This is a genomic window from Kitasatospora sp. NPDC049285 (assembly GCF_040678815.1).
Taxonomy (GTDB): domain Bacteria; phylum Actinomycetota; class Actinomycetes; order Streptomycetales; family Streptomycetaceae; genus Kitasatospora.
The window spans coordinates 53363-109915 of the sequence record NZ_JBFAQR010000019.1; the positions used below are offsets into that span (position 1 = coordinate 53363).

Consider the following 56553-nt stretch of genomic DNA (forward strand, 5'->3'; position numbering starts at 1 on the left):
GTGAAGGGCTGGTACTGGGCGATCGGCTGGAACCAGCCCGGCATCGAGTGCAGCGGCACGAAGGCCGAGGACAGCAGCGGCAGGACCATCAGCGGCAGCGCGTTGTTGCTCGCCGCCTCCGCGTTCGGGCTGACCAGGCCCATGCCGACGGCGATCCAGGTGAGCGCCAGGGAGACCAGGGTCAGCAGTCCGAACGCCGCCAGCCACTCCAGCGCGGTCGCGTCCTTGGACCGGAACCCGATCGCCACCCCGACCGCGCCGACCAGCAGCACGCTCGCCATGCACTGGATGACGCTGCCGACGACGTGTCCGATCAGCACCGAGCCGCGGTGGATGGCCATGGTGCGGAAGCGGGCGATGATGCCCTCGGTCATGTCCATCGCGACCGAGACCGCGCTGCCGATCGTGGTGCCGCCGATGGTCAGCAGCAGGATGCCCGGCAGCAGGTAGTCGAGGTACGCGGACCGGTCCGCCCCGCCGCCGATCCCGGCGCTCATGGTGTCGCCGAAGATGTAGACGAAGAGCAGTAGCAGCATCACCGGGGTGAGCAGCAGGTTCAGCGTCATCGACGGGTAGCGGCGGGCGTGCAGCAGGTTGCGGCGCAGCATCGTCGACGAGTCGCGCACGGCGAGCGACAGGGAGCTCATCGGGCATTCTCCTTGGGCAGGTCCGACGTGGCGGCGCCGCCGGTGAGGGCGAAGAAGACGTCGTCGAGGTCGGGGGTGTGGACGGTGAGTTCGTCGGCTTCGATGTGGGCGGTGTGGAGGCGGTCGAGGAGGGTGCGCAGGTCGTGTTGGCTGCCGTCGCTGGGGAGTTGGAGGGCGAGGGCGTCGTGGTCGGGGGCTGCGTCGGGGAGGGCGGTGGCGGCGTGGCGGTAGGCGGTGGGGTCGGTGAAGCGGAGGCGGACGTGGCCGCCGGGGATGAGGCGCTTGAGTTCGTCGGCGGTGCCTTCGGCGACGATGTGGCCGTGGTTGAGGACGGCGATGCGGTCGGCGAGTTGGTCGGCTTCCTCGAGGTACTGGGTGGTGAGCAGGACGGTGACGCCGTCGCGGACGAGGTCGCGGATGATCTGCCACATGGCGTGGCGGGCGCGGGGGTCGAGTCCGGTGGTGGGTTCGTCGAGGAAGATGATGCGGGGGCTGCCGACCAGGGTCATGGCGATGTCGAGGCGGCGTTTCATGCCGCCGGAGTAGGACGCGGCGGGCTTCTGGGCGGCGTCTAGGAGGTCGAGGCGGGTGAGGAGTTCGGTGGTGACGCGGCGGCCCTCGGTCTTGGGGAGGTGGTGCAGGTCGGCCATCAGGAGCATGTTCTCCTCGCCGGTGATCAGGCCGTCGACGGCGGAGAACTGGCCGGTGACGCCGATCGCGGCGCGGACCCGCTGCGGTGCCTTCGCCACGTCGTGGCCGGCCACCTGGGCCTGGCCCTCGTCGGCGGAGATCAGGGTGGAGAGGATCTTGACGGCGGTGGTCTTGCCGGCACCGTTCGGGCCCAGCAGGGCGAAGATCGTCCCGGCGGGGACGGCCAGGTCGATGCCGTCCAGGACGGTCTTGTCGCCGTAGGACTTGCGCAGCCCGACGGCGGAGATGGCGGCGGGCGGCTGCGGATCGACACTCGTCCTGGGTGTGGGCATGACATAAGAAGGCATGGAACCCTCCCGTTGAAGGCTGAAGTGGCTGGTGGGGGTGGGGCGGTGCGGTTGCTGACCGGTCGTCAGCCGCGGGCCCGGAGGACGTCGATGTTGCCGTAGCGGGTGCGCGCGTGGATCCGTACGGTCTCCTCGGGCTGCTCCGGCGCCTCGGTGGAGCTGAGCATGTTGCGGACCTGCCCGTTGGCCGAGTGGACGTCCAGCCAGGCGGCGGTGCCGCGCCGGATGCCGACCTCGATGGCGCCGTAGGAGGTCTCCAACTGGACCTCGCCGCGCGCCACTTCGCCGACCCGCAGGGTGCCGTGCGCGGTGGCCGCGAAGACCGAGTCCTCGGCCAGCCGGATGTCGATGTCGCCGTTGGCGCCGCTCACCCGCAGCTCGCCGCCCGCGGCGCCGACGACGGTGGTGCCGTGCGAGTTCTTCAGGACGGCCGAGCCGCCGACCTCGCCGACCCGCAGGCTGCCGGAGCTGGTGGTGATCTCCGCCGAGCCCTCGACCCGCTCCACGGTGATCGAGCCGTGCGAGGCGATCAGGCTCAGCGGCCCGGTGGTGTCCAGCCGGACGTCGCCGGAGCTGGTCTTCACCCGGACCTCGCCGAGCCGCCCCTCGCCGAGCACCTGCGTCCACGCGCCGGTCAGCTCGACGCCGGAGCCCGTGGGCAGTCCGACCGTCACGTCGACCACGCCCGGACGGCGCAGCGAGGTGCGCGACTTGGGGGTCCTGATGATCAGTACGTTGCCCGCGAGGCCGACCTCGGTCTGCTGGGCGGCCCGCACGTCCTGGTCCTTCTTCGGGTCGCGGGGCTGGACGTCGACGGTGGCGTCGAAGCGGTCGGCGGCGGTGAAGCGGATGGAGCCGGCCTCCACGTGGGAGACGACGGAGATCGGTCCGGAGGTGTCGAAAGAAGGCATGGCTGTCCCGTCCTCTTGGGTCTTCGGGGCGTCCCCGCAGGTGGGGAGCGGTGGAGTGAAGGTGAGGTGCTGCGGGGTGCGGCTAGCGCACCCAGCCGGTGATGCTCTGTCCGACGGTCTGGGTCGTCCCCGCCGCCTGCGGCCGTCCGCCGGAGTCGACCGCGGCCGACACCGCCCGGACCAGCCACGCGTTGACCGACAGCCCCTCGCGGTTCGCGGACTCCTCGGCCCGCGCCTTGAGCTGGGCCGGAAGCCGCAGGTTGACCCGGGCGGTGCCACCCTCGTCGCCCTCGACGGCTGCCTGGGCCTTGGCCGTCTCGACCTGCGTGGCCGGCACCGCGGGGGCGCTGTCGGTGTGCGGCAGCGTCACCACGAAGTCGGGGTTCAGTCCGCGCAGCCGTACGTCGACCGAGCCGGGCGCGAGTTCCCGGGTGATCTCGTCCATCGCCGCGGAGAGCACGTTGAGCATGGTCAGCCGGGTGGCCGACTCCAGCGGAGCGGTCAGCCGTTCGGCCAGCTCGCGTGCTTCGTCCCCGCCGGCTTCGGCGGCCACCGCGAGTTCACGGCGGAGGGTGTCGACATACGGGGTGAGGTCCATGACGCCATCATGGCACCACGGTGATGCCATGCGCAAGCGTGAATGGTGTCATTGTGGTGCCAGGCGTGACGCTAGGGCTTCGACCTGCGGAAACGTGCTGTCGAAGGGTTGCTGTAGGGGAGTGTCTGGCGCGGCGGGGTGGCTTCGAGGGGGCAGAGTGGTGCCATGTGGTGCCACGTGGCACCAGGGTCAGCCGATCCCGCGCTCCGGCCGTCGGCCGAGCAGCGTCGTCGGCGGTACCCCGGCCAGTCGGCGGACCTCCCTGGTGAAGTGCGCCTGGTCGGCGTACCCGGCGGCCGCCGCCGCCTCGGCGAGCGGGCGGCCGTCCCGGCGCGCGGCGGCCAGGGCCCGCTGGAAGCGCAGGACGCCGTGCAGGGTGCTCGGCCCGTAGCCCACCGCGTCGGTCAGGCGCCGGCGCAGCTGTCGCTCGGAGAGCCCGAGGTGTTCGGCGAGCCGGGGGAGCGGGGCCGGTCGGGGCCGGCCCAGTGCGGCGACCGCCTGCTCCACCAGGGGATCGGGTGGGCGGCCGGGCCGCAGCTCGGCGGCGAAGGCGTCCAGCAGCTCCGCGGCGGCCGTCGCGGTGCCCGCCGTGCCGAGTCGCTCGGTCAGCAACTCGGCCGTCCCCGGGGCGAGTTCGGCCAGCGGCACCTGCAGGTCGCACAGCTCCCGGGCGGGCGTGCGGCCGAGCAGCAGGGCGGCCGCGCCGGGTCGCAGCCGCAGCCCGGCCATCCGCGTCCCGCCGGGCACCGGCACCGTCCGCGGGACCCGGTCCGGGCCGACCACCTGCACCTGCGCGCCGTCCCACAGCAGGTCGAGGCACCCGTCCGGCACGATCAACTGCCGGTGCGCCGCCCCCGCGTCGCTCTCCCGCACCCAGACGCACGCCACCTGCCGCCGCGGCGCGACGGCCGGCGCCCACTGCCGGTACCGGGAACCCACCCCACCAGTCTGCCCGAGCCCGCCGTCCGGAAGAGCCCGCGCTAACCGGCGCCGTCCAGCCACCCGTCGGCGACGCCGGTGCGGGCGTACAGCACGGAGCGGCCGGCCCGGTGCGAGCTGACCAGTCCGGCGGTGCGCAGCGCGGTCAGGTGCTGGGAGACGGCGGCGGGGGACAGGCCGCAGCGGCGGGCCAGGTCGGTGGTGGAGGCGGGGGAGTCCAGCTCGGTGAGCAGCTGCGCGCGGGAGCGGCCGACCACCTGGGCGAGCCCGTCGCCGCGCGGGTGCGGACGGCGCTCCCAGACGGTGGCCGCGGCCAGCGCGGGGTAGCAGAGCTGGGTGGGAGCACCTCCCGCGGGAGCCGGGTCCGGCCCGACCGACCTGGTCAGCACCCTGGGCCAGGCGAAGACCGACGGGATCAGCAGCAGCCCCGCGCCGGTGGCGATCCGGGTGACCGCGCAGTGCCGCTCCGACAGGTGCAGCGTCTCGCCGTCCCAGCGGACGGTGCCGTGCAGCTCGCCGAGCATCCCGGCGCTGCCCTGCTCGGCGACCTGCCGCGCCCGCTGGAAGACGTCCGCCTCCAGCACCGTGCGGATCCGCGCCCAGTACGGGGCCAGCGCCAGCTCCCAGTACGCCTCGATCTCGGCGGCCACCCGGCGCAGCGCCTCGTCCGGCTCGCGTTCCAGCGCCCGCAGCCGGGCCGGCAGGGCGCCCTCGCGGTCCGCCCGCAGGCAGTCCAGGTCGTGCCGGACCAGCGCCGGGTCGGTGGCCCGAATCGCCGTCAGCTCCTCGTCCAGGAGCGCGAGATGCCCGGTCGGCGCGGGGTTGAGGAAGTCCGGCAGGTGACCGCTGGGCGGGATCATCGCGGCCAGCCAGCCGCGGTCCAGCCCGGCCGCGGCGAGCCGGGGCCGGACCTGCGCCGCCCACGACCGGTGCGGGGTCGGCACCGGGGAGGCCGCCAGCGCCCGGAAGCTGGTCACCACCTCCCACATCGGCGAGACCGCGAACCTGGTCCGGGCCAGGTCGCCCACCGACAGCGCCAGCCGTGTCCGCATCCGCCGCACCCCCTTCAGGATTCGGCCCGAGCTTAATCAATCGGAACACCCGCTCGGACTCCGGCAGCATTCAGGACGACCGGAGAACCACTGAGGGAAGAGCGGTGTCCTGATGTCCCTGCCCACCACCCCCCGCACCGACCACGCCCGCCTGCTGCGCAAGCTGAGCGCCAACGCGGTCCTGGTGCTGCCCAACGCCTGGGACGCCGGCAGCGCCGCGGTGATCGCCGCCGCCGGGGCCGCCGCGATCGCCACCACCAGCGGCGGCGTCTCCTGGTCGGCCGGCCGGGGCGACGGCCAGCGGCTCACCCGCGCCGAGTCGGTCGAGGCGGTGCGCCGGATCGCCGCCGCGGTCGACGTCCCGGTCACCGCCGACATCGAGGGCGGCTACGGCCCGGCGCCCGAGGACGTGGCCGCCACCGTCCGCGCCGTGGTCGAGGCGGGCGCGGTCGGCGTCAACCTGGAGGACTCCACCGCGCCCGGCGGCCCGCTGTTCGACCCCGCCGCGCAGGCCGAGCGGCTGCGCGCCGCCCGCGCCGCGGCCGCCGCGGCGGGCCTGCCCGAGCTGGTGCTGAACGCCCGCACCGACGTCTTCCTGTTCGGCATCGGCGACGCCGCCGACCGGCCGGCCGAGGTGCTGCGCCGCGCCGAGGCGTACGCGGCGGCCGGCGCCGACTCGCTGTTCGTCCCCGGCCTGCTCGACCTGCCGCAGCTCGCCGACCTCACCGCCCGCTCGCCGCTGCCGGTGAACGCGATGGCCGTCCCGGGCGGCCCGACCGTCGCCGAGCTCGCCGCCGCCGGGGTGCGCCGGATCAGCCTGGGCACCGCGCTCGCGCAGGCCGCGTACACCGCCGCGCACCGCGCCGCCGCGGAACTGCTCGGCCCCGGCAGCCTGCACACCCTGGACGGCGCGCTGGACTTCGGCACGCTGAACGCCCTGTTCCGGGACTGAGGAACAGGGCGTCCGGAGGGCGGCGACCGACGCGCGGCCGTCAGCGGCCGGTCAGCTGACGGCCCGCTTGACCAGCTCGCTGATCCGCTCCGCCTCGGCCTCGCGGAGGTCGGCGATGGCGAAGTACACCGGCCACATCTCGCCGTCGTCCAGCCGGGCGCTGTCACTGAACCCGATCATCGCGTAGCGGGCCTTGAACTTGGCCGCGCTCTGGAAGAAGCAGACCGGCTTGCCGTCCGCGTTGTTGTACGCGGGCATGCCGTACCAGGTCTTCGGGGCCAGCTCCGGCGCGACGCTGGTGACGATCTGGTGGAAGCGCTCGGCCAGCACCCGGTCCTCGTGCGGCATCTCGGCGATCTTCTCCAGCAGGTCCTTCTCCGCCTCGGCGGCCTTCGCCGCCGCCGACACCCGCTTGGACTCCGCCTTCAGCTCCCGGGCCCGCTCCTTCATGGCCGCGCGCTCGTCCGCCGTGAAACCCTCGTGCTTCTGACTCTCCGTCATCGCCGGTCCTCCCGTTTCCGTTCGCTGGTGACGTGTCTCATCGTAGGAAGGATCAACTCCGGCGGCTTCTCGGAAACTGATCGGTCGATTCGTCACCCGCCTCAAGGTGGCCCGGGGGCCGTCCCGGGCGGCGTAGCCTTCGTCCATGGCAGAGAGCAAGGTCACGAAGCCCCGGCCGGCGGCCAAGCCCAGCAAGCCCGAGTCCGCGCTGGCGACGGTGCGGCGGGCCCGGCGGATCAACCGGGCACTGGCGGAGCTGTACCCGTACGCGCACCCGGAGTTGGACTTCCGGAACCCGTTCGAGCTGGTGGTGGCCACGGTGCTGTCGGCGCAGACCACCGACCTGCGGGTGAACCAGACCACCCCGGCGCTGTTCGCCGCGTACCCGACCCCGGAGGACCTCGCCGCCGCCGTCCCGGAGGAGCTCGAGGAGATCATTCGCCCGACCGGCTTCTTCCGCGCCAAGGCCAGGTCGCTGATCGGCCTGGCCATCGCGCTGCGCGACCGCTACGACGGCGAGGTCCCGGGCCGCCTGGAGGACCTGGTCACGCTGCCCGGGGTGGGCCGCAAGACCGCCAACGTGGTGCTCGGCAACGCCTTCGGGGTGCCCGGCATCACCGTCGACACCCACTTCGGTCGCCTCGCCCGCCGCTTCGGCTGGACCACCGAGGAGGACCCGGAGAAGGTCGAGGCCGCGGTCGGCGCGATCTTCCCGAAGTCCGAGTGGACGATGCTCTCGCACCGGATGATCTTCCACGGCCGCCGGGTCTGCCACGCCCGCAAACCCGCGTGCGGCGCCTGCGCGATCGCCCCGCTCTGCCCGTCCTACGGCACCGGTGAGACCGACCCGGAGAAGGCGCAGAAGCTGCTCAAGTACGAGCTGGCCGGCCAGCCCGGCCAGCGGCTGCGCCCCCCGGCGGACTTCCCGGGCGAGGCCGCCGCCCGGGCCGAACTCACCGCCGGGCACCCGCTCCCCGACACCACCCCGGCCCCGTCGCCCGAGCCGGCCGCCGGGAAGTCCGACTCCGGGACGTCCGTCGCCGGGAAGTCCGTCGCAGGGAAGTCCGACTCCGGGACGTCCGTCGCCGGGAACTCCGCCGCCGCGGAAGCCGTCAGCAAGAAGGCAAGCCCGAAGAAGCGCACCGCCGGAGGCCCCGCATGACGTCCCCCGCCCTCGTTCGCGACGGCCTGCCCGACTGGCTGCTGCCGGTCCGCGCCGCCGCCGAGCAGGCCCACCCGGAGCAGCTCAGCCGCTTCCTGCCGCCGGCCTCCGGGGGTCGCCCGTCCGCGGTGCTGATGCTGTTCGGCGAGGGCCCGACCGGCCCGGACCTGCTGCTGACCGAGCGGGCCAGGTCGCTGCGCTCGCACGCCGGCCAGCCGTCCTTCCCGGGCGGCGCGCTCGACCCGGAGGACGGCGACCCGGCCGGCACCGGCCCGCTCGCCGCGGCGCTGCGCGAGGCCGCCGAGGAGACCGGCCTGGACCCGACCGGGGTGCAGCTGTTCGCGCAGTTGCCCGCGCTGTACATCCCGGTGAGCGGTTTCGTGGTGACCCCGGTGCTCGGCTGGTGGCGCCGCGAGTCGCCGGTCGCGGTGGTGGACCCGGCGGAGACCGGCGCGGTGTTCCGAGTGCCACTGGCCGAGCTCACGGACCCGGCCAACCGCTCCCGGCTGCGCCACCCGTCCGGCCACATCGGCCCGGCCTTCCAGGTCGGCGGCCACCTGGTGTGGGGCTTCACCGCCGGGGTGATCGACCGGGTGCTGCACTACAGCGGCCTGGAGCTGCCCTGGGACCGCTCCCGGATCACCACCCTGGACGACGAGGCCGCCGCACTGGCCCGCCCGCGCCGGGACTGACGCGTAGTCAGGGCCCGACCCGCAGCGGACCGCTCGTGGTGACCGTGTCGGTGTCGTTGTCGGAGTCGCTGCTCCAGCTCCCGCTGAACGAGCTGGTCGCCCAGGAGGCCAGCCCGAGCACCAGGAAGATCACCAGCAGCGCTTTCGCGCCCCCGCCCAGCACCAGCGGCCGGGTCGCGGAGCGCTTCGGCTCCGCGTCCAGCGGGTCGCCGAAGACCTGCTTGGGGTAGGCCGAGGTGAGCATCAGCAGGTACGCCTGGAAGCGCATCCGGAACCGCAGCACCGCCGCGCTGGCCTCGAACAGCGCCTGCGGCTGCCGGCCGAGGATCAGCACCACCAGCCAGCAGATGAACGACACCATCCACCACCCGGCAAGCAGCAGGCCCTGGACGATCGCGGCGGGGATGGCCAGCAGCAGCCGGAAGAAGACCGCCAGCCGGTTCAGCGGCCCCCCGGGGCGCAGCTCGATCCGTACCGGGTAGTCGGCCGCCTCGAAGCGGAACGGCGGGTAGCGGTCGACCATCAGCAGCACCGAGGCGAGGACCCGGGTCTCGTACCCGAGGTACCCGCCGAGGTAGTCGGCGGCGAAGGCGGGCAGCCGGCCGGTGAACAGCGCGCCGAACCAGCCGATCACCACCACCACGAAGGCCACCAGCGACAGCAGCCAGACCACGATGAACTGCGGGATCAGCAGCAGCAGGCGCAGCAGCACGGTGATCCGGTTCTGCGGCTCGGGCGGCGGAGCGTCGAGGGCGGGAAGCCATTCGGTGCGGTCCTCGACCGGCACTTCCCACCTGGGCTGTTCCATCGCACGCTCCTGATCTGTCGGATGGTCAGACAGTCGCAACGATTCGTGGCCCGCTGCCCGCCGAGCTGACCCGATCGGGCGACGGGCAGGAGCCGGTGTCCCCCGCCCGGTGGGACGTGGGAGGGTATCCGGGTGAACGTCCTGGATCTGCTGCTGATCGCCGCCGCACTGGGCTTCGCCGTCTCCGGCTATCGGCAGGGGTTCGTGGTCGGCGTGCTCTCGGTGCTCGGCTTCCTCGGCGGCGGCCTGATCGCGGTGCAACTGCTGCCGCTGCTGCTGCGCCACCTGTCGCCGGGCACCACCGCCTCGGTGGTGGCGGTGGTCGTGGTGATCGTGCTGGCCGCGATCGGGCAGGCGATCACCACGCACTTCGGCTGGAAGCTGCGCGGCCGGATCGGGCAGGGCCGGGTGAAGACCCTGGACGCGATCGGCGGCTCGCTGGTCAACGTGGTCTCCATGCTGCTGGTGGCCTGGCTGATCGGCTCCGCGCTGGCCGGCACCTCGCTGCCGACCGTCTCCAAGCAGGTCCGCACCTCCAAGGTGCTCGGCTCGGTGCAGTCCGCGCTGCCCTCCGACGCACCGAACTGGTTCTCCGACTTCAGCAAGGAACTCGCCCGCAACGGCTTCCCGCAGGTCTTCAACCCCTTCGAGCACGAGCCGATCACCGAGGTGGAGGCCCCCGATCCGGCGCTGGCCAACAGCCCGGCGGTGGTGAGGGCCAAGCAGTCGCTGGTGAAGGTGGTCGGCACCGCCACCGCCTGCGGCAAGACCCTGGAGGGCTCCGGCTTCGTCTTCGCCCCGCACCGGGTGATGACCAACGCCCACGTGGTCGGCGGCGTCGACGAGCCCACCGTGCAGATCGGCGGCACCGGCCAGCTCTACGACGCCACCGTGGTCCGCTACGACTGGCAGCGCGACATCGCGGTGCTGGACGTCCCCAAGCTGAACGCCCCGGCGCTCGCCTTCGCCGGCGAGGCCAAGACCAACGACTCCGCGATCGTCGCGGGCTTCCCGGAGAACGGCTCGTTCAACGTCCAGCCCGCCCGCATCCGCGGCCGCATACAGGCCAACGGCCCGGACATCTACCACCGCGGCCAGGTGGTCCGCGACGTCTACTCGGTGCGCTCGCTGGTCCGCCAGGGCAACAGCGGCGGCCCGCTGCTCAGCCCCGACGGCCAGGTCTACGGCGTCGTCTTCGCCAAGTCGCTGGACAGCTCCGACACCGGGTACGTGCTCACCGCCGCCGAGGTCAAGGAGGACGTCGCCCAGGGCGCCGCCGCCGGTGCCAAGGTCGGCACCGAGGGCTGCGCACTGTGACCGACCGGCTGCCGAACAGCCCCTGACGGACCGTCGGTCGCTCCTGATAGCGTCGGCCGCGCTCACCCGAACGGTCGAACCCGGCCGCTGGCGGCGGAGCCCCGACGGGAGGTCAGACAGACGTCATGATGGGTCACTCGCACGCGGTCAGCGGAGCGCTGCTGTTCGCGGCCACCGCGCCGTTCGTCCCACCGCTGCTGGGCATGCACCTGCACCCGGCGGACGTCCTGATGGGCACCGTGCTGTGCGCCGGGGCGGCGCTGCTGCCGGACCTGGACCACCACGACGGCACCATCGCCAACTTCCTCGGCCCGATCTCCAAGATCCTGTGCCGCTTCGTCGCCTGGGTCTCCGGCGGCCACCGACACGCCACCCACTCGCTGCTGTTCGTCGCGCTGATGGGCGGCGGCAGCTGGCTGGGCATCACCCTCATCGGCCGCTGGTTCACCATCGGCCTGACGTTCTTCCTGCTGGCCATGGCGCTGCGCGCGCTGCGCCTGCACCCGCCGGGCGACGGTCCGACCGCGGTGACGGTGATGGGCCTGGCCGCGCTCGGCACCTTCGGCATGCTGCGCTACCTGCCCAGCGCCCCGGGCTGGCTGCCCTACGCGGTGGCTCTGGGCACCCTGGCGCACCTGCTCGGCGACTGCCTCACCAAGCAGGGCTCGCCGCTGCTGTGGCCGCACAAGGAGCGCTACGAGCTGGTCCTGATCAAGCGCACCGGCAACGACGTGGAGACCAAGATCCTGGTCCCGGTGATGACGCTGGCGACCTTCGCGCTGCTGCTCTGGTCGACCGCGATCTCGCCCGCCGTGCTCACCTGAGCCGGCCGACCGCCGCGGCCGCGCCGGGCGGGCCCTCGGGCCCCCGGCGCGGCCGTCGCGCGTTCAGCCCTCCCGGCGCAGCCGCGCACCCACCCAGCGGGCGCGCCGCCCGATGATCTTCGGGATGCCGAGCCGGTAGCCCCCGCCGCGCGGTGTCCGCTCGTCCGGCTCCGACGGCCACTGGGGCTGCGGGAGGTGCGGTTGCGAGCTGCTGCTGCCGCGGCTGCGTCGGCGCGGCTGGGCTTCCCGATCGGGCATCCAGGTCATACCGGATGGATTCCCTTCGGCCAGCCGGAGTAACCGCCCGAACGCCATGCGACTGGCTTATGCGTTTGTCATATGAATGCGGTCAACTCTGTCGCCCCACCCGGCACTTCCGACCTGACGCGGACTCAGTCCTTGTGCTCCCGGACCCACCCGATCAGCTCCGCCGTGAACTCCTCCGGCACCTCCTCGTGCGGGAAGTGCCCCACCCCGGGCAGCAGCCGCCACCGGTACGGCGCGGAGACGTACTCGCCCGCCCCCAGCGCGGTGTGCGAGAGCAGCACCGGATCGGCGGCGCCCTGCACGTGCAGGGTGGGCGCGGTGATCGGCTTCTTCATCCGCCGGGCGAACTGGATGCCGTCCGGCCGGGCCATCGAGCGCAGCAGCCAGCGGTACGGCTCGATCGAGCAGTGCGCGGTGCTGGGCACCTGGATCGCCTTGCGGTAGGCGGCGATCGCCTCCTCGGGCAGCACCGTCGGCCCGGTCCAGGCCCGCAGGTACTCGCCGACCAGCGCGCCGTCCTCGGCGACCAGCCGGCGCTCCGGGATCCACGGCCGCTGGAAGCCCAGCACGTGGTCGAAGGCGGCGATCTGCCGACGGTCGGTCAGCAGCGCCCGGCGCAGGTGCCGCGGGTGGGCGGCGGAGACCACGGTCAGGCTCTGGATCACCGACGGGCGCATCACTGCGGCCACCCAGGCCAGCGTGCCGCCGGTGGCGTGCCCGACCAGGTGGGCGCGGCGCTCGCCGAGCGAGCGGATCACACCGGTGATGTCGAGCGCCAGGTTGCCCGGGTCGTAGCCGCGCGGGGTGCGGTCGCTGCCGCCCATCCCGCGCAGGTCCAGGGCGACCGCCCGGAACCCCGCCTCGGCCAGCGCGGTCAACTGGTGGCGCCAGGCCCACCAGTACTCCGGCCAGCCGTGCACCAGCAGCACCAGCGGCCCCTCGCCGAGTTCGGCGATGTGGAACCGGGCCCCGTTGGCCGCCAGGTCGCGGTGCGTCCACGGACCGGCCGAACGGACGCTCCACGCCGCCTCGGAGGCGGGCCGGACGGGCACGGACGGGGCGGCGTCACCGACGGGTTTCTGGTCCAACGACATACCCGCAGCCTGTCATACCCCTGCCGTTCACACGCGCCCGGCACTCGCGTAATACAGCAACCGTTACCCGGCGGTCGTCACCGGATGCGGCCCAGCGCCCGGTCGATCTCCTCCTTGGTGGCCGGCCGCGGCTTGGCGTTCTTCAGCACCTCGGCGGTGGCCTGGGCGCCGGCGATGGTGCGCTCCGGCTTCCTGATCTTCTTGAAGTACCGGATCATCAGGAACGCCAGCAGCGCCGCGATCAGCACGTACGCGCCGCCGACGATGGCGAACGACCAGCCGGTGGTGATGCCGAGCGCCTGCAGGCCCCAGGCGAAGGCGAAGGAGAACATCGGGATGGAGGCCAGCGCCACCACCCCGGCCACCACGCCGGCCGCGGTGCCGACGCCGCCGCGCACCACGTCCGCCTTGATCTCCGCCTTGGCGAGCGCGATCTCGTCGTGCACCAGGGCGGACAGGTCGGCGGAGGCGGCGGCGAACAGCTCGCCGACGGTCCGCTCGCCCTCGTGCGGCATCCGGCCGTCACCGTTCGGGTGTGCGGCTCCTGCGGCCATCGGCGGTCTCCATTTCGCGGGCTGGTGAGGGTCTGTCAGCTCAGCATCATGCCCCTACCGGTCAGTCGGACACCACTCCGGGTCCCGGGCCGACGGCGTGTCACCTGAGCTGTTGGTACACATCGGGGATGCCGTCGCCGTCCGAGTCGCGGTCCTCGTCCTCGCAGAGCTGCCGGTAGTGGCGGTTGCGCCGCTTCAGCAGCACCGTGCCGGCCACCGCGCAGAACAGCGAGCCGACCAGCACCGCCTCCTTGCACAGCGCGGCCAGGTGCTCGTCGTGCGGGAAGGCCAGGTCGCTGATCAGCAGCGAGACGGTGAAGCCGATGCCCGCCAGGGTGGCCAGCGCGAACAGGTCGGACCAGGTCAGCTGCGGGTTCAGGGTGGCCCGGGTGTAGCGGGCGGCCAGCCAGGTGCCGCCGAAGATGCCCACCGACTTGCCGACCAGCAGGCCGATCACGATGCCCAGCGGCGCCGGCTCGGTGAACACCTGGCCCAGCACCTGCGCCGACACCGGCACCCCCGCCGCGAACAGCGCGAACACCGGCACCGCGAAGCCCGCCGAGAGCGGGCGCACCAGGTGCTCGATGTGCTCGCCGGGGGACACGCTCTCACCCTCCTCGCGGTGGCAGCGCAGGATCAGCCCCATCGCCACGCCGGCCACCGTGGCGTGCACCCCGCTCTCGTGCATCAGTGCCCAGATCACCAGCGCCAGCGGCACGAACAGGTACCAGCCGTGCACCCCGCGGCGGTGCAGGAACCAGAACAGCACCAGCCCGGCCAGCGCCAGCCCGAGCGCCCAGAACTCGATCCCGGACGAGTAGAACACCGCGATGATCAGGATCGCGATCAGGTCGTCCACCACCGCCAGGGTCAGCAGGAACGCCCGCAGCGCGGACGGCAGGTGACTGCCCACCACGGCCAGCACGCCCAGCGCGAAGGCGATGTCGGTGGCGGTCGGAATGGCCCAGCCCGCCGGATGCCCGGACGAGCCCGCGTTGATCACCGTGAACAGCAGCGCCGGCAGCGCCACCCCGCAGACCGCCGCCACCACCGGAAGCGCCGCGGCACTCGGCGTGCGCAGCTCCCCGGCCACGAACTCGCGCTTCAGCTCGATCCCGGCCACGAAGAAGAAGATCGTCAGCAGTCCGTCCTGCGCCCACGCCTCCAGCGACAGGTCCAGGTGCAGAGGCCCGCTCGGTCCGACGGTGAAGTCGCGGACCGCCTCGTAGGCGTGCGGCCAGACGTTCGCCCACACCAGGGCGACCAGCGCGGCGGTCAGCAGCAGCACGCCGCCGACGGTCTCGGTCCGCAGGGCGTCGGTGATGAAACGGCGCTCCGGCAGCGAGAGCAGTCCGAGGAACTGGCGGCGCTCGTCGGTGGGCGGCGTGGCCACGGTGGGAACCTCCTGAGGCGGCGTACGGACACACGGGTGGTGCAGTGCCGACCAGACTTCCCGGCGCGCCTCGGACCTTGATGGTTCCTTGACATCCTACGAGGTGCGACAAGAGGTGATCCAGTTTGTCGCATTTTATGGCGACTCATCCGTCGGCTCGGTGAACGCTGACCCGGATGGGTTCGGCCGGATGCGGACGATCCCCGGCATTCCTATCGTCGGGCCCAGAAGCGGGCCGCCTGCCGGGCGGTCCGCCCGCTCTTGGAGGAGCTCATGCCCAGTCAGGAAGCCGAACCCATACCGGTGCAAGCCGTGGGTCCGCAGACGAGAGGAGCCGTGGGCGGCGACATCGCCCAGCCCCCGTTAGCCGAACCCGGGGACCTCGCCCCCGACCTCGACCGGCTGCTGCGCCCGCTGTTCGTCGGTGCCGTCCCCGACGGCGGCGTGGCCGTCGCGGTGATCCGCGGCACCGAGCGCTCGGTGGCCTGCCGCGGCTACGCCGACCGGGCCGGCGACCGTCCGATCCGCGCCGACACCCGCTTCGAACTCGGCTCGGTCACCAAGACCTTCACCGCGCTGCTGCTCGCCGACATGGTCGCCCGCGGCGAGGTCGGCTACGACGACCCGATCGACCGCTACCTGCCCGCCGACACGCTGCCCGGCTACCCCCACGACCGGCCGATCACCCTGCTGCACCTCGCCACCCACACCTCCGGACTGCCCCGCCTCCCGGTCGGCCTCGCCCCCGCCGCGGTGCCCCGCTGGTTCACCAGCCCGTACGCCACCTTCAGCGCCGCCCACCTGCTGCGCGCCCTGCCCCGCACCCCGGTCCGCGGCACCCCCGGCGCGCAGGTCCGGTACTCCAGCCTCGGCGCCGGACTCCTCGGCCTGGTGCTGGAACGGGCCGCCGGACAGCGCTACCACGAGCTGCTGGCGGGCCGGGTGTGCGAGCCGCTCGGCCTGATCGACACCTCGTGCGGCGGCGGGCGCGACCGGTCCACCGGTTACCGGCGCGGCCGCCGGGTGCCGTCGTTCAAGGTCCCGGCGCTGCCCGGCGCCGCCGCGCTGCGTTCCACCGCCGACGACATGCTGCGCTACCTGCAGGCCCACCTGGCGGTCGACGCGGTGCCGATCCCCGCGCGCAGCGGCGCCGCCGCCAGCCTGCGCACCGCGCTCCGCGAGGTCTGCCTGCCCCGGGTCGCCCGGCGCGGCTTCGGCCAGCGGATCTGCCTGACCTGGCAGCAGCGCCGGGCCGACCAGGACGACCTGGTCTTCCACACCGGCTCCACCGGCGGCGGCGCGGCCTTCGTCGGCTTCGACCGGGCCGCGCAGACCGGCTTGGTGGTGCTGGCCAGTGCCCCGGCCGCGGGCCGCCGCCGGTTCGCGGCCACCGCGTACGAGACGCTGCGCGCGCTGGCCGGCTGATCCGCCGGCGGGCGCCGAAACGGGCCGGGCCCGCTCCGCGACGTGCGGAGCGGGCCCGGCCGGTGGTCTGACGGCGGATCAGTCCTCGGAGCCGGCGGCCGGGAGCTGGGCCTGGATCAGGTTCATCACCGAGGAGTCGGCGAGGGTGGTGGTGTCACCGACCTCGCGGCCCTCCGCGATGTCGCGCAGCAGGCGGCGCATGATCTTGCCGGAGCGGGTCTTCGGCAGCTCGGAGACCACCTTGATCTGCTTGGGCTTGGCGATCGGGCCGAGGGTCTTGCCGACGTGGTTGCGCAGGTCTGCGATCAGCTCCGGGCTGTCGGTCGCGGTGCCGCGCAGGATGACGAAGGCGACGATGGCCTGGCCGGTGGTGGCGTCGGTGGCGCCGACGACCGCGGACTCGGCGACCGCCGGGTGGCCGACCAGGGCCGACTCGACCTCGGTGGTGGAGATGTTGTGGCCCGAGACGAGCATGACGTCGTCGACCCGGCCGAGCAGCCAGATGTCGCCGTCCTCGTCCTTCTTCGCACCGTCACCGGCGAAGTAGCGGCCCTCGAATCGCGACCAGTAGGTGTCGATGTAGCGCTGGTCGTCGCCCCAGATGGTGCGGAGCATGGACGGCCACGGCTCGGTCAGCACGAGGTAGCCGCCGGAGCCGTTCGGGACCTCGCGGGCCTCGTCGTCGACGACGGTGGCCGAGATGCCCGGCAGCGCGCGCTGGGCGGAGCCCGGCTTGGTCTCGGTGACGCCCGGCAGCGGGCTGATCATCATGGCGCCGGTCTCGGTCTGCCACCAGGTGTCGACGATCGGGGTCTTGCCCGCGCCGATGTGCTCGCGGTACCAGACCCACGCCTCGGGGTTGATCGGCTCGCCGACCGAGCCGAGGATGCGCAGGCTCGACAGGTCGAACTGCGCGGGGATGTCGTCGCCCCACTTCATGAAGGTGCGGATCGCGGTGGGCGCGGTGTACAGGATGGTGACGCCGTACTTCTGGATGATCTCCCAGAAGCGGCCCTGGTGCGGGGTGTCCGGGGTGCCCTCGTAGATGACCTGGGTGGCGCCGTTGGAGAGCGGGCCGTAGGTGATGTACGAGTGGCCGGTGACCCAGCCGATGTCGGCGGTGCACCAGTAGACGTCGGTCTCCGGCTTCAGGTCGAACACCGCGTGGTGGGTGTAGGAGGCCTGGGTGAGGTAGCCGCCGGAGGTGTGCAGGATGCCCTTGGGCTTCCCGGTGGTGCCGGAGGTGTAGAGGATGAACAGCGGCTGCTCGGCGTCGTGGGCCTCGGGGGTGTGCTCGACCGACTGGGCGTCGACGATGTCGTGCCACCACACGTCGCGGCCCTCGGTCCACTCGACGTCCTCGCCGGTGCGGCGCACGACGAGGACCTTCTCGACGCCGTCGACCTTGGTGAGCGCCTCGTCGATGGCGGGCTTGAGCGCGGAGGGCTTGCCGCGGCGGTAGCCGCCGTCGGCGGTGATGACCAGCTTGGCGTCGGCGTCCTCGATGCGGGAGGCCACCGCGTCGGCGGAGAAGCCGCCGAAGACCACGGAGTGGGCGGCGCCGATGCGGGCGCAGGCCAGCATCGAGATGACCGCTTCGGGGATCATCGGCAGGTAGACGGCGACCCGGTCGCCCTTGGCCACGCCGAGCTCGGTCAGGGCGTTGGCGGCCTTGGAGACCTCGTCCTTGAGCTGCGCGTACGTGATGGCGCGGCTGTCGCCGGGCTCGCCCTCGAAGTGGATGGCGACGCGGTCGCCGTTGCCGGCCTCGACGTGCCGGTCGACGCAGTTGTACGCCACGTTGAGCTTGCCGTCGGCGAACCACTTCGCGAACGGCGGGTTCGACCAGTCCAGGGTCTCGGTCGGCTCGACCGCCCAGGTCAGCCGGCGGGCCTGCTCGGCCCAGAAGGCCAGCCGGTCCTCGGAGGCCTGGTCATAGGCGGCGGCGGTGACGTTGGCGGAGGCGGCGAGCTCCGCGGGCGGGGCGAAACGCCGCTCCTCCTTGAGCAGATTGGCCAGGCTCTCGTTGCTCAACGCGCGCTCCTCATCGAGTCTCATGTGCCGGGGAACCCCGTGCGGAGGGATTGTCCCGTGTGTCCCAGCGAACACCTCACCAGGCCAGAGGTCCGGTTGACAAGAGGCACCCCGAAATTGGTGTAGACCTTTGACCGACGCGGGACGACGTCCCAGGTAGACGCCTCCGGCGCCCGCGCGGACGCGCGCCGGAGCATCCGGCCTCCCCCGCTCCGGTCAATCAGGCACGGTGGCTTGACGGCCCCTCGCCCGGGTACTCCACTGACAGTGCACGCGCCCTCACCGAACGCGACAGTGACGGGGGTACCGCCATGACCGCCTCCCCTCCCTCCCCGCCCGGACCCGGTGACTTCGCCGTGGTCCGGATGGCCGGCCGCACCGGCCGCCTGATTCGGATCGCCCAGTGGCTCAACGGCGACGGCTTCGCCGACTACGAACACGCCTTCGTCCACGTCGGCGACGGACAGCTCGTCGAGGCCCAGCCCGGCGGCGCCGAACTGCGCCCGCTCAGCGTCTACGACGGCTACCCGACGCTCTGGTCCACCGGACGGATCGCGCTCACCGACGAGCAGCGCACCGCGATCGTCGCCGCCGCCCGCCACTACATCGGCACCCCCTACAGCGCCGCCGACTACTTCGCCCTCGCCGCCGCCCGCCTCGGCCGACCGATAGCCCCCCTGCTGCGCCGCTACGTCGCCGACAGCCGCCACATGATCTGCTCCCAACTCGTCGACCAGTGCTACCAGGACGCCGGCGTCCACCTCTTCACCGACCACCGCTGGCCGGGCTACGTCACCCCGGCCGACCTGGCGAACCTGCTCAAGGGCCAGGGCGCCGGACCACGGCCCGACGCCCCGTTCTGATGCGGTGCGGTTGCGGGCCTAGGCGGCCAGCTCCTGCTCCGGGCCGTGCTCCAGGTCCACGCCCACCGGCGCGAAGCGCCCGGTGTCGCGGTCCAGTACGTACGCCTGGGCCGTCGCGAAGTCGAAGTACATGCCGACCAGGCGCAGCGAGCCCTCGGCGACCCGGCGCTCCACCGCCGGGTTGGCGAGCAGCTGGTCCAACTGCTGCACCACGTTGGTGATGCACAGCTGCTCCACCTCGTCGACGGCCGCCCGGCCGGCGAACTCGGCCGGCGCGCGCCGCAGCCGGGCCAGCGAGCCGCGGCCGTTGCGCAGCCAGCGGGCCAGCGCGGTGGGCGGCCCGGGCTGGTCGGTGACGCCGTCCAGCAGGGCCTTCATCGCGCCGCAGCCGGAGTGCCCGCAGATCGTGATCGACGCGACCTCCAGCACCTCCACCGCGTACTGCACCGCGGCGGCCACCGAGTCGTCGGCGGCGCCGGGCTCGTACGGCGCGGGCACCAGGTTGCCGACGTTGCGGACGGTGAACAGATCGCCCGGGCCGGAGCTGGTGATCATGCTGGTGACCATCCGGGAGTCCGCGCAGGTGAGGAAGAGCTGCGAGGGCGTCTGGCCGTCCCGGGCGAGGCGGGCGAGTTCGTGGCGCACCAGCGGGGCGGTGTGCTGCTGGAAGCCGCGGACGCCGTCCAGCAGGCGCAGGTGCGGATCGTCCTCGGACTGCTCGATGCAGTGGTGGCCGACCCAGGGCGTCCAGGCGCGGCAGCGGTGCGGGCCGGGGGAGCTGCCCGCGCGGACGGTGCCGTCCGGGTCCAGCACCTCCTGGGACCGGCGGTCCGTCAGCATCGCGACCTGCGCGCCGGTGGCCTGCTGGCCGGAGCGCCAGGCGTGCAGCGCCTCGAAGGCCGCGTGGTCCAGGAACGAGCCGTCGTGACGGACCGTCACCCGCGCCCCGCCGGGGATCCGGGCCAGCGCCCGGGTCAGCTTGGGCACCGCGGCGAAGGTCAGCGGCCCGTGGGTGCGGACGGTGAACGAGCCGTCGGCCTCGCCCAGCACGTCGACGTGGGCCCGGGTCAGCCGGTACAGCGCCAGCAGGACGGCGACCGAGCCGCCCAGCAGCACCCCGAGCGGGACGCCCAGCAGCACCACGCCGAGCACCGTCGCCAGGTAGACCGGGAACTCGCGGTGCCGGTGCACCCGCCGGATGTGCGCGAAGCTCACCATCTGCACGCCGACCACCAGCACCAGCGCGGCCAGCGCGGCCAGCGGGATCCGGCGCAGCCCGGCGGTCAGCGCGAGCGCCGCGACCAGTACCCAGCAGCCGTGCAGCACCGCCGACATCCGGGTGGCCGCACCGGCCTGCACGTTGGCGGTGCTGCGGACCGCGCCGCCGGCCACCGGCAGCCCGCCGAGCAGGCCGGAGAGCAGGTTGGAGGCGCCCTGGGCGCGCAGCTCGCGGTCCAGGTCGCCGCTCCGGCGGGTCATCCGGTCGACCGCGACCGAGGAGAGCAGCGACTCCACCCCGGCGACCGCGGTGACCGTGAGCACCAGGCCGAGCAGCACCGCCCAGTGGCCGGAGAGCACCCCGGTGGAGGGCATCGAGAAGAACTGGTGCTGCTCCCAGACCGGGAGCTCGACCCGGGCCAGCCGCAGCTCGCCGAGGAGCGACAGCGTGGTGGCGGCGGCCACCGCGACCAGCGCGGCGGGCAGCCGGGCAAGCCGGGCGCCGACCCGGCCCGCCGTGCCGGGCAGCCGGCCGAGCCGGGGCCAGCCGTAGAGCACCGCGAGGGCGAGCAGGCCGACCGCCAGGGCGGGCGGGTGCGGCCCGGCCAGCTCGCCGGGCAGCGAGCGCAGGTCGGCCAGCGCCGAACTGTGCGGCGTGCCGCCGAGGATGACGTGCAGTTGGGCGATGGCGATGGTCAGGCCGACGCCGGCCAGCATGCCGTGCACCACCGCCGGTGAGACGGCGAGCGCGGAGCGGGCCACCCGCAGCGAGCCGAGCAGCAGCTGGAGCAGGCCGGCGGCGACCGTCACCAGGCAGGCGACCTGCCAGCCGTACTGGGCGATCACCCCGGCGGTGACCACGGTCAGCGCCGCGGACGGCCCGCTGACCTGCAGCGGCGTGCCGCCGAGGAGGCCGGCCACCAGGCCGCCGACGGCCGCGGCGACCAGCCCGGCGGTCAGCGGGGCGCCGGTGGCCAGCGCGATGCCCAGCGAGAACGGCACCGCGATCAGGAAGACCGCGAGCGAGGCGGGCAGGTCGTGCGCCAGTACGGTGCGGGCCCGGCCCTGCGGGGCGGGCGGCGGAGCGTGGTCGGTGGTGTCCGAGGCGATGGGGGCGCTGGAGATGTCGAGGGTCATGGTCTTCCCGTCTCTTCCGGGGGAGCGAACGCAGTCAGGTCCGGCGGTGTGACGCGGGGTCGGATCGGCTGTCGTGGGTCTCAGCGGGTGTGGCGGGATGGTGGTGGCACGCGGCGGCGATGGCCTGCGGCGGCCCTTGACCATCAAGAGTTGGTAAACCGAGAGTAATGAAACCTTTGCACGGCGTGCATCTTCACGGGAAGCGCAAAAGGGACGGTTCACCACATCGGGTGGCACTCGAACCGTCGGGGAATTCCTGCCCGGACGGCGAAGGGCCGGCCCGCCCCGAGGGATGGACCGGCCCCTGACGCCCGCTCAGACCGCGGCGGCCTCCGCGACCTCGCCGCCCAGCACGTAGTCCGCGTCCACCTGGGTGGCCAGGTCGATGCCGACCTTGGCGTTGCCCCAGCTCTCCGCGTTGCGCAAGTGGAAGCGGACCGCCTGTCGGCTGTACCGGCGCGGGTCGCGCAGCTCGTGGGAGGCGTCGGCGGCGGCCTTCAGCTGGGCCAGCACGTCCCGGTTCGCGGGCTCCAGCGCGCGCAGCGGCGGCTCGTCCCCGCGCTCCAGCCGGCGCACCCAGTCCGAGTGCCCGAAGGCGGTGAACAGGTCCTCGCCGACCTCGCGGCGCAGGAAGTCCAGGTCGTCCTGGGTCTGCACCTTGTTGCCGATCACCCGCAGGTGGACGTCGAAGTCCTGCGCGTACTCCTTGTACTGGCGGTACACCGAGACGCCCTTGCGGGTCGGTTCGGCGACCAGGAAGGTCAGGTCGAAGCGGGTGAACAGGCCGGAGGCGAACGAGTCGGAGCCGGCCGTCATGTCGGTCACCAGGTACTCGTCGCGGCCGTCCAGCAGGTGGTTGAGCAGCAGCTCCACCGCGCCGACCTTGGAGTGGTAGCAGGCCACCCCGAGGTCCTCCTCGGTGAACGCGCCGGTCGCCAGCAGCCGGACCGAGCCCTCGTCCAGCGCCACCGGCCGGGCGCAGGCCGCGTACACCGGGTTCTCCTCGACGATCCGCAGCAGGCGGGAGCCGGGGCCGGGCGGGGTGGTCTTGATCATCTCCTCGCCGGAGCGGATCAGCGGGTTGCCGCCGCGCAGGTACTCCTTGATCTCCGGCAGGTGCGCGCCGAGCGAGGGGAGCGCGGCGGCCTGGTCGTCCGTCAGTCCGAGTGCCGGGCCCAGGTGTTGGTTGATGTCGGCGTCGACGGCGACCACCGGGCATCCGGCGGCGGCCAGATGGCGGATGAACAGTGCGGACAGGGTGGTCTTGCCGCTGCCGCCCTTGCCGACGAAGGCGATCTTCATCTCTGAGTCTCCGGCTCTGTGGCTCTGTCGCTGCGGTGGACGCTTGTTGGAAACCGTTATCGTCACCGATTAGTGCACATGCTAGCGGCGGTTTGGGGTGCCGCACATGGGGGACTGGCGGATTGCCACGAAAGGGTGACCCGTGGGTTGCCTCCCAGCCGCCCCGGGGATTCATTACTCTCGGGTAGGTGACCACAGGAACTGATCCGCTCGCCCCGCTCGCCCAGCTCGCCGGGGTCCCCGAAGCCGTCGCCGAGGTGCGCAAGGCCGTGGACCGCCTCTACGGGCACCGGGTGATGCGCCGCCGGGCCGGCGAGGTGACCTCGGAGTCCGCGCTGCGCGGCGCCCGGGCCTCCGCCGCCCTGGAGGGCGCCGACTGGCCGCTCGAAGAGGTCCGCCGCCGCACCGACTTCGGCGCCGACCCCGAGGCCCGCGCCGTCGGCGCCGCCCTGCGGATCTCCGCCGAGGCCGGCCAGCTGCTCAACGTCTGGCGCACCTCCCCGCTCCAGGTGCTGGCCCGCCTCCACCTGCTCGCGGTCGGCGACGCCGACCCCTCGGCCGGCCGCCCCCGCCGCGACGGCGAGGCCGCCGCGCCGCTGTTCCCCGTCGAGATCGCCGCCACCGAGGGCAAGGCGCCCGACGGACCGGTCGGCGAACTGCCCCCGCCGCCCCCGGCCGACGAGGCCGCCGCCCGACTCGACCAACTGGCCGCACTGCTGGCCGGCCGCACCGAGAACGCCACCGGCGGCGCGCCCGCCCTGGTGGTCGCCGCCGTGGTGCACGGCGAACTGCTCGCGCTGCGCCCGTTCGGCGCCCACAACGGCCTGGTCGCCCGGGCCGCCCAGCGGATCGTGCTGATCGCCGAGGGCCTCGACCCGAAGGCGATCTGCCCCGCCGAGGTCGGATTCGCCGAACTCGGCACCGCCGCCTACCGCGAGGCCCTGCTCGGCTACCTGAGCGGCACCCCCGAGGGCATGGCCCGCTGGATCGTCCACTGCGGCGCCGCACTCGGCCTCGGCGTCCGGGAGAGCACCGCGGTGTGCGAGGCGATGCAGCGCGGCATGGTCTGATCTCCGCCCCGCGCGGCGCGGTCCGAACCCGCCTGCCCCGGAACGCAGTTGCGGCGACGCCTGATCCTGCCGGGCGTCGCCGCTGGTACGGATACCTGGTTACCAAAGCATGCACCGTTAGTGCCCATCAGGCGGGGTCCTGTGCCCGTTCGCCTGGTGCGGCGGCCCGACAGCGGGTCGGCTGCATGTGGGTGCCCGATTGTCCGTACTTCGGTCCGTGGGCCTGAACTGCGTTATCGGAGCGACCCCGTAGGGTCCTGACCGGGTCTCGCGGGCCGTAACCCATTTCTACCGCAGATCGGGGCAAAGAGGAACCCGAAAGGGGTGACTTTCGGGTTCTCTGCTGCGGTTTGTCCGATTTGGCGAACCGTCCGGCGCCCCTGCCTATGCCACCGGGCGCCGACGGCGCGCGCTGTACCAGAGCACCCCGGCGGTCAGCACCGCCGCGCCGACCGCCACCGCCAGCAGCGCCGAGCGGCTCGGCGCGTGGAACTCCGGGAGCCGGCGCTGGAGTTCGACCGGGCGGCTGAACACCAGCACCGGCCAGTCGCGCGCCGTCGCCTCCTTGCGCAGCGCCCGGTCCGGGTTCACCGCGGCCGGGTGGCCGACCGCCTCCAGCATCGGCAGGTCGGTCGAGGAGTCGCTGTACGCATAGCAGTTGGCGAGGTCGTAGCCCTCGCGCCCGGCCAACTCCCGGATCGCCGCCGCCTTGTTCTCGGCGTAGGCGTAGTACTCGATCTCGCCGGTGTAGCGGCCGTCCTCGACGTGCAGCCGGGTGGCGATCACGTGGTCCGCGCCGAGCAGCTGGCCGATCGGCTCGACCACCTCGGAGCCCGAGCTGCTGACGATCACCACGTCCCGCCCGGCCGCGTGGTGCTGCTCGATCAGCGAGGCGGCCTCGTCGTAGATGATCGGGTCGATCATGCCGTGCAGGGTCTCCGCGACGATCTCCCGCACCTGCTGGACGTTCCAGCCGCGGGTGAGGGCCGAGAGGTAGGCCCGCATCTTCTCCATCTGGTCGTGGTCGGCCCCGCCCACCAGGAAGACGAACTGGGCGTAGGCGCTCTTCAGCACCGCACGACGGTTGATCAGGCCGCCCTGGTAGAACGGCCGGCTGAAGGCCAGTGCGCTCGACTTGGCGATGATGGTCTTGTCGAGGTCGAAGAAGGCGGCGGTCCGGGGCACCCCGAACCCGGGGTGCGGGGCCTCGGCGGGGTCCGTCACGGGCCCGGAGGAGTTCGCCCCGGCGGCGTTCGCACCGTGGTCGGCGGTGTCGGCGTTCTCGGTGGTGTCCACGGGAACCGAGGATAGAGGGCCGGGCAAAACAGGCCGCCATTCGGCGTACTCGCGGGCGTGCGGGTTTGTGTTTCTGGCCGGTCGGGTACACCATGGAAGTCACGGATCGTTCGCGCGACCGTGCTAACCCGGTCCGGCTCCTCCCCCCCGAGTCGGGCCGTGGATAGACGACCCCCGCTCTCCCCCCCGGCGGGGGTCGTCGCATGTCCGGGGCCGTTTTCTAAGGCACTTGGGGTGCTCCGAGGGCGTTCCGCGGGGGCTTGACGGGGGTGTTCGGACGGTGTCCCGGCGATGTTCGCCGGGCTTTTGCGCGCCCTGGTTCGGTAACGCTGGGTAGTTGTCCGAGTGTCATATCGGCATACCCCTCGCGTCAATTCAGAAGCGCTTTGCCCCCCGTCCGAGTGATCACGGTTATCCACAAGGCCGGGTTATCCACAGCCATTGCGAACTCGGCAGACGCATTCCGCGCCGTCCCGCACCGTGGTGTCCGCGCCGCCGAACCGGCTCCTTCCGGACCGGTCCGGACCGACGCGTCGTCAACACCCGTCCGCACCACGGGGAGGCCGCCATGTCCGCGCCCGTCACCGATCCGCACGCCGCCCAGCCGCAGCCCGCAGGGCCGCTCGTGCTCACCGCCGACCCGCAGCTCGCCGAGCAGCTCAGCCGGCTGTGCGCCGCCGCCGGAGCCGAACCGCGGCTGCTCGGCGGCGCGCCGCCGCCCGCCCGGCTGTGGGAGGACGCCACGCTGGTGCTGGTCGGCGACGACCTCGCCGAGCAGTGCGCCGGACTGGCCCGCCGACCCGGCGTGCTGCTGCTCGGCCTCGACCTCGACGACGGGGAGATCTGGGTCCGCGCCGTCCAACTCGGCGCGGAGCACGTGCTCTTCCTGCCGGACGCGCAGTCCTGGCTGCTCGACCGGATCGCCGACGCCACCGAAGGGGTCGGCCCGCCCGCGCTCACCGTCGCCGTGCTCGGCGGCCGCGGCGGGGCCGGCGCCTCCACCCTCGCCTGCGCCCTCGCGGTCTGCGCCGCGCGGGCCGGACACCAGACCATGCTGATCGACGGCGACCCGCTCGGCGGCGGACTCGACGTGCTGCTCGGCGCCGAACAGGCCGCCGGCCTGCGCTGGCCCGACCTGGCCGCCTCGCGCGGCCGGATCAGCGGCACCGAGCTGGCCAAGGCGCTGCCCGATCCGCACCGGCTCAGCGCGCTCTCCTGGGACCGCTCCGACACCCTGGCGATCCCCGCCGAGGCCATGCGCAGCGTGCTGGCGGCCGCCCGCAGACGCGGCGGGCTGGTCGTCCTCGACCTGCCCAGACAGCTCGACCCGGCCGCCGCACAGGCCCTCGAACAGGCCGACACCGGACTGCTCGTGGTGCCCGCCGAACTGCGCGCGATGGCCGCCGCCGACCGGGTCGCCGCGGCGGTCCGGATGCGGCTGACCGACCTGAGAGCCGTGGTCCGGGTGCCCGGACCCTCCGGACTCACCGCCGCCGACGTCGCCCGCGGCCTGGAGCTGCGGCTGGCCGGCGAGCTGACCCCCGAACCCGGCCTCGCCCTCGACGCCGAACGCGGCAGCCCGCCCGGGCTGCGCGAGCGCGGCCCGCTGGCCCGCTTCTGCGGCCGATTCCTGACCGAAGCCATGCCGCCCGTCGTGGCGGCCTGAGAGGAGCCTCCCGATGACCGACCGTCTGCGCTCCACCGATCCCCGTGCGGTCCACCCGCGCACCGCCGATCCCCGGGCCGCTGATCTGCGCGCCACCGAGGTGCGGCCCGCCGAGACGCGACCTGCTGGGCGGGCTGCTGGGCGGGCTGCCGTGGGGCCGCACCGTCGGCTGCCCGTCCCGCGGGCCCGGGCGCTGCTCGGGGCTCCGCCCGACCTGCCGGAGGCCTCCGCGGCCGGGGAAGGGGTGACCGAACCGTTCGCGGCGCCGGCGACCGTCCCGCTGGTCCGCCGCTCGGCGGCCCGCCAACTGGCCGACGCGCCGATCGCGGACGGGACGGCCGACCTGGTCGACGCCGTCCGGATCCGGCTCGCCGAGGCCGGTGCCCAGCCCACCGCAGGGTCGGTCGCCGCCGCGCTGCGCGCCGCCCGGCCACCGCTCGGCGGGGACGACGTACTGGACGCCGTCCGCAGCCTGCGCGCCGAGATCGTCGGCGCCGGACCGCTCGACCCGCTGCTCGCCGAGCCGGGCGTCACCGACGTCCTGGTCAACGGTCCGGGCGAGGTCTGGGTGGACCGCGGGAACGGCCTGGAGCGTGCCCCGCAGGTGCGCTTCCCGACCGCCGACGCCGTCCGTCGGCTCGCCCACCGGCTGGCCACCGCCGCCGGGCGGCGGTTGGACGACGCCCGCCCCTGGGTGGACGCCCGCCTCCCCGACGGCACCCGGCTGCACGCCGTCCTCCCGCCGATCGCCGCCGACTGCACCCACATCTCGCTGCGCACCAGCCGCAGCCGACCGTTCACCCTGGCCGAACTCGTCGCCGCCGAGGCCCTGCCCTGGGCGGGGGCCGAACTGCTGGCAGCGGTGCTGCGGGCCAGGCTGTCGCTGCTGGTCTCCGGCGGCACCGGCACCGGCAAGACCACCCTGCTGGCCGCGCTGCTCGGACTCGTCCCGCCGAGCGAGCGCATCGTGCTCGCCGAGGACTCCGCCGAACTGCGCCCGGACCACCCGCACGTGGTCCGCCTGCAGTCCCGCCCGCCCAACCAGGAGTCGCTGGGCGAGCTGACGCTCCGGGACCTGGTCCGCCAGGCCCTGCGAATGCGGCCCGACCGCCTGGTGGTCGGCGAAGTCCGCGGCCCCGAGGTGGTCGACCTGCTGGCGGCCCTCAACACCGGCCACGAGGGCGGCTGCGGCACGGTGCACGCCAACACCGCCGCCGACGTCCCCGCGCGCCTGGAGGCCCTCGGCTCGCTCGCCGGGCTCGACCGCCACTCCCTGCACAGCCAGCTGCGGGCCGGGCTGGACGCGGTCGTCCACCTCACCCGCGACTCCACCGACGGCCGCCGCCGGGTCGCCGCCCTGCACCTGCTGGTCGGCGCGCGCGACGGACTGACCGCCACCCTCGCCGCCGTCACCTTCGACCGGGCCGGCCGCTGCCGACCCGGACCTGGCTGGGCCCGACTGCGCGAACTATGCGCAGAGCGGGGCGTGGTGCTCCCCGCGGACCCGGAGTCGCTCGACCCCCGGGTGGAGGCCCTCGGCGAGGGGTCGGTCGAGGCCGTCGGCGAGGGGTTCGTGGAGGCGTCCGGGGAGGCGGACGTCGGGGCGGGTTCTGGTGACGAGGCGAGCGGAGGTCCGACATGAGCCTGCGTCAGATCGAAGCGGTGTGGGTGTTCGGGCTGTGCGTGATCGGACTGCTGGCGTGGCGGTTGCTGCGGTCCGGGGCCAGGAGGATGTGATGACCGAGGTGTGGGGGCGGCCGTATGCGGTCGCCTGCGCGGTGACGCTGCTCGGCGTCGCCACCGGGCTGGGTGCGGGCCTGTTCGGCACGGCCTGGCTGGCCGTGGTGCGGCGTCGGGCACGTGGGAGCAGACGGCTGCGCCGGGTCCTGGACGGCACGGGCGGCCGCGGCACCGGCGGGATGCTGGCCCGGGTCCGGAGGCGCTGGCAGCGGCGCCGACCGAGCTGGCTGGTGCCCGAACTCCTGCTGCTCCCAGCCGGCTTCGCGGCCGGGCGGTGGACCGGGTCGGCGGTCCCGGTGCTGGGCGCCGCCTGCGCGGTGGTGCCGCTGCGCCGCTGGCGGCTGCGCCGGAGTGGTGCGCGGGACGCGAGACGGCGGGCCGCGGCGGTGATCGACCTCTGCGCCGGTCTGGCCGCAGAACTGCGCAGTGGCGCGACCCCCGAACAGGCCCTGCACGCCGTCCTGTCACGCGGCGCGCCGGACTGGCACCGGCGCCTGGGCGCGGAGCCCGCCGCCAGGCTGGCCGCCGGCCGCTACGGAGCGGACATCCCGGGAGCCTTCCGGCTGGTCGCCGAACTGCCGGGCGGGGGCGGGGCGGCAGCGATGGCGGCCTGCTGGCAGGTCAGTACGGAGAGCGGGACGGGCCTGGCCCTCGGGCTGGAACAGGTCGCCGACGCGCTTCGGGCCGAGCGGGCCCTCGGCGAGGAGATCGCCGGCGAGCTCGCCGGTCCGCGCACCACGGTGGTGGTGCTGGCCGCGCTGCCCGCCGTGGGTATGGCCCTCGGCTCGGCCCTCGGCGCCCACCCGCTCCACGTCCTCCTGCACACCCCTGCCGGCCTGCTCAGCCTGCTCGCCGGCGCCCTGCTGGAGGCCGCCGGTATCGCCTGGACGGCCAGGATCGTCCGCGGGGCGGAGGACGCGCCGACGCGACCGTCCGCCACCGGTCGAGGGGTCGGCGGCTGCGGGGTGTCCCGGGTGCGCGGTGACCCGTGGCTGGCGGCCGTGCCGGCGCTGACGCCGCAGCAGGCGGCGGTGCGGGCGGCGGCCGGGAGCCGGGTGGATTGGTGGCGATGAGCGTTCGGGCGACGGTTCGGCGGTGCCGCACGAGTCGCTGGACGCCGCGCAGGTAATCGACATTGACGATCCGTCAGATCTGGAAGGAGGCGAGATGCGAGTGATGGCGGTGGTGGTCCCGGTGGCCGCGGTCGGGCTGGTCGGCGAGGTGGTGGCTGCCGCGCGGTGGCGGGCGGTGCGGCGCAGGACCGGGCGGTGCGTGCCGGGTGTGCGACGGGTGCGCCGGAAGGGCGCGGTCGAGGCGGTGATGCGGCGCTCGCTGGGGCGGGTGACGGGCGATCGGCCGATCGCGGTGCTGCTCGGGCTCGGTGCGGGAGCGCTGGTCGGCGGCTCGGCGGGCGTGGCGGCGGGGGTGCTCGTCGGGTGGGTGGCCTGGCGGGTGCTGCCGAGGGTGCGCTCGCCGACGGAGCGGCGGCAGGCGGAGGAACGGGACTGGCTGGTCCGCCAGTTGCCGCTGACGGCGGACCTGCTGGCGGCCTGCCTCGGGTCGAGCGGTTCACCGGCCCGGGCGGCCCTGGCCGTCGCGGACAGCGTGCCGGCGCCGATGCGGGACCGGCTGTCAGGCGTGGCCGCCCGGCTCGCCCTCGGCGCGCCACCCGAGCACTGCTGGGAGCAACTGGCCGTCGAATGCCCGCCGATGGCGCCGCTCGCCCGCTGCCTGGTGCGCACCACCCTCAGCGGCGCCCCACCGGCCACTGCGCTGGCCGGCCTCGCCCACTCCCAGCGGGCGGCGGCCGCCCGGGCCGCCCACGCCAGGGTGCGCCGGGCCGGAGTCCTGGCCACCGCGCCGCTCGGACTCTGCTTCCTGCCCGCGTTCGTGCTGATCGGAGTCGTCCCGGTGGTGATGGGGCTGACCTCCACGTTCTCCCAACGCCTGTGACCAGCCCGCGCGTTGGAACCGACCCAGTTGTCCGAACCGCTTTCGAGAAAGGGATTTCCGACCATGACGATCTCCGTGCTGACCCGCCCGTTCCACCCCGCGCTCGCCGTCCGACGCCTGGGTAGCCGGTTGCGCCGCAGGTACCGGGAGGTGACGGCCGGTCAGCGGGATGCCGGGATGAGCACCGCCGAGTACGCGATCGGCACCGTGGCGGCCTGCGCCTTCGCGGCGGTGCTCTACAAGGTGGTGACCAGCGGGACGGTCTCCGGTGCGCTGTCCGAACTGCTCGATCGGGCGCTGCATGTGGTGTGACCGGTGGATCCGCCGTCGTCCGGTGGCCCGGGCCGGGCGGGTGGACGGCGGGATGGTGACGGCCGAGACGGCGGTCGGACTCCCCGCGCTGGTGCTGCTCGCGGCGATGCTGGTGTGGGGCGTGGTGGCGGCCGGTGCGCAGATCCGCTGCGTGGACGCGGCCCGGGTGGGCGCCCGGGCCGCTGCCAGGGGTGACGCCGGTGCGGCGGCGCTGGCAGCAGCCGCGGCGCCGCGCGGGGCCACCGTCTCGGTCTCGCTGGAGGCCGAGGTGGCCCGGGTGACGGTGCAGGCACCGTGCCCCGGCCCCGGGCGTCTCGGCGCCCTGCTGTCGGTGCGGCTCTCCGCGACGGCGGTGGGTGCCCGGGAGGACGTGCTCAGCGCGACCGGGGGAGTGGAGGTGTGAGGTGCGCGGACCGGTCGGGGCCCGGCGGCGCGGACCGGACGGTGGCTCGGCGACGGTCTGGCTGGTGGCGCTGATGATGTTGGGTGTCGCGGTCTTCACCGCCTGTCTGCTGCTCGGCTCGGTGGTCGCGGCCCGGCACCGGGCGGAGTCGGCGGCGGACCTCGCCGCCCTCGCTGCGGCCGACCGGCTGCTGCTGGACGCCGACGGCGGCTGCGGACGTGCGGCACGGCTGACGCAGGCTCAGGGCTCCGCCACGCTGGTGTCCTGCACGGTGTTGCCCGGTCAGGACGCCGTCGAGGTGGTCGTCCAGGTCCCGGTCCACGGCCTGCCCGTCCCCGTCGGCCCGGCCCGGGCACGCGCCCGGGCGGGTCCGATCTGGGCTTGGGGTGAAGGCGAGGTGACGGATGGTCAATTCGCCTGAGGTGATGCGCCGTCGGGTGTCTCGCCTTCGACGGTCGGCTCGCCGTCTGCGTCCGCGTTCCCGGCTGCGGTCGGCGCGGCGGCGAGCAGCACCGTCAGGAGGCGGATGGCGGCGGCCTTGTCGAGGGGGTCGTTGCCGTTGCCGCACTTCGGGGACTGGACGCAGGACGGGCAGCCGCGGTCGCACTCGCAGGCGGCGATCGCGTCGCGGGTGGCGGTCAGCCATTCGGCGGCTCGGCGGAAGCCGCGCTCGGCGAAGCCGGCGCCGCCGGAGTGGCCGTCGTAGACGAAGACGGTGGGCAGGCCGGTGTCGGGATGGAGCGGGACGGAGACACCGCCGATGTCCCAGCGGTCACAGGTGGCGAAGAGTGGGAGGAGTCCGATGGAGGCGTGCTCGGCGGCGTGGGCCGCGCCGGGGAGCTGGTCGAACGGGATGTCGGCGTCGAGGAGTTGGTCCTCGGTGACGGACCACCAGACGGCCCGGGTGCGCAGCGTGCGGGGCGGCAGGTCGAGCTTGCTCTCGCCGAGGATCTCGCCGGTGGCGATCCGCTTGCGCAGGTACCCGACGACCTGGTTGACCACCTCCACCGAACCGAAGCTGAGCCGGGCCTCGCCCCACTCCTCGGTGGTGTCGGTGGCGAGGATCGAGATGGAGGTGACGTCCCGGGCGGAGGTGGTGTACGGCGGGTTGGCGGCGGAGACCAGGGCGACCGAGGAGTCCAGGTCGAAGTCGCGGACCAGGTAGGTGCGGCCCTGGTGGAGGTGGACCGCGCCGGTGTGCACGGTGGTGTGGGCGGCCTCGGCGTCCACGGTGCCGAGCAGTCGCCCGGTGTCCGCCTCGACGATCTGCACGGGGCTGCCGCCGCTGCCGCGCAGGTCGACGCCGTCCACGGCGCGTTCCCGGCGGGTCCAGTACCAGGAGCCGTCCGGTCGGCGGCGCAGCAGTCCGCGCCGCTCCAGCACCGGGAGCAGCGGCGCGGCGGACGGGCCGAACAGCTCCAGGTCGGAGTCGGTGAGCGGGAGTTCGGCCGCGGCGGCGCACAGGTGCGGGGCGAGCACGTGCGGGTTGTCGGGGTCCAGGACGGTGGCCTCGACCGGGGTGGCGAACAGCGCGTCGGGATGGTGGACGAGGTACGTGTCCAGCGGGTCGTCGCGGGCGATCAGGACGGCGAGCGCGCCCTGGCCCTCGCGTCCGGCGCGTCCGGCCTGCTGCCAGAGCGAGGCCCGGGTGCCGGGGTAGCCGGCCAGCAGGACGGCGTCCAGGCCGGAGACGTCGACGCCGAGTTCCAGGGCGGAGGTGGAGGCGACACCGAGCAGCCGGCCGGTCTGCAGGTCGCGTTCGAGGGCGCGGCGCTCCTCGGCCAGGTAGCCGCCGCGGTAGGCGGCGACCCGGGCGGCCAGCGGCTGGCCGAGTTGCTCCTGGGCCTGCAGGGCGACCAGTTCGGCGGCCCGCCGCGAGCGGACGAAGACCACGGTGCGGGTGCCGCCGTGCACCAGGTCGGTGAGCAGGTAGCCGGCCTCGGCGGTGGCGGTGCGGCGGACCGGCGCGCCGTGTTCGCCGACGTTCTCGGTCAACGGTGGCTCCCACAGCGCGAAGACCAGCGGGCCGCGCGGCGAGGAGTCCTCGGTGACCGCGTCCGCGGGCAGGCCGGTGAGCCGGTGCGCGGTGACGGCCGGTTCCGCGGTGGTGGCCGAGGCCAGCACGAAGGTCGGCGACGCGCCGTAGCGGGCGCACAGCCGCCGCAGCCGGCGCAGCACCTGGGCGACGTGCGAGCCGAACACCCCGCGGTAGGTGTGGCACTCGTCGATCACCACGTACGTCAGCGCCTTGAGGAAGGAGGCCCAGCGCGGATGGGCGGGGAGTATGCCGCGGTGCAGCATGTCCGGGTTGGTCAGCACGTACGAGGCGTACTGGCGGACCCACTCGCGTTCCTCGGGCGGGGTGTCGCCGTCGTAGAGCGCCACCCGGACCCGGTCGGGGACGAGTTCGGCGGCGCGCCGGCGCTGGTCGGCGGCGAGCGCCTTGGTCGGGGCGAGGTACAGCGCGGTCGCGCCACGCCCGTTGCGGGCCTCGGTTCCGGTCAGGAGTTCGCTCAGCACCGGGGCCAGATAGCCGAGCGACTTGCCCGAGGCGGTGCCGGTGGCGATCACCGTGGTCCGCCCCGCGGCGGCCAGGTCCATCGCCTCGGCCTGGTGCGCCCAGGGCAGCACCACGCCGAGCTTGGACGCCGCCGCCACCACCTCCTGGCGGATTCCTTCAGGCCAGGGGGCATAGCGGGCCTCACGCGCGGGCAAGTGCTCCGTATGGGTGAGGCGGTCCAACCGGCCGCGCTCGGTGGAAAGGGTCGCGAGCAGGGCCTCGGGCTGGTGTTGACGGGGCGGCATGAAGACCCAGTGTGTCACCGGCGTGACGGAGAATCGCTGTTAACCATCGTGCGGCCATGGTCGCAGGTGGTTGAATGAGCGCGTGACGGCCGCACGGCCGAGGGCCCCGACGCTGAGGCTCCGACCTGCCGGTTTGCCGCGCCCTGGCCCTGCGACCATGCGGTGGCAGCCGCCGGGCTGATGATCGCAATGACGTAGCAAGGCAAGGTGCTGGAGGTTCCGTGGACCTGTCCCTGTCGACCCGTACTGTCGGCGATCGCACGGTCGTCGAGGTTGGCGGCGAGATCGATGTGTACACCGCCCCCAAGCTGCGCGAGCAGCTGGTCGAGCTCGTCAACGACGGCAACTACCACCTGGTCGTTGACATGGAGGGCGTCGACTTCCTCGACTCCACCGGGCTGGGCGTGCTGGTCGGCGGCTTGAAGCGGGTGCGTGCCCACGAGGGTTCGCTGCGCCTGGTCTGCAACCAGGAGCGCATCCTCAAGATCTTCCGCATCACCGGCCTCACCAAGGTGTTCCCGATCCACAACTCGGTGGACGAGGCCGTCGCGGCGACCGACTGACGTCGTCCGATCCGACGTCGGTCCGACCGGTTCGGCCGGACTGACGTCGTCGTACCGAACCGCCTTTCTCGATCGACCGGCTGCCGGTCGGCTCGGCCCCGTGCCCGCCGTCCGGTGGATCGGTGTTCCCGCCTCCGCCGTCCGGAGCGTGTCTCCGGTGGTGGGGAGCAACCCCGGAGGGGAGACATGGCAACCGTCGAACTTCGATTCAGCGCGCTTCCCGAGCACGTGCGCACCGCCCGGCTGGTGGCCGCCGCGGTGGCCAGAAGGGCCGGGGTGGACGAGTCGGTGCTCGACGAGGTCCGGCTCGCGGTGGGCGAGGCGTGCTCCCGCGCGGTGGCGCTGCACCAGCGCAACGCCGTGGACGGAGCGGTCCGGGTCGCGCTGATCGAGCAGGAGAAGCGTTTTCTCATCGAGGTCGAGGACGAGGCCGGCCCGGCGCACCCCGGCGGAGCGGCCGCGGGCGGCGACCCGGAGGACGAGGACGCGCTCGGCCTGGCGGTGATCACCGGCCTGGTGGAGGACGTCGAGGTGGGCAACGGCAACGAGGGTGGCGTGATCCGCATGAGCTGGCCCGTCACTCCCGCCTCGGTCGCGGTCTGACACCACCGTCCGTCGCCCATTGACAGATTGTTGAAGTTCCGGGTTCCCTGCTCTCCGGCGCGACCGGTTGGAATCGAGTAGGGACGGAACTTCCCATGCGGATACGCATCCTGTGGCCCGCCGGCCAGGCCACCGCCGAACTGCGCGCGACCCCGACCGCCGAGGCGCTCTGGGCCGCGCTGCCGATCTCCTCGCAGGCCAGTACCTGGGGCGAGGAGGTGTACTTCGGCACGCCGGTGAGCGTGCCGCGCGAGGCCGACGCCCGGCAGGTGGTGGAGCCCGGGACGGTCGCCTTCTGGACCGACGGGGACAGCCTGGCGCTGCCGTACGGCGAGACGCCGATCTCCCGGGCCGGGGAGTGCCGGCTGGCGAGCCCGTGCAACCTGCTGGGCCGCCTCGACCAGGACCCGCAGGTGCTGCGGACGGTGCGTCCGGGCGACGCGATCCGGGTCGAGCGGGTGGTCGAGCGGGCCGTCGACCGGGTCTGAGGGAGCCCGCGCCGAGTCGTTGCTGAGCTGCGCGGATGGTGCCGGGTCCGGGCTTCGGGTTCGGCGCGTCCGGGCGGGCGTGTAGGTTCGCTGGTCGGCGCCCGGTACCGGGTGTCAGCGACCGAAAGGGCCCCGATGAAGAAGCGACTCGTGACCGTCTCCGCGCTCGGCGCGCTGCTCGCGCTCGCCGCAGTCGGCTGCTCCGCCGACGACTCGGCGAAGCTCGACGGCTGGGCGAAGAACGTCTGCGACGCCGTCCGGGACCCGATCGCGCAGTCCCGGGCGGCGCTCGCGGACACCGGCAACGTCAAGGACGGCGAGGCCCCGGCGGAGCTGCAGAAGCGGCTGTCGGCGGACCTCGCCGCGCTCGCCACCACCAACCAGCAGCTGGCCGACGCGGTGCAGAAGGCCGGCGCGCCGAAGATCGACAACGGTCCGAAGGTCTCCCAGGACGCCGTCAACGAGCTGAAGCAGGTGGCCAAGGGCTACCAGGACGCGCAGAAGAAGCTGGACGGGCTGTCCAGCGCGGACCAGGCCAAGTTCGCGGACGGGCTGCGCAGCGTCGGCGACCAGGTGCAGCAGCTCGCCCAGGTGTCGACGGGCGCGATGGCGATCCTGCAGAGCGGCGACCTCGGCGATGCGATCAAGAAGCAGCCCGGCTGCAAGGCGTCCGGCCCCGCCGCGGCGCCCTCGGCCGGTGCCTCCGCCGGCGCCTCCGCGGGGGGTGACGCGGCCCCGTCGGCCCCCGCGTCCGGCGCGCCGTCGGCTCCCGCGTCCGGTGCTCCGGCATCCACGCCCGCCGCCGGTTCGCCCGCCGCCGGTTCGCCCTCGCCCAAGAAGAGCTGACGCGAGAACGGACGCGAGAGCCGACGTCAGGGCGCTTGCGCGGGCCTGGGGAGCGTCGGACCGGGCCCTGACGGCCCGTCGGCTCGCCGGGTGGCGGCGCTGCGTCGAGGCGGGCCCGCCGGGCGGGGGAGAATGGCGGGGTGACGAGTAGCCCCGTTCTTGATTCTGGCCGGATGGTGGAGCTGCGGGAGGCGCTGCTCAAGGCGTCCTTCACCGCGGACGGCTGCCTGGACCTGCTCGGGCCGACGGCGTACGCCGCCCTGGCGCGCAGCGAGGCGGTCCCGGCGCTGCGGGCGACCCGTGGCGGGTCGCCGTTGGAGACGCTGGTGCGGCTGTTCCTGCTGCAGCAGCCGGTGCCGCGAGCGGCCGCCGCGGCGGCGCTGCCGATCGAGGGGCTGCTGGCGGACGGCTGGCTGCAGCCGGACGGCGAGCAGGTGCGCGCCACCGTGGACGTGCGGCCGTACGCCGACGAGGTGGCGGGCCAGCCCAGCGCGGACGCCTGGGTGGTGTCGGACCTGGGCTGCGCGGTCGGCGGGGCCGGCGGGATCGGCTCCGGGCAGACCGCGGCCGGGGTCGCCCGGCGCGACCTGGTGCTCGGGGTGGGCGGCGCGTCCACCACGCTCGCCAACCTGACGGTGCGTCGGCCGGTGCGCGAGGTGCTGGACCTGGGCTCCGGTTCCGGGGTGCAGTCGCTGCACGCGGCCCGGCACGCCCAGCGGGTGACCGCCACCGACCTCAACCCGCGCGCCCTGCACTTCACCCGGCTGACCGCGGCGCTCTCCGGCTTCGACAACGTGGCCACCGCCGAGGGCAGCCTGTACGAGCCGATCGGCGACCGCCGGTTCGACCTGATCGTCTCCAACCCGCCGTTCGTGATCTCCCCGGCGGGCCGGTTCACCTACCGGGACGGCGGGATGGCCGGGGACGAGCTGTGCCGCAGCGTGGTCCGCGGCGCCGCCGCGCACCTGGAACCCGGCGGCTACTGCCAGCTGCTGGCGAACTGGCAGCACGTCAAGGGCGAGGACTGGCACGAGCGGCTGACCGGCTGGGTGGCCGGCACCGGGCTGGACGCCTGGGTGGTGCAGCGCGAGGTGCAGGACGTCGCGCAGTACGCCGAGCTGTGGCTGCGGGACGGCGGCGACCACCTGGGCGAGGACTACCTGGCCCGGTACGAGCAGTGGCTGGACGGCTTCGAGGAGGCCGGGGTGGAGGGCATCGGCTTCGGCTGGATCACCCTGCGGGCGTCCGGCGCGACCGACCCCGTGGTGCGGATCGAGGACTGGCCGCACCCCGTGGAGCAGCCGCTCGGCCCGCACATCGACGAGTGGTTCGCCCGGCAGGACTTCCTGCGCAGCCGGGACGACGCGGACCTGCTGGCCGCCCGCTTCCTGCTCGCCGACGAGGTGGTCCAGGAGCAGGTCGGCGAGCCCGGCTCGGAGGACCCGGAACACGTGATCCTCCGTCACAACCGGGGCATGCGACGGGCCACCAAGGTGGACACCGTCGGCGCGGGCTTCGTCGGCGTCTGCGACGGCACCCTCGCGGCGGGCGAGATCGTCGACGCGATCGCCCAACTGCTCGGTGAGGACCGGGTGGCGCTGCGCGACCGGGTTCCGGAGTCGCTGCGGCTGCTCACCGAGCAGGGCTTCATCGAGCCGGTGCGCTGAACGCACCGACAGGTCACGGGTGGTAGAGCTCGGTGATCGCGGTGATCTTGCCGGAGGCGTCGGTGGTGATGTCGTACATCCCGCCGAAGCAGGAGTACGGCGCGGCGGGCTCGTGGTGCGCCGCGCAGTCGTTGACGTGCTGGACCAGCGCGGCGACGGAGACCGGGCCGGTGCCCACCGCCCCCGAGACGGTGACCAGTTGGGCGGTCGCACCGGAGGCGAACGAGTAGCTGGAAGCGGCGCCGGTCGCCTGGTAGTAGCCGTCGTTGTCGATGTCCGGGCCGCAGATGAACGTGGTCGCGGTGGCGGTCAGCTTGTCGGCCGTTCCGGCGGTGACGTTGATCACGCGGTGACCGGGCCGCTGGGCCGCGGTGGTGCAGTTCGCCGGCGCGGCACCGGTGTGGCTCGCGGAGGGCTTCGCAGCGGACGGCTTGGCGCTGGTGCTCGCGGTCGGCTTGACGGACGCGGTGGGGGCGGTCGAGGGGGTGGCGCCCGCGGTGGCACTCGCGGTGGCCGAGGCGGTGGCGCCCGGCGCGGCGGGGGCGTCGGAGGGGTCGCAGGCGGTCAGCGTGGCGACGGCGGCGGTCAGCAGGGCGGCGGTGCCGAGCAGGCGACGGGTGTTCATGGCGGTTACCTCTCGTGGGGGCGGTGCCGGTGGTGTCCTTCGGTGGTGGACACGTGCGCACCCCGCCCCGCGGTTTGGTCGGTTTCCCGGCTGTGACGCGGGTTGCCGGACCGTGACGCTCGCGCCCGGACGGTGACATGCCGTCAGGACCCGTCCCCGTCGCGTTCACTGCGAGGTCGCCGTCGGGTCGCCCCCCGTATGCCGGAAGTCCACCGCGGGTTGTCCACCGGATGCCAGGCTGGTCGTCCACAGGCTGTGGACAGCGCGGGGGAGGGCCGGGTGGAGACGCCGACGACGCTGGTGGGCGGGGCGGTCCTGACGATCTTCGGGAGCGCACTGCTGCTGTGGTGCGCCGTGGAACTGCGACTTCGCCACCGGCTGCGTAGGCACGGGGTGGCCGCCACCGCACAGGTGGTGGCCGACCGGGAGCCCGCGGAGGCCCTCGACGGCAGCCCGCTGCTCTCCTACCTGACCGACCCGCACTCCGCCGACCCGCCCGGCGGCCGGCTCGCCGCGGTGCACGAGCTGCGCCCCGCCGGCGCGTTCGCCGAGGACGGCCGGCTGGTGCTGGCCCGCCCGCGCGGACACACCCCGTTGCGCCGTCCGCCGCGGCTGGTGCCGGGCGCCGCCGTCCAGGTCGCCTACGACCCGCGGCGCCCGGACCGGGTGGTGCTGGCCGCCCACCAGGACCTGTCGACCCTGCCCGCCGACCTGTTCTGGGCGGTGCTCGGCAGCTCGGCGCTGGCCGGCGGGCTGACCCTGTTCGCCGTCGCGTTCCGCTGACGAAACGACCCCGCCGCGCTGCTCCGGCCTTCTCCGCACGTGCCGACCCGGCCTGCCCGGGGTCCGGTTCCGGCCGTCCCCCACACCCGCCGCACCGCCCGCCGCCCTGGCCCGCTTGCCGGGGAAAGACATGCCCGAACGCGTCTCATCGGGTTACCGTTCGAGTGGCGTCGGTCGGCCTTGCCGGTGAAAAAGCGGTATCCGTCCGTTTGACAAGGGTGGCCAGGGTACGGTCACACTCCGCTGGTGGGGCCGTCGCGCTGCGGCAGCCCAAGGGCTTAGGTAAACGGCCAGAGCTCAGGTAAACGACCGGGAGAGAAGAGCGAAGGTGTCCCCGAGCAGCGAGACCGCCCACGGCAAGCGACTCGTCATCGTCGAGTCGCCGGCCAAGGCCAAGACGATCAAGGGCTACCTCGGGCCCGGCTACATCGTCGAGGCCAGCGTCGGTCACATCCGCGACCTGCCCGGCACGGCCGCCGAGGTCCCGGACGAGTACACCGGCGAGGTGCGCCGCCTCGGAGTCGACGTGGACCACGACTTCGCTCCCATCTACGTGGTCAACCCGGACAAGAAGTCCCAGGTCACGAAGCTGAAGTCGCTGCTCAAGGAGTCCGACGAGCTCTACCTCGCCACCGATGAGGACCGCGAGGGCGAGGCCATCGCGTGGCACCTGCAGGAAGTGCTGAAGCCCAAGGTGCCGGTGCACCGGATGGTCTTCCACGAGATCACCAAGGACGCGATCCAGGAGGCCGTGCGCAACCCGCGCGACCTCAACCAGCGCCTGGTCGACGCGCAGGAGACCCGCCGCATCCTGGACCGCCTCTACGGCTACGAGGTCTCCCCGGTGCTGTGGAAGAAGGTCATGCCGAAGCTTTCGGCGGGCCGCGTCCAGTCGGTGGCCACCCGCCTGGTGGTCGAGCGCGAGCGCGAGCGGATGGCCTTCACCTCCGCCTCGTACTGGGACCTGGTCGCCACCTTCGGCACCGGCCGCACGGCCGCCGACGCGGCGAGCCCGGAGACCTTCGGCGCCCGCCTGATCACCGTCGACGGCAAGCGCGTCGCCACCGGCCGCGACTTCGGCTCCGACGGGCAGCTCAAGAACGCCGCGAACACCCTGCAGCTCGACGAGCAGGCCGCCCGCACGCTCGCCGCCGCGCTGGAGCAGTCCGCGTTCAGCGTCCGCAGCGTCGAGTCCAAGCCGTACCGCCGCTCCCCGTACGCGCCGTTCCGCACCACCACGCTGCAGCAGGAGGCCAGCCGCAAGCTGGGCTTCGGTGCCAAGCGGACCATGCAGGTGGCGCAGAAGCTGTACGAGAACGGCTTCATCACCTACATGCGTACCGACTCCACCACGCTGTCGGACACCGCGATCAACGCCGCCCGCGCCCAGGTCACCCAGCTGTACGGGGCCGACTACCTGCCGGACGCGCCGCGCACCTACGCGTCCAAGGTGAAGAACGCGCAGGAGGCGCACGAGGCGATCCGCCCGTCCGGCGACCGGTTCCGCACGCCCGCCGAGACCAGCCTCTCCGGCGACGACTTCCGGCTGTACGAGCTGATCTGGATGCGCACCGTCGCCTCGCAGATGAAGGACGCGGTCGGTCAGTCCGTCACCGTCAAGGTCGGCGGGCGCTCCGCGGACGGCCGGGACGCCGAGTTCTCCGCCTCCGGCAAGATCATCACCTTCCACGGCTTCCTGAAGGCCTACGTGGAGGGCGCCGACGACCCCAACGCCGAGCTGGACGACCGCGAGCGCCGGCTGCCCCAGGTCACCGAGGGCGACCCGCTGGCGGCCGAGCGGATCACCCCCGAGGGCCACGCCACCAAGCCGCCGGCCCGCTACACCGAGGCGTCGCTGGTCAAGGAGCTGGAGGACCGGGAGATCGGCCGCCCGTCCACCTACGCCTCGATCATCGACACGATCATCAACCGGAAGTACGTCTTCAAGAAGGGCACCGCCCTGGTGCCGTCCTTCCTGTCCTTCGCCGTGGTCAACCTGCTGGAGAAGCACTTCGGCCGGCTCGTCGACTACGACTTCACGGCGCGGATGGAGGACGACCTCGACCGGATCGCGGCCGGCCAGGCCGAGTCCGTGCCGTGGCTGAAGCGCTTCTACTTCGGTGAGGGCGACGGCGCCGGTACCGCCGCCGAGGCCGGCAACGGCGACGGCGACCACCTCGGCGGACTGAAGGAGCTGGTCACCGACCTCGGCGCGATCGACGCCCGGGAGATCAGCTCCTTCCCGATCGGCGAGGGCCTGGTGCTCCGGGTCGGCCGCTACGGCCCGTACGTGGAGCGCCCCTCCACGGTCGAGGGCGAGCCCGGCCAGCGCGCCGACATCCCCGACGAGCTGCCGCCGGACGAGCTCACCGTCGACCTCGCCGAGGAACTGCTGGCCAAGCCCAGCGGCGAGCGCAGCCTCGGCACCGACCCGGTGAGCGGCAACCCGCTGGTCGCCAAGGACGGCCGGTACGGCCCGTACGTCACCGAGGTGCTGCCCGAGGGCACCCCGAAGACCGGCAAGAACGCCGTCAAGCCGCGCACCGCCTCGCTGTTCAAGACCATGGACCTGGACTCCGTCACGCTCGAGGACGCGCTGCGGCTGCTGTCGCTGCCCCGGGTGGTCGGCGCCGACGCCGAGGGCAACGAGATCACCGCGCAGAACGGCCGCTACGGCCCGTACCTCAAGCGCGGCACCGACTCCCGCTCGCTGACCAGCGAGGACCAGCTGCTCAGCATCACGCTGGAGGAGGCGCTGGCGATCTACGCCCAGCCCAAGCAGCGCGGGCGGGCCGCGGCCGCCGCGCCGCTCAAGGAACTCGGCAACGACCCGGTCAGCGAGAAGCCGGTGGTGGTCAAGGACGGCCGGTTCGGTCCCTACGTCACCGACGGGGAGACCAACGCGACGCTCCGCAAGGACGACGAGGTCGAGACCATCACCCCCGAGCGGGCCTTCGAGCTGCTCGCCGAGAAGCGGGCCCGCGGACCGGTGAAGAAGACCGCCAAGAAGGCCCCGGCGAAGAAGGCCCCCGCCAAGAAGGCCACCACCGCGACCAAGACGGCGGCGAAGAAGACCGCGGCCAAGAAGACCACGGCGGCCACCAAGAAGACCGCGGCGGCGAAGAAGACCACCGCCGCGAAGAAGACCACGGCCGCCAAGGGCTCCGAGGAGAGCTGACGGACACTCCGTAACGGGCCTGTTCGAATCCGGGCGGGCCCGTTAATCTCCGTGCCCGGCACTCGCTACGCTGACCGTATGACGTCCGAGGAGCTGCCCCCCACCGCACGCACCGCCGCACCCGGCCTCCCCGAGGTCGCTCCCGCCGGGACACCCGGCGAGCGGGCCCGTGCGCTGCTGAGGCTGCGGCCCTACCGGAAGCTGTGGACCACCCAGCTGCTCGGCGGGACCGCGGACCGGCTGGGCGTACTGCTGCTCGTCCCGCTGGTGGTGGTCGCCGCCGCGCTCGGCGAGCAGTTCGGGCACGGCTACCGGGCCCTCGCGCTCGCCGTCGCCGCGCTCTTCGCCGCCCGGCTGCTGGCCACCGGCCTGATCGGCGCGGCGCTGCTCGGCCCGGTGCACGCACTGGTCGGCGGCCGGATCGACCGGCGCTGGGCGCTGCTCGGCTCCGACCTGGCCCGGGCCGTGCTGATCGGCCTCGCCCCCTGGTGGGCGATCTGGGCGCCGGGCTCCGCCACCTGGGTGCTGCTCGGCACCGCGTTCCTGGCCGGTGCCGCCGAGCGGATCTGGACCATCGGCAAGGCCGCCGCCGTCCCCGCCCTGCTGGCCGTCCCCGAGCAGCCCGGACCGCCGTCCGCCGCCTCGCTGGACGCCGTCCGCACCCTCGACGCCCGCACCGGCTGGGCCGCGCTGCCGCTCGCCGCCACCGGGTTGGTCGCCTTCACCCTGCTCAGCAACGTGCTCGCCGCGCTCGGCCTGGACTGGCTGCGCGACCACCAGGTCACCTGCGCCGCGCTCGGCGCGGCCGCACTGTTCGTCACCAACGCCGCGCTGCTGTACCTCCAGGAGCTGCCCGCCGGGGCCGACACCCGGCCGCGCTCCCCGCTGCAGGGCCTGCGCGCGCCCACCGACGCGACCCCCGGACCGTCCCTGAAGAAGGGCCGCACCGGCTCCGCCCCGTACTTCACCTTCTCGATCGCCGCCGCGTACGCCACGATGGCCGGCGTCGCCTCACTCGGCCTGCTCACCGCCGTCGAGCACCGCGCCGGGCCGATCGGCTACGGCCTGCTGGTACTGGCCGCCGCCGGCTCGCCCGCGCTCGGCATCCGGCTCAGCCGGGCCACCCTCCCGGGCCTGTCCCGCCGCCGGCTGCTCGCGCTCGGCCTGGTCACCGAGGGCGTGGCGCTGATCCTCGCCGGCCTGGTGCTGGACTTCGTCCTGGTGCTGCTGCTCACCGTGCTGGCCGGCCTCGCCGCCGGCGTGGTGATCGCCACCGGCCGCGGCCTGCTCGCCCAGGAGATCGAGGAGATCCGCCTCGGCAAGGTCACCGAGCACCTGTACGCGGTGCTGCGCACCGTGGTCGGCGCCTCGCTGGTCGCCATGCCGCTGCTGGCCGCCGCCTACGGCGAGGTCGCCTTCGGCCAGGAGCGCACCGGCAGCTTCACCTTCATCCACGGAGGGGCCGCGCTGGCCGTCTCCACCGCCGGACTGCTCACCCTGGTGCTCGCCGCCGTCGTCCTGCTGAAGACCGACGACCAGCGCGGCGTGGTCCCGTTCGGCCGGGAGCTGGCCCAGGCGGTCCGCGGCAACGCCGAGATCGCGCCGCACCGGGCGGCCGGCCAGGGCTACTTCATCGCCCTGGAGGGCGGCGACGGCGCCGGCAAGTCCACCCAGGCGCAGGCCCTCGCGGAGTGGATCCGCGCCAAGGGCCACGAGGTGGTGCTCACCCGCGAGCCCGGCGGCAGCCCGATCGGGCAGCGGCTGCGCGCGCTGGTGCTGGACGTCGGCAACACCGGCCTGTCGCACCGTGCCGAGGCGCTGATCTACGCCGCCGACCGCGCCGAGCACGTCGAGAACGTGATCCGGCCCGCGCTGGAGCGCGGCGCCGTGGTCATCACCGACCGGTACATGGACTCCTCGATCGCCTACCAGGGCGCCGGCCGGGACCTCGCCGCCACCGAGGTCGCGCGGATCTCCCGCTGGGCGACCGGCGGGCTGGTGCCGGACCTGACCGTCGTGCTGGACGTCGACCCGGACGCCGCGCGGGATCGTTTCACCGAGGCCCTGGACCGGCTGGAGTCCGAGCCCACCGAGTTCCACCAGCGGGTCCGGTCCGGCTTCCTGGCGCTCGCCGCCGCCGACCCCGCCCGGTACCTGGTGGTCGACGGCTCGCAGGCCGCCGCCGCCGTCACCACCTCGATCCGCCACCGCCTCGACCGCGAGCTGCCGCTCTCCGACCACGAGAAGGCCGCCAAGACCGAGCAGGAGCGGGTGGCCCGCGAGGCTGCCGCCCGCCGCGCCGCCGAGGCGGAGGCCGCGAAGAAGGCCGCCGAGGAGGCCGAGCGCAAGCGGGTCGCCCTGCTGGAGGACCTGCGGCGCGAGCAGGCCGAGAAGGACCGGCTGGCCGCGGAGGAAGCCGCCCGGGTCGCCGAGGAGGCGCGGCTGCGGGCCGAGGCCGACGCCCGGCGCGCCGCGGAGGCGGAGGCCGCGAAGAAGGCTGCCGAGGAGGCCGAGCGCCGGGCCGCGGACGAGAAGCGCCGGGCTGCCGAGGCTGAGGCCGCACGGCTGGCCGCCGCGGAGGAGGCCGCACGGGCCGAGTTCCAGCGGCAGCGGGAGCTGCAGCGCGAGGAGCAGCGGCGCCGCGCCGAGGAGGCGCTGCAGCGCGCGGAGACGGCGCGGCTGGCTGCGGAGGCTGCTGCGGTGGGTGCTGCAACCGGTGCTGCGGCCGAGTCCGGTGACGCGGTGACGGCGGAGCTGCCGCAGGTGGCGGCGGGCGGCGGTGCGGGCGACAAGGCCGACGGCGAGGTGACCCGGGAGATTCCGGAGGCCGAGCGGAAGGCCGCGGTCGAGGCGGCGAAGCGGGCTGACGCCTCGCCGGCTGACGGTGCGTCGGCTGACGGTGCGTCGGGCGGGTCGACGGCGGTGCTGCCCGTGGTGCCTGCGGTGCCGGCGGCCGACGAGACGGCCGTGCTTCCTGCGGTGCCGGGGACGGAGGAGACCGCGGTGCTGCCTGCGGTGCCGGCCGCCGACGAGACTGCGGTCCTGCCCAAGGCGGAGCCGAAGGCATCGCCGAAGCCCGAGGACGGCGCGGCGGACCGGGTGCCGCCGGGGCTGTTCCGCGACGAGGACGACTCGACCCGTACCCGGGAGCTGCGACCGCGTCCGGACTGGGCGGAGGAGACCCCGATGGACGACCTGCCGAGCCTGACCGACTCGCTGCTCGGCTCGCGCGAGGAGTGGGCCCGCTGGGAGGTCGACGCGCCGGAGCCGGAGCAGGACGAGCAGCCGCGCCGTGGGTGGCGCCGCCGCAAGGACTGACGTCCGAGGCTCAGCGGTGGAGTGCTTGGCGACGGGGGCCTTCCGGGGCCCCCGTTCCCGTTGTCCGGGCGGCCGTGTCCGTCGGCGGCGTTAGGCTCGGTGCCGGTGGACGGCGAGTAGGAGCGCGGCGTGAGTGTGTGGGACGACCTGGTCGGGCAGGACCGGGTGGTCGAGCAGCTGGAGGCCGCTGCTCGGGCCGCACGGGCGACGGTGTCGGCCGGGCGCGGCCAGGTGGCGGGGATCCCGGGTGGGAACGCCTCGCTGATGACGCACGCCTGGCTGTTCACCGGCCCGCCCGGGGCGGGGCAGGTGACGGCGGCGCGGGCGTTCGCGGCGGCGCTGCAGTGCACCAGCCCGGACCTGGAGCTGGGCGGCACGCCGGGCTGCGGGTTCTGCGACGGCTGCCACACCGTGCTGTCCGGGAGCCACGCCGACGTGAAGCAGGTGCGGACCGACGGCCTGTCGATCGGCGTCGGTGACATGCGCGCCCTGGTGCTACGGGCCGCCAGCTACCCGACCGGCGGTCGTTGGTCGGTGATCCTGATCGACGCCGCGCACCGGCTGACCGAAGCCGCGGCGAACGCGCTGCTGAAGGGCGTCGAGGAGCCCTCGCCGCGGACGGTGTGGCTGCTGTGCGCGCCGTCCGTGCAGGACGTCCTGCCGACCATCCGGTCACGCTGCCGACTGCTGGTGCTGCGGACGCCCGAGGCGGAGGCGGTGGCGGACATGCTGGTCCGCCGGGACGGCGTGGAGCCCGGGACGGCCCGGCTGGCCGCGCTGGCCGCGCAGGGCGACATCGACCGCTCGCGCCGCCTGGCGGTGGACGAGCAGGCCAGGTCGCGGCGGTCGGAGGTGCTGCGGATCCCGCTGGAGGTCGCCGACCTGGGCGGCTGCCTGGCCGCCGCGCAGCGGCTGGTGGACACCGCGAAGGCGGACGCCGAGGCGCTCGCCGAGACGCAGGACGCCAAGGAGACCGACGACCTGCGGGCCGCGTACGGCGCCGCCGAGGGCAGCCGGGCGCCGCGCGGGATGGCCGGTGCGGTGAAGGAGCTGGAGAAGCGTCAGAAGAGCCGGGCCACCCGGACCCGCCGCGAGACCCTGAACGTGGCCCTCGGCGACCTGCTCGGCTTCTACCGCGACGTGCTCGCCCTGCAGTTCGGCGCGGGCGGCGCCCTGGCCAACGAGGACCAGCGCCCCGCGCTGCAACGGGTCGCCGAGGACGGCCGCCCGGAGAACACGCTGCGCCGGATCGAGGCGGTGCTGGCCTGCCGGGAGGCGCTGGACCGCAACGTCGACCCGCTGCTCGCGGTGGAGGCGATGACGGTGGCGCTGCGCGCGGGCTAGCGGTGCGGGGGGCTTGGTCTGTGTGCGGGGCGTGCTGGGCCGGTCGCTGACGGGTCGTCGGCTGATGCCGCGTCAGGTCGCTCGTTCGAGTGAACGTCGGGAGTCGCCCGTACCGCCCGGGGGCCTCGGGGCGTGACGTCTTGCACCCTGTGCACTGACCACGCCGTTGCGTCCGGCAGCCGGTCCTTTCCCGAGGTGGTGCGCCCATGCCCCGTCCGCTCCTCGTTCTGTTGTTGCTGGTGGCCGCGGTGACGGGCGGGTGGCTGGCCCGGTCGGCGATGGTGCGGTGGCGGGACCTGCGGGCCGCGCAGCGGTACGAGCTGGCGGCGGAGGTCCGGCCGGTGCTGGTGCGGGCGGGCGCGGCGGCGCTGTGCCTGATGGGCGTGAGCGCGCTGGCGGTGGCGGTGCTGCTGGGCCGCCCGTCCGTGGGCGGGGCGCTGCGCGATGCGGCGGCCACCGTCGGTGCGGAGGAACAGCCGGTGGCGGGCAGCGTGGACCGGGCCATGGAGGTGTCCGGCGGGCCGTCGCCCGGGACCTCGGCACCTTCCGCGTCCGCGTCCCCGTCCGTGGCTGTTTCGGTGACGGCGTTCGGGGTGGTCGGGCAGGTGGCCGGCGGGGAGCTTCGGCAGGGGACGGTGGCCGGTCCGGACGGGCGGCCGCGGACGGTGCGGGTGTGGCTGCCGGCCCAGTACCAGCAGGACACGGCGGCGCGGTTCCCGGTGATCGTGCTGCACTCCGGTACGGCCGGGCGGACCGCCGACGCCGATCTGCCGGACGTCTTCGACGGGGTGGCGTCCGCGGTGAAGCTCGGCAAGGCGCGGCCGTTCGTGGTGGTCGCCCCCGAGGCGCCAAGCGGTACCGGCCACCCGTGCGACCTGGTGGCCGCCGCGCCGCAGGCGGTCGCCGATGACGCGGCGCTGCGGACGGCGGTCGGCGCGGCGTTCCGCACCCTGCCGGCCGGTCCGGGCGGCTGGAGCGTGCTCGGCGTGGACGGAGGCGCCCCGTGCGCGGCCGCCGCCGGGCTGGCCCGCCCCGACCTGTACGGCGCCGCCGCCGCGGTCTCCGGCCGGTACGACGCCGCCGCGCTCACCGCGGCCGCGGCCGAGGCCCCGGAGTCGGCGACCGCGAAGCTGCTGCTGGCCGCGGCGAAGAACGACGCCGACGGGCTGGCCGCCGCGCACAAGCTGCAGACGGCTCTGCGCGGCGGCACCGGTCGGGCGGCGAAGGCCGAGGTGAGGATCTCCGACATCGTGCAGGACTACACGGCGGACCGGGAGCGGCTGCGGCTGGTCCGGGTCGCGGTGCAGTACCTGGCGGAGGGGCTGGCCAAGCAGTGACGGGTCCGCGGGGGTTGTCGGGGTCCGGGCGATGGGGGTAGCGCCGGGCGGGTCAATTCCGGTCGGATGATCGGCCAGGCGGGGGTGGGCGGCCGGGTCGGGTACCGGGTGGCGGCGGGGCGGGCCGCTAGGCTCGGGGTTCCGGCGTCGAGTCGGAGTCAAGGGGAGAGGACCCATCCATGCGAGCTGCCCGGTCCCGTCGGGTCGCGTCGGCTGCCGTGTTGTCCGCTGCCGTGCTGCTGTCCGGCTGCACCTCGGGCTCCGCGGTGTCGCCGACGGGTGTGTCGAGTGACGGCCTGCCGGGTGGGGCGGTCGCGCCGGCGGCCGGGGCCACGCCGCTGGAGCCGCTGCCCGCGGAGATCCCGGCCGGCCTCGCCCCTTACTACGCGCAGCAGTTGAGCTGGCAGTCGTGCAACGGCGACTTCGAGTGCACCACCTTCAAGGTGCCGCTGGACTACGCGCACCCCGGTGACGGCCACGACCTGACGCTGGCCGCGATCCGCCGGCCCGCCACCGACCCGGCGCATCGCCTGGGGTCGCTGCTGCTCAACCCGGGCGGGCCGGGCGGTTCGGCGGTCGACTACGTGCGCGCGGTCGCGCCGGGCTACGACGCCGGGGTGCGCTCCACCTACGACCTGGTGGGCTTCGATCCGCGCGGGGCTGGCCAGTCCGCGCCGGTGACCTGTTTGAGCGGCGACCGGATGGACGCGTACACCGCCACCGACATCACTCCTGACAACCAGTCGGAGATCGACACGCTGGTCGCCGCCGACAAGGAGTTCGCGGCGGCCTGCGCGCAGAAGTCCGGCGACGTGCTCGGCCACGTCTCCACCGTGGAGGCGGCCCGCGACATGGACGTGCTGCGGGCGCTGGTCGGCGACCAGAAGCTCAGCTACGTCGGCAAGTCGTACGGCACCTTCCTCGGCTCCACGTACGCGGGCCTGTTCCCCAGCCGGGTGGGCAAGATGGTGCTCGACGGAGCGGTCGACCCGTCCCTCGACTCCCGGGCCGGGAACCGTACCCAGGCGGGTGGTTTCGAGACGGCCTGGGCGGCGTTCGCGAAGGACTGCGCCAAGCGCGAGGACTGCCCGCTCGGCCACAGCGAACAGGAGGTCGGCGACCGACTCAACGCCCTGTTCACGAAGATCGACGCCCAGCCGCTGCCCGCCGAGTCGGGCCGCAAGCTCACCGAGGCGCTGGCCACCACCGGCGTGATCCAGGCGATGTACACCGAGGCGCTCTGGCCCACCCTGCGCGACGCGCTCACCGCCGCCGAGGCCGGCGACGGCGGGGCCCTGCTCGACCTGTCCGACCAGTACTACGAGCGCAGCGCGGAGGGCCGCTACCCCAACCTGATGTTCGCCAACATGGCCGTGAACTGCCTCGACCTGCCCGCTCCGTTCGCCGACCCGACCGCGGTGCAGACCGCCGTGCCCGACTTCCAGCAGGCGTCCGGGCACTTCGGCCGCGACATGGCCTGGATGGCCCTCGGCTGTGCCTACTGGCCGGTCAAGGCCACCGGCGCCCCGCACACCATCCGCGCCGCGGGCGCCGCCCCGATCGTCGTGGTCGGCACCACCCGCGACCCCGCCACCCCGTACGCCTGGGCCAAGTCCCTGGCCGGGCAGCTCGAGTCGGGGCGCCTGCTCACCTACGACGGCGACGGCCACACCGCCTACGGCCGGCGCAACACCTGCATCGACACCGCGGTCAACCGCTACCTGCTCGGCGGCGAGGCCCCGACCACCGGGACGATCTGCTCCTCCTGAGCGGGCCTCCTCCGGTGGCTGTTCATCCTGGCAGGCCTCGGCCGGTGGCTGTTCCTCGGGCTGTCAGGAGTGTTAACGGGTGACGGGGCTGGCGGATAGCATGGCGCAGCCCCTCCCCGTTTCTGAGCCCTGGAGCCCGCCGTGCTCGGAGTCCACGACCTGACCACGTACGTCATCGGCGCGCTGGTCATCGTCCTGCTGCCCGGACCCAACTCGCTGTACGTGCTGTCCGTCGCCGCCCGCAAGGGCATACGCACCGGCTACCGCGCCGCGTGCGGCGTCTTCCTCGGCGACCTCACCCTGATCAGCCTCACCTCGATCGGCGCGGCCTCCCTGCTGCGGGCCAACCCGGCGGTGTTCGCCGTCGTGAAGTTCGGCGGTGCGGGCTACCTGCTGTGGATCGGCTTCGGCATGCTGCGGGCCGCCCGGCAGTTGTGGCGCGAGCGGCACGTGATCTCCGACTCCGCGACGGAGGAGGACGCCGCCACCGACGCCGAGCGGCCGTTCCGCCGGGCCCTGGTGGTCAGCCTGCTCAACCCGAAGGCGATCCTCTTCCTGCTCTCCTTCTTCACCCAGTTCGTCGACACCGGCTACGGCGCCCCCGCCCTGTCCTTCATCCTCCTCGGCGGCATCCTCCAGACCTTCTCCTTCCTCTACCTCTCCCTGGTGATCTTCACCGGCACCAACCTCGCCAACGCCTTCCGCCGCCGCAAGCGCCTCTCCGCCGGCCTCACCAGCAGCGTCGCCCTCGTCTTCGCCGGCTTCGCCGCCAAGCTCGCCGTCTCCTCCGCCTGATCCACCCGTGATCCACCCGCCGACCCGCCGGTACGGATCACCCCCCGAAACTGTGTAGACTGGCCCGCGTTGCCGATGCGACCCTTGACCCCACCAGGCCAGGGCAAACGTCCGGGCAGCGGTGCCGCCTTAGCTCAGTTGGCCAGAGCAACGCACTCGTAATGCGTAGGTCATGGGTTCGAATCCCATAGGCGGCTCATCGAGGCCCAGGTCAGATACTCTCTGACCTGGGCTTTTTCGTGTACATGATCAATTGTGTGGTCTAGACCATGGCGCGTACATGCCAGGAAATTGCCCGAAAATTGCCCGGAGCTCCAGAGTGCCGTCAAGGCGGACTCGGCGGGGCCTCGGCCGCCGAGCCTCGCGGCATCCATCGCACCCCCGCTGCTCGGTGACGGAGCGTGAAATTTTGCACCGATGCAGCCTCCTGGAACGACAGCGCCCGCCAGGAAGAATCTCCTGGCGGGCGCTGTCGGTGGAGGGTCAGGCGACGACGATGCCGGGCCGAGGGTAGACCGCCTTGCGGCGGGGGACGAGCTTCACGACGGCCTCGGCCGCCTCCCGCGCGATGTCGTCCAGGACGGTCTGGTAGATGTCGCGGGTGATGGCCGTGTCGCTGTGGCCGAGCATCTCCGAGACGACCTTGGGGTCGATGCCCGCCACCAGAGCGAGCGTGGCGGCCAGGTGCCGAAGGTCGTGCAGCCGGACCGGCGGGAGGCCGGCCTCCTCCACCAGGCGGCCGAAGAGGTCGCTGACCTTGCCCGGGTGGAGCCAGGTGCCGTCCTCCTCCACGAACATGCGGCCCGTGTCGGCCCATCCGGGGCCGAAGCGGAGCCGCTCCGCCTTCTGCAGCGCCCGGTGGTGTACCAGGACGCTGGTGGTGTCCAGGTCCAGGGCGACGATGCGAACACCGCTGGCGGTCTTCGGCTCGCCCTCCAAGACGCTCCAGCCCAGCTGCACGAGCTGGGTCTCCACCGACAGGGACCGGTTGTCCTCGTCGAAGTCGACCCAGCGGGCGCCGACGCCCTCGCCCCGGCGCGGGCCCCGGAAGCAGAACAGGTGCCACAGCGCATAGAGCCGGTGGTCGGAGACGTGGTCGAGGAACACGCCGGCCTGGTCCGGAGTCCAGACCATAACCGGGGACGGCCTCTTCCCGGTCCGCTCCCACTCGGCGATGCGGGCCGCCGTCCAGACCAGGGCCTTGGGCTTCGGCGCGGTCGTCAGCTCGACGTGCTGCGCGGGATTGAAGGTGATCAACTGCCGGGTGATCGCGGCGTTCAGCGCAACCCGCAGCGTGGCCTTGATGTGGTGCTGTGAGGACAGCCCCGTGACCCGGCGGAAGGGCGGCATGGCGGCGATGGCCTCGCGGGCGGTCCGGCGCGCCGCCCGGCCCTGGATCAGCTTGAGGTCCGCGAGGGCCTGCCGCCGCTGAGCGTTCTGCTCCAGGATCTCCGCGTTGGTCGCGTCGATTCCCTCGAACATCTCGTCGAGGTGCTCAATGGTCAGCTGGTCCAGTCGCTTGTCGCCGATGCGCGGCTTGAGGTGGCAGCGGATATCAACGTCATAGCGCGTCGATCCCGTAGGCCGGAGCTTCTTCTTGCCCTTGAGCCAGAAATCCAGCCACTCGCCGACCGTGATGCGGCTGGTCAGCTTGACCTTTGCCCGCAGCAGCCGGGCAGTGTTCTCCGGGGTCGGGAGCGGCGAGCGCTCCTTCTGGCACAGCATGATCAGGTCGCTGACGCGGGTCAGCGCATCGGGATCGTCCTCGTCCGCCAGGGCGAGGAGCGCCCGGACCCGGTCCAGCTCCTTCTGCGCCTCCTTCGACGTCTCGAAGCCGGTGCGGCGGAACTGTCGGCGCTTGCCCTCGGCGTCCGGGGCGACCTCCTGGCGCACGGACCACTTGCCGTGCGTGGGAGCCCTGAGCTTGGGGCAGGGGTTTGACGCGGTGTAGAGAGCGCCGGTCTTCGAGTCCCGGCAGTAGCACGTGCGGGTTATGGAGCCCTTCAGTTGGGCACCTCCTCTTCCTGGGCGACAAATGCAAGGTGCTCCGGCAGCGGTGCCGGGTGCAGGCCGAGGTCGCGCATTCGTTGACGGGTATCCAGTAGGCGGCGGCAGTCCTCGCGGGCGATGCGCTCCATCTCGGCCGCCTGGCGGGTCAGCTGGTCGTATCTGTCCGACCCGACGGAGGACCTGCCTGCCTGCTCCCGCCACTCGCGGGCGGCTGTAGTGGAGATCGTCGCCGTCTGCACGTCGACCTCGTGCTCGCGGAACATCGCGAGCGTGAAGCGCGGGCTGCCCTCCGGCTCGTTGCCCGCGCCGCCCTCGCCGGTGATCAGCTGAACGGCCTCCCAGCTGGAGAGGTGCAGGTTCGGCAGCAGGTCGGTGGCGGCCTCCGTCCCGAGCGGCACCAGGAGGGAAGCGACAGGCAGGTTCAGCGCTACGGCGAGCGCGAGAACCTCCTCGATCTTCAGGCTGCCGCGCCCGGCCGTCTCGATCTTGTTGATCGCGGTGGGCGGGATCGGCACGCCGAGGTCGGCGCAGCGCCTGGCGACCTCGGGCGCGGAGAGCCCCAGGCGGGTGCGCGCCTCGCGGACGGCTTCGCCCACACGGCGCGTGAGTGGAGTGGGGACCGGCTTGTTCGTCATGGGAAGCAGCATAACTTGGCTTTGCACTGCTCCGCGAGCAAGTGTGGTAGAAGTTTCTCCGACAGAGAACATCCCGCACGGGGGAGCGCTGCTTTGAACGACATGATTGCGAAGGCGCGGGCCAAGCGCTTCTCCCGCGAGGCCCTGGCGCAGCTTCCCCCCGCGCTGCTCGTGGCCGACGCCAACAGGCTGCTGGACCTCACCCGCAGCACCGGGTACCGCATGATCCAGGAGGGCACCTACCCTTGTGCCGTCCTCAAGGTCGGCGACCAGCACCGCGTCGCCACCGCCGACCTTCTCCGGGTGCTGGAGCTGCCCGACCTGTCGCTCCGCAGGCGGATGGCCAGCCTCCCGCCGGCCATCCGCCTGACTGACGCGAACGAACTGCTCAGCCTGAGCCGCACCACCGGCTACAGGCTCGCCCGGACAGGCCAGTACCCGTGCGCCGTGCTGCGGGTGGGATCCGAGTACCGCGTCCGCAAGCATGAGCTGCAACGGTTCCTGCAGGTGCGTGACCTGCCTGCCGAGGTCGCCGCCTGATGAGCCCTGCGAGTGCGACTGCAATGCGGGCCCATCGCGACGATGCGCGGCCAGGCCCGGGTCGGACAGTAGTACGAACTCGTCGCCTGGGCCGACCCCTCGGACGACTACTGGTCCTGGTCGGCCATGCGGGCCAGGACGAGCCGACCCCGGTCGATGAGCACGGAGTCGTTCTTGATGAGGCCGCTGTTCAGGTACGAGATGCCGAGCCGGGTGGTTAGCAGGTGCAGCAGCCGGTCCTCCTCGGCGGTCAGCGGGCGGCCGTACCCGTCGAAGAACGCTGTCTTGAGGTCGGGGCGCTCCACCCACACCGCGGCGTACAGCCACATGTACTCCTCGGCGGCGAGCCCGGGGGCGGCCATCTCGAAGTCGATCAGCCCGAGGATGCCGCTGGGGCTGTCCCAGAGCCAGTTGCGGGTGGCGAAGTCGCCGTGCCGGTAGACCACAGGCACTTGGCGGCCCAGCTGCGGCAGCTCGTCGGCCACGCATCGCACCAGTGCGCGCTGGGCGGCGTCCAGCTGGTCGCCGACGCTGTCCAGGCACGCGGCGGCCTCGTCGGCCTGCTGCGTCATGGACGCACCGATCGCGTCGCGCTCTCGGTCTGTGGCCGGGGCGGAGGCGTCGTGCCAGCGGCGCAGCGAGCGCCCGGCGAGCTCGTACACCCGCTGCTCGTCCTGGAGGTCCAGGGGCAGGGCGCGCACGACGAGGCCGGGCTGCGGCGAGCTCAGGATGGCCTGCAGGCCGGTGTCGGCGGCCAGGAGCTGAGGCGCACCGTCGGGGTCGAGGGCGTGTTCGGCGTGCTGGTAGCCGGTGATCTCGCGCTGGTAGTCCAGGGCGCTCGGGCTGATCTTCACGTACGCGGCCTGGTCGCCGGCGCTGACGCGCCAGACCTGAGACTTCGCCTTGGGCCAGGACACGTCCGCGACCAGGTCCACGCCTGCCAGGTGCTCGTTGACCCACCGCCGCAGGTCGGAGGGGATGGGGGTGTTCTGGGTCATGTTGAGGTGCTCTCCCATTCGCATGGGTGCAGCGGTGGCCCGGCGGGCGGGTCGCTGCGCGGCGGGTAGCGGCGGTTCACCGACGATACCGCCGTCTGGGCGGGATGCGGACGATCGGGCGGCTGATGCTGGTGCACCGCCGGGATCTGCCGGGTTGCTCTCTGTGGAGGCGATGCGAGTCAGCGGATATCGGCGCCACCCAGTCGGGGTCGCTTAGCGGGCGAGTCAGCCTGCGGGAAGGAAGCCGGGCCCCGGGCCCGGCGGGGGCAGCGGGCCAGGGGCCAGGCGCTCCGGCAGCCGGTCGACGCTTCCGTCGGGCCGGTAGTGCGTGCGGTAGGCGTAGGGGTGCCGTCCACCGGGCAGTGTGGCGACGCCTTCGTCGGTCATGGTGCGGCCTTGGATGATGCTGAGCAGCCGCAGGTCGACGTCGGCGGGCAGGGCTGCTTGCTCGCCGGTGGGCGGGCGGCGGTGGCGGCTGGCCATCTCAGGCCCCGACCAGGGCGCGCAGATCCTCCGAGGCATTCCAGCCGTAGGTGGAGAATCCCCGCCCGTCGCCAGCTAGGTAGGCGGTGAGGGCGGCGTGCGAAGTGGGGAACATGGGGGCGGGCAGCGCCGAGGTGTCCATCCACAGGACGGCGAGGTGCTTGTCCGGCTCGGCGTTCGTGAGCTCGCCCCGCCATGAGGTCGCGGCGAAGACCGAGAGCAGGAATGGGCCTTTGCCGTCCCACCCAGCCTTGACCTGGATGGTGTGGACCAGGCGCAGCTCATCGGCAGTGACGATCAGTCCCGCCTCCTCACGCAGTTCGCGGGCGGCTGCTTCGTCGAGTCGTTCGCCCTCCTCGGCCTTACCGCCGGGGATGGTCCAGGCGGGGACCGTGGACCAGGAGTCGTTGGCGTAGAGGACGCAGGCGACCTTGCCTGCCTTCTCGTCGTGGACGATGACGCAGACGGCCTGACGCAGGGACTGCATGGCGCTCCAACCGATAGAGGAAGAACAGGTGTTCACGCGACGGGGTTCGGGTCGCGCAGCAGATCAAGGACGGTGCGGGCGTAGCCGATGACCTCCTCGTCCCTGTGGTGGTCCAGGGCCCAGCGCAGGGCGGCGGGGCAGTCGATCGCGG

51 protein-coding genes, 1 tRNA gene and 1 pseudogene (2 of these 53 only partly in view) are annotated in these 56553 nt (G+C 73.5%); 29 read left to right on the top strand and 24 right to left on the bottom strand.

The genetic code is table 11. From position 1 onward, the window contains the following. From AB0K51_RS15235 to AB0K51_RS15260, 6 genes are all read right to left on the bottom strand, one after another. Positions 1-647: the 5' portion of an ABC transporter permease gene (locus tag AB0K51_RS15235; RefSeq protein ID WP_363454542.1), read on the bottom strand. 142 nt of this gene lie to the left of the window's left edge; the window shows 647 of its 789 coding nt (coding positions 1-647); the start codon lies at positions 645-647; its stop codon lies beyond the left edge, outside the window. After that, positions 644-1630 carry an ATP-binding cassette domain-containing protein gene (locus AB0K51_RS15240; protein ID WP_363454653.1) on the bottom strand — a complete coding sequence of 329 codons (987 nt, stop codon included), beginning with the start codon at positions 1628-1630 and terminating at the stop codon, positions 644-646. The genes AB0K51_RS15235 and AB0K51_RS15240 overlap by 4 nt, the downstream gene beginning before the upstream one ends. An 80-nt stretch (positions 1631-1710) precedes the next feature. Then, a complete protein-coding gene (locus AB0K51_RS15245) occupies positions 1711-2556 on the bottom strand; it encodes a DUF4097 family beta strand repeat-containing protein (protein ID WP_363454544.1) in 846 nt (281 codons plus the stop codon). 82 nt (positions 2557-2638) lie between these two features. Continuing rightward, positions 2639-3154, bottom strand: coding sequence for a hypothetical protein (locus tag AB0K51_RS15250; RefSeq protein ID WP_363454546.1), 516 nt, complete (start codon positions 3152-3154; stop codon positions 2639-2641). 189 nt (positions 3155-3343) lie between these two features. Beyond that, the gene (locus tag AB0K51_RS15255) at positions 3344-4093 is read right to left on the bottom strand and encodes a helix-turn-helix domain-containing protein (RefSeq protein WP_363454548.1); all 750 of its coding nucleotides are present in this window, start codon (positions 4091-4093) and stop codon (positions 3344-3346) included. 41 nt (positions 4094-4134) lie between these two features. After that, positions 4135-5145: a winged helix-turn-helix domain-containing protein gene (locus AB0K51_RS15260; RefSeq protein ID WP_363454550.1), complete on the bottom strand. Its 1011-nt coding sequence runs from the start codon at positions 5143-5145 to the stop codon at positions 4135-4137. 112 nt (positions 5146-5257) lie between these two features. Here AB0K51_RS15260 and AB0K51_RS15265 point away from each other — a divergent pair, with 112 nt between their 5' ends. Continuing rightward, complete coding sequence (locus AB0K51_RS15265; protein ID WP_363454552.1) at positions 5258-6097, top strand: isocitrate lyase/phosphoenolpyruvate mutase family protein; 840 nt, start codon at positions 5258-5260, stop codon at positions 6095-6097. 51 nt (positions 6098-6148) lie between these two features. On the opposite strand, the gene AB0K51_RS15270 is transcribed toward AB0K51_RS15265, so the two are convergent. After that, a complete protein-coding gene (locus tag AB0K51_RS15270) occupies positions 6149-6598 on the bottom strand; it encodes a hypothetical protein (RefSeq protein WP_363454554.1) in 450 nt (149 codons plus the stop codon). Positions 6599-6743: 145 nt separating this feature from the next. Between AB0K51_RS15270 and nth the strand changes: the two are divergent. Together nth and AB0K51_RS15280 are read left to right on the top strand one after the other, a co-directional pair. Continuing rightward, positions 6744-7529, top strand: a pseudogene (gene nth, locus AB0K51_RS15275) (endonuclease III); the annotation flags it as partial. Between the two features lie 227 nt (positions 7530-7756). Continuing rightward, positions 7757-8452 carry a CoA pyrophosphatase gene (locus AB0K51_RS15280; protein WP_363454556.1) on the top strand — a complete coding sequence of 232 codons (696 nt, stop codon included), beginning with the start codon at positions 7757-7759 and terminating at the stop codon, positions 8450-8452. Between the two features lie 7 nt (positions 8453-8459). Here AB0K51_RS15280 and AB0K51_RS15285 read toward each other — a convergent pair whose 3' ends face one another. Further along, positions 8460-9260 carry a DUF4389 domain-containing protein gene (locus tag AB0K51_RS15285; protein WP_363454558.1) on the bottom strand — a complete coding sequence of 267 codons (801 nt, stop codon included), beginning with the start codon at positions 9258-9260 and terminating at the stop codon, positions 8460-8462. 132 nt (positions 9261-9392) lie between these two features. Here AB0K51_RS15285 and AB0K51_RS15290 point away from each other — a divergent pair, with 132 nt between their 5' ends. Beyond that, entirely contained in the window at positions 9393-10577 is a 1185-nt protein-coding gene (locus AB0K51_RS15290) for a MarP family serine protease (protein ID WP_363454560.1), read from the top strand. 125 nt (positions 10578-10702) lie between these two features. Beyond that, positions 10703-11401, top strand: coding sequence for a metal-dependent hydrolase (locus AB0K51_RS15295; RefSeq protein WP_363454562.1), 699 nt, complete (start codon positions 10703-10705; stop codon positions 11399-11401). Positions 11402-11464: 63 nt separating this feature from the next. On the opposite strand, the gene AB0K51_RS15300 is transcribed toward AB0K51_RS15295, so the two are convergent. The 4 genes from AB0K51_RS15300 to nhaA form a co-directional block, all read right to left on the bottom strand. Next, entirely contained in the window at positions 11465-11668 is a 204-nt protein-coding gene (locus AB0K51_RS15300; protein ID WP_363454564.1) for a hypothetical protein, read from the bottom strand. Between the two features lie 125 nt (positions 11669-11793). Then, positions 11794-12762, bottom strand: a complete 969-nt coding sequence (locus tag AB0K51_RS15305; RefSeq protein ID WP_363454566.1) for an alpha/beta hydrolase — start codon at positions 12760-12762, stop codon at positions 11794-11796. A gap of 77 nt (positions 12763-12839) precedes the next feature. Then, on the bottom strand, positions 12840-13316 hold the full coding sequence (locus AB0K51_RS15310; RefSeq protein WP_363454568.1) for a phage holin family protein: 477 nt from the start codon (positions 13314-13316) through the stop codon (positions 12840-12842). A gap of 100 nt (positions 13317-13416) precedes the next feature. After that, positions 13417-14709, bottom strand: a complete 1293-nt coding sequence (nhaA, locus tag AB0K51_RS15315; RefSeq protein WP_363454570.1) for a Na+/H+ antiporter NhaA — start codon at positions 14707-14709, stop codon at positions 13417-13419. A gap of 336 nt (positions 14710-15045) precedes the next feature. On the opposite strand from nhaA, the gene AB0K51_RS15320 reads away from it, so the two are divergent. After that, on the top strand, positions 15046-16134 hold the full coding sequence (locus tag AB0K51_RS15320; protein ID WP_363454572.1) for a serine hydrolase domain-containing protein: 1089 nt from the start codon (positions 15046-15048) through the stop codon (positions 16132-16134). A 78-nt stretch (positions 16135-16212) separates the two neighbouring features. Here AB0K51_RS15320 and acs read toward each other — a convergent pair whose 3' ends face one another. Next, the gene (acs, locus tag AB0K51_RS15325) at positions 16213-18192 is read right to left on the bottom strand and encodes an acetate--CoA ligase (protein ID WP_363454574.1); all 1980 of its coding nucleotides are present in this window, start codon (positions 18190-18192) and stop codon (positions 16213-16215) included. A 287-nt stretch (positions 18193-18479) separates the two neighbouring features. Here acs and AB0K51_RS15330 point away from each other — a divergent pair, with 287 nt between their 5' ends. After that, positions 18480-19031, top strand: coding sequence for a hypothetical protein (locus AB0K51_RS15330; protein ID WP_363454576.1), 552 nt, complete (start codon positions 18480-18482; stop codon positions 19029-19031). Between the two features lie 18 nt (positions 19032-19049). On the opposite strand, the gene AB0K51_RS15335 is transcribed toward AB0K51_RS15330, so the two are convergent. Together AB0K51_RS15335 and AB0K51_RS15340 are read right to left on the bottom strand one after the other, a co-directional pair. Next, entirely contained in the window at positions 19050-21386 is a 2337-nt protein-coding gene (locus AB0K51_RS15335) for a SulP family inorganic anion transporter (RefSeq protein WP_363454578.1), read from the bottom strand. A 315-nt stretch (positions 21387-21701) separates the two neighbouring features. Then, positions 21702-22688, bottom strand: coding sequence for an ATP-binding protein (locus tag AB0K51_RS15340; RefSeq protein WP_363454580.1), 987 nt, complete (start codon positions 22686-22688; stop codon positions 21702-21704). 188 nt (positions 22689-22876) lie between these two features. Between AB0K51_RS15340 and AB0K51_RS15345 the strand changes: the two genes are divergently transcribed. Then, positions 22877-23758, top strand: coding sequence for an oxidoreductase (locus tag AB0K51_RS15345; RefSeq protein WP_363454582.1), 882 nt, complete (start codon positions 22877-22879; stop codon positions 23756-23758). A gap of 384 nt (positions 23759-24142) precedes the next feature. Here the strand turns inward: AB0K51_RS15345 and AB0K51_RS15350 are convergent, their stop codons facing one another. Further along, positions 24143-24943, bottom strand: a complete 801-nt coding sequence (locus AB0K51_RS15350) for an HAD-IB family hydrolase (protein WP_363454655.1) — start codon at positions 24941-24943, stop codon at positions 24143-24145. 679 nt (positions 24944-25622) lie between these two features. Here AB0K51_RS15350 and ssd point away from each other — a divergent pair. From ssd to AB0K51_RS15385, 7 genes are all read left to right on the top strand, one after another. After that, complete coding sequence (gene ssd, locus AB0K51_RS15355) at positions 25623-26720, top strand: septum site-determining protein Ssd (protein WP_363454584.1); 1098 nt, start codon at positions 25623-25625, stop codon at positions 26718-26720. A 322-nt stretch (positions 26721-27042) separates the two neighbouring features. Further along, positions 27043-28362 carry a TadA family conjugal transfer-associated ATPase gene (locus tag AB0K51_RS15360; protein WP_363454657.1) on the top strand — a complete coding sequence of 440 codons (1320 nt, stop codon included), beginning with the start codon at positions 27043-27045 and terminating at the stop codon, positions 28360-28362. A 94-nt stretch (positions 28363-28456) separates the two neighbouring features. Continuing rightward, positions 28457-29533, top strand: a complete 1077-nt coding sequence (locus tag AB0K51_RS15365; RefSeq protein ID WP_363454586.1) for a type II secretion system F family protein — start codon at positions 28457-28459, stop codon at positions 29531-29533. Positions 29534-29627: 94 nt separating this feature from the next. Then, a complete protein-coding gene (locus tag AB0K51_RS15370; RefSeq protein ID WP_363454588.1) occupies positions 29628-30413 on the top strand; it encodes a type II secretion system F family protein in 786 nt (261 codons plus the stop codon). A gap of 63 nt (positions 30414-30476) precedes the next feature. Further along, complete coding sequence (locus tag AB0K51_RS15375) at positions 30477-30725, top strand: DUF4244 domain-containing protein (protein ID WP_363454590.1); 249 nt, start codon at positions 30477-30479, stop codon at positions 30723-30725. Beyond that, the gene (locus AB0K51_RS15380; protein ID WP_363454592.1) at positions 30715-31128 is read left to right on the top strand and encodes a TadE family type IV pilus minor pilin; all 414 of its coding nucleotides are present in this window, start codon (positions 30715-30717) and stop codon (positions 31126-31128) included. Before AB0K51_RS15375 ends, AB0K51_RS15380 begins: the two co-directional genes overlap by 11 nt. A gap of 1 nt (position 31129) precedes the next feature. Then, positions 31130-31549, top strand: a complete 420-nt coding sequence (locus tag AB0K51_RS15385; RefSeq protein WP_363454594.1) for an Rv3654c family TadE-like protein — start codon at positions 31130-31132, stop codon at positions 31547-31549. Here the strand turns inward: AB0K51_RS15385 and AB0K51_RS15390 are convergent. Beyond that, positions 31537-33933, bottom strand: coding sequence for a DEAD/DEAH box helicase (locus tag AB0K51_RS15390; RefSeq protein ID WP_363454596.1), 2397 nt, complete (start codon positions 33931-33933; stop codon positions 31537-31539). The two genes, AB0K51_RS15385 and AB0K51_RS15390, sit on opposite strands and share 13 nt — an antisense overlap. 221 nt (positions 33934-34154) lie before the next feature. Here AB0K51_RS15390 and bldG point away from each other — a divergent pair, with 221 nt between their 5' ends. The 5 genes from bldG to AB0K51_RS15415 all read left to right on the top strand — a co-directional run bounded on the left by bldG (position 34155) and on the right by AB0K51_RS15415 (position 38100). Next, positions 34155-34496: an anti-sigma factor antagonist BldG gene (gene bldG, locus AB0K51_RS15395; protein WP_014136695.1), complete on the top strand. Its 342-nt coding sequence runs from the start codon at positions 34155-34157 to the stop codon at positions 34494-34496. Positions 34497-34682: 186 nt separating this feature from the next. Continuing rightward, entirely contained in the window at positions 34683-35099 is a 417-nt protein-coding gene (locus AB0K51_RS15400) for an ATP-binding protein (protein WP_363454599.1), read from the top strand. A gap of 95 nt (positions 35100-35194) precedes the next feature. Beyond that, positions 35195-35587: a cyclophilin-like fold protein gene (locus AB0K51_RS15405; protein ID WP_363454601.1), complete on the top strand. Its 393-nt coding sequence runs from the start codon at positions 35195-35197 to the stop codon at positions 35585-35587. Positions 35588-35722: 135 nt separating this feature from the next. Next, complete coding sequence (locus AB0K51_RS15410; protein WP_363454603.1) at positions 35723-36433, top strand: small secreted protein; 711 nt, start codon at positions 35723-35725, stop codon at positions 36431-36433. Between the two features lie 173 nt (positions 36434-36606). Then, positions 36607-38100 carry a methyltransferase gene (locus AB0K51_RS15415; RefSeq protein WP_363454605.1) on the top strand — a complete coding sequence of 498 codons (1494 nt, stop codon included), beginning with the start codon at positions 36607-36609 and terminating at the stop codon, positions 38098-38100. A 13-nt stretch (positions 38101-38113) separates the two neighbouring features. Here the strand turns inward: AB0K51_RS15415 and AB0K51_RS15420 are convergent, their stop codons facing one another. Further along, positions 38114-38725, bottom strand: coding sequence for a hypothetical protein (locus tag AB0K51_RS15420; RefSeq protein ID WP_363454607.1), 612 nt, complete (start codon positions 38723-38725; stop codon positions 38114-38116). 279 nt (positions 38726-39004) lie between these two features. Here AB0K51_RS15420 and AB0K51_RS15425 point away from each other — a divergent pair, with 279 nt between their 5' ends. From AB0K51_RS15425 to AB0K51_RS15460, 8 genes are all read left to right on the top strand, one after another. Further along, complete coding sequence (locus AB0K51_RS15425; RefSeq protein ID WP_363454609.1) at positions 39005-39508, top strand: DUF3592 domain-containing protein; 504 nt, start codon at positions 39005-39007, stop codon at positions 39506-39508. 328 nt (positions 39509-39836) lie between these two features. Then, positions 39837-42686: a type I DNA topoisomerase gene (gene topA, locus AB0K51_RS15430; protein WP_363454611.1), complete on the top strand. Its 2850-nt coding sequence runs from the start codon at positions 39837-39839 to the stop codon at positions 42684-42686. 78 nt (positions 42687-42764) lie between these two features. After that, complete coding sequence (tmk, locus tag AB0K51_RS15435; protein WP_363454613.1) at positions 42765-46004, top strand: dTMP kinase; 3240 nt, start codon at positions 42765-42767, stop codon at positions 46002-46004. A 129-nt stretch (positions 46005-46133) separates the two neighbouring features. Continuing rightward, positions 46134-47348, top strand: coding sequence for a DNA polymerase III subunit delta' (locus tag AB0K51_RS15440; protein ID WP_363454615.1), 1215 nt, complete (start codon positions 46134-46136; stop codon positions 47346-47348). A 206-nt stretch (positions 47349-47554) separates the two neighbouring features. Continuing rightward, on the top strand, positions 47555-48685 hold the full coding sequence (locus AB0K51_RS15445; RefSeq protein WP_363454617.1) for a hypothetical protein: 1131 nt from the start codon (positions 47555-47557) through the stop codon (positions 48683-48685). A 179-nt stretch (positions 48686-48864) separates the two neighbouring features. Beyond that, positions 48865-50454 (top strand): alpha/beta hydrolase, encoded by a 1590-nt coding sequence (locus AB0K51_RS15450; RefSeq protein ID WP_363454619.1) that lies wholly within the window; start codon positions 48865-48867, stop codon positions 50452-50454. Between the two features lie 141 nt (positions 50455-50595). Beyond that, positions 50596-51249, top strand: a complete 654-nt coding sequence (leuE, locus tag AB0K51_RS15455; protein ID WP_363454621.1) for a leucine efflux protein LeuE — start codon at positions 50596-50598, stop codon at positions 51247-51249. A gap of 123 nt (positions 51250-51372) precedes the next feature. Beyond that, positions 51373-51446, top strand: a tRNA-Thr gene (locus AB0K51_RS15460). A 286-nt stretch (positions 51447-51732) separates the two neighbouring features. Here the strand turns inward: AB0K51_RS15460 and AB0K51_RS15465 are convergent. Beyond that, entirely contained in the window at positions 51733-53142 is a 1410-nt protein-coding gene (locus AB0K51_RS15465) for a tyrosine-type recombinase/integrase (RefSeq protein ID WP_363454623.1), read from the bottom strand. Positions 53143-53252: 110 nt separating this feature from the next. After that, the gene (locus AB0K51_RS15470) at positions 53253-53894 is read right to left on the bottom strand and encodes a helix-turn-helix transcriptional regulator (RefSeq protein WP_363454625.1); all 642 of its coding nucleotides are present in this window, start codon (positions 53892-53894) and stop codon (positions 53253-53255) included. A 93-nt stretch (positions 53895-53987) separates the two neighbouring features. Between AB0K51_RS15470 and AB0K51_RS15475 the strand changes: the two genes are divergently transcribed. After that, on the top strand, positions 53988-54434 hold the full coding sequence (locus AB0K51_RS15475; protein ID WP_363454627.1) for a helix-turn-helix domain-containing protein: 447 nt from the start codon (positions 53988-53990) through the stop codon (positions 54432-54434). Between the two features lie 107 nt (positions 54435-54541). Here AB0K51_RS15475 and AB0K51_RS15480 read toward each other — a convergent pair whose 3' ends face one another. The 4 genes from AB0K51_RS15480 to AB0K51_RS15495 all read right to left on the bottom strand — a co-directional run. Beyond that, positions 54542-55432, bottom strand: coding sequence for an aminoglycoside phosphotransferase family protein (locus tag AB0K51_RS15480; protein ID WP_363454629.1), 891 nt, complete (start codon positions 55430-55432; stop codon positions 54542-54544). Positions 55433-55657: 225 nt separating this feature from the next. Continuing rightward, positions 55658-55915, bottom strand: a complete 258-nt coding sequence (locus tag AB0K51_RS15485; RefSeq protein ID WP_363454631.1) for a hypothetical protein — start codon at positions 55913-55915, stop codon at positions 55658-55660. 1 nt (position 55916) lies between these two features. Beyond that, positions 55917-56402, bottom strand: a complete 486-nt coding sequence (locus AB0K51_RS15490; protein ID WP_363454633.1) for an NUDIX domain-containing protein — start codon at positions 56400-56402, stop codon at positions 55917-55919. A 32-nt stretch (positions 56403-56434) separates the two neighbouring features. Continuing rightward, positions 56435-56553, bottom strand: partial view of an aminoglycoside phosphotransferase family protein gene (locus AB0K51_RS15495; protein WP_363454635.1) — the end only. 769 nt of this gene lie beyond the right edge of the window; the window shows 119 of its 888 coding nt (coding positions 770-888); the start codon falls outside the window, past its right edge; it ends in the stop codon at positions 56435-56437.

Bases quoted from the DNA above. Each gene is read 5' to 3' on its own strand.
- AB0K51_RS15450 (WP_363454619.1), top strand. From the start codon at position 48,865: ATGCGAGCTGCCCGGTCCCGTCGGGTCGCGTCGGCTGCCGTGTTGTCC.
- AB0K51_RS15305 (WP_363454566.1), bottom strand. From the start codon at position 12,762: ATGTCGTTGGACCAGAAACCCGTCGGTGACGCCGCCCCGTCCGTGCCC.
- AB0K51_RS15270 (WP_363454554.1), bottom strand. From the start codon at position 6,598: ATGACGGAGAGTCAGAAGCACGAGGGTTTCACGGCGGACGAGCGCGCG.
- AB0K51_RS15405 (WP_363454601.1), top strand. From the start codon at position 35,195: ATGCGGATACGCATCCTGTGGCCCGCCGGCCAGGCCACCGCCGAACTG.
- AB0K51_RS15415 (WP_363454605.1), top strand. From the start codon at position 36,607: ATGGTGGAGCTGCGGGAGGCGCTGCTCAAGGCGTCCTTCACCGCGGAC.
- AB0K51_RS15310 (WP_363454568.1), bottom strand. From the start codon at position 13,316: ATGGCCGCAGGAGCCGCACACCCGAACGGTGACGGCCGGATGCCGCAC.
- AB0K51_RS15260 (WP_363454550.1), bottom strand. From the start codon at position 5,145: ATGCGGACACGGCTGGCGCTGTCGGTGGGCGACCTGGCCCGGACCAGG.
- AB0K51_RS15400 (WP_363454599.1), top strand. From the start codon at position 34,683: ATGGCAACCGTCGAACTTCGATTCAGCGCGCTTCCCGAGCACGTGCGC.
- ssd (WP_363454584.1), top strand. From the start codon at position 25,623: ATGTCCGCGCCCGTCACCGATCCGCACGCCGCCCAGCCGCAGCCCGCA.
- AB0K51_RS15240 (WP_363454653.1), bottom strand. From the start codon at position 1,630: ATGCCCACACCCAGGACGAGTGTCGATCCGCAGCCGCCCGCCGCCATC.
- AB0K51_RS15370 (WP_363454588.1), top strand. From the start codon at position 29,628: ATGCGAGTGATGGCGGTGGTGGTCCCGGTGGCCGCGGTCGGGCTGGTC.
- AB0K51_RS15480 (WP_363454629.1), bottom strand. From the start codon at position 55,432: ATGACCCAGAACACCCCCATCCCCTCCGACCTGCGGCGGTGGGTCAAC.
- AB0K51_RS15285 (WP_363454558.1), bottom strand. From the start codon at position 9,260: ATGGAACAGCCCAGGTGGGAAGTGCCGGTCGAGGACCGCACCGAATGG.
- AB0K51_RS15335 (WP_363454578.1), bottom strand. From the start codon at position 21,386: ATGACCCTCGACATCTCCAGCGCCCCCATCGCCTCGGACACCACCGAC.
- AB0K51_RS15445 (WP_363454617.1), top strand. From the start codon at position 47,555: ATGCCCCGTCCGCTCCTCGTTCTGTTGTTGCTGGTGGCCGCGGTGACG.
- AB0K51_RS15295 (WP_363454562.1), top strand. From the start codon at position 10,703: ATGATGGGTCACTCGCACGCGGTCAGCGGAGCGCTGCTGTTCGCGGCC.
- AB0K51_RS15365 (WP_363454586.1), top strand. From the start codon at position 28,457: ATGACCGAGGTGTGGGGGCGGCCGTATGCGGTCGCCTGCGCGGTGACG.
- AB0K51_RS15470 (WP_363454625.1), bottom strand. From the start codon at position 53,894: ATGACGAACAAGCCGGTCCCCACTCCACTCACGCGCCGTGTGGGCGAA.
- tmk (WP_363454613.1), top strand. From the start codon at position 42,765: ATGACGTCCGAGGAGCTGCCCCCCACCGCACGCACCGCCGCACCCGGC.
- AB0K51_RS15250 (WP_363454546.1), bottom strand. From the start codon at position 3,154: ATGGACCTCACCCCGTATGTCGACACCCTCCGCCGTGAACTCGCGGTG.
- AB0K51_RS15300 (WP_363454564.1), bottom strand. From the start codon at position 11,668: ATGACCTGGATGCCCGATCGGGAAGCCCAGCCGCGCCGACGCAGCCGC.
- AB0K51_RS15410 (WP_363454603.1), top strand. From the start codon at position 35,723: ATGAAGAAGCGACTCGTGACCGTCTCCGCGCTCGGCGCGCTGCTCGCG.
- AB0K51_RS15265 (WP_363454552.1), top strand. From the start codon at position 5,258: ATGTCCCTGCCCACCACCCCCCGCACCGACCACGCCCGCCTGCTGCGC.
- AB0K51_RS15490 (WP_363454633.1), bottom strand. From the start codon at position 56,402: ATGCAGTCCCTGCGTCAGGCCGTCTGCGTCATCGTCCACGACGAGAAG.
- AB0K51_RS15280 (WP_363454556.1), top strand. From the start codon at position 7,757: ATGACGTCCCCCGCCCTCGTTCGCGACGGCCTGCCCGACTGGCTGCTG.
- AB0K51_RS15380 (WP_363454592.1), top strand. From the start codon at position 30,715: ATGTGGTGTGACCGGTGGATCCGCCGTCGTCCGGTGGCCCGGGCCGGG.
- acs (WP_363454574.1), bottom strand. From the start codon at position 18,192: ATGAGACTCGATGAGGAGCGCGCGTTGAGCAACGAGAGCCTGGCCAAT.
- AB0K51_RS15485 (WP_363454631.1), bottom strand. From the start codon at position 55,915: ATGGCCAGCCGCCACCGCCGCCCGCCCACCGGCGAGCAAGCAGCCCTG.
- AB0K51_RS15330 (WP_363454576.1), top strand. From the start codon at position 18,480: ATGACCGCCTCCCCTCCCTCCCCGCCCGGACCCGGTGACTTCGCCGTG.
- AB0K51_RS15375 (WP_363454590.1), top strand. From the start codon at position 30,477: ATGACGATCTCCGTGCTGACCCGCCCGTTCCACCCCGCGCTCGCCGTC.
- AB0K51_RS15420 (WP_363454607.1), bottom strand. From the start codon at position 38,725: ATGAACACCCGTCGCCTGCTCGGCACCGCCGCCCTGCTGACCGCCGCC.
- AB0K51_RS15390 (WP_363454596.1), bottom strand. From the start codon at position 33,933: ATGCCGCCCCGTCAACACCAGCCCGAGGCCCTGCTCGCGACCCTTTCC.
- AB0K51_RS15245 (WP_363454544.1), bottom strand. From the start codon at position 2,556: ATGCCTTCTTTCGACACCTCCGGACCGATCTCCGTCGTCTCCCACGTG.
- AB0K51_RS15340 (WP_363454580.1), bottom strand. From the start codon at position 22,688: ATGAAGATCGCCTTCGTCGGCAAGGGCGGCAGCGGCAAGACCACCCTG.